Consider the following 57,179-nt stretch of genomic DNA (forward strand, 5'->3'; position numbering starts at 1 on the left):
ACGACGTCATACGGTACTTAGACGAGATAATCAACACCATCGACGCGTTCACCGGCATCCACTGCTGCGGCAACACCGACTGGGGCTTGCTGACCGAGACCGCCGTCGACGTCATAAGCTTCGACGCTTACGATTATAGCGAAACCGTGGCGCTCTATCCCGCCGAACTGAAGGCGTTTTTGGAGCGCGGGGGCGCGCTGGCCTGGGGTATAGTCCCATCCGGCCTGCCCGACCCCGAGCAGGTAGCCGGCGAGACCGCCGAAAGCCTCGTCGAGCGGCTTGAAGCCGGCATGAAGCTTCTCGTCGATAAAGGCATCGACAAAGACCTTATCGTCGAGCGCGCGCTCATAACGCCGAATTGCGGTACCGGAACCATGAGGCGGGATTTAGCCGAGCGGACGTTTACGCTCACACGCGAAGTCTCCGAGGTTATGCGCGGGCGCTATTTCGGCTAACCGGCAAGATTCGCCTCGCGGTCGACCACGCCCTTATCCTCTCTTGGCCAAGACGAGTTTAACCCCGCAGTTATGACAGGCGACCGAGCGCCGGCTGTTTGAAGGTGCGCGCCGGGCGTGGTATGCTGCATCTATTGACCGCGAGTGTCGGGTGGTAAGCATAATGGTGATGCGCCGCGAGAACTCGCTACGATTTGGTAGTATGCCGTGAAGCTCATGATGTTTACGGCGCTACCGATACTAGCAGTGAACATGGAAGTTTGAAGGGATATGGATGGACTGGGATAAAGACCTCGCCGAGGCCGCGAATGGTGAAAACGCTTTGTCGAGAACGAACAAGGCCATATACAGGCAATTCGTCGATTGCCGGGTGCCGGCGATGATAGCCGCCAAGCCCGCGTATAATCTGGCGCAGATGTATCTCCAGGCGCTCGATTTTAATACCAAGCTCGTCGAGCTTTTCAAAGTCGAGACCACGACTGATTTCGCTGAAAAGATATTGGAGCTGCGCGAGTCGGTTAAGACGCTGCGCTACTTTTCGGAGCGCTTCGCCCGCGGCTATTACACGCTAATGGACAGGTTGAATGCGATGACCGATAAGTGGTATGACGACGAGGGTCGCAAGGATGCTGAAGCGACGGATGACTTGGATGAGATACTCGAAAGTTTGCAGAGCCCCGATTTAGAGAATGGGCTGGACGATGAGTTAAAAGCGCACACGCGCCGCCAAAGCGGACAACTAATGCGCAAACTTATAGCCAAAGGGTGCCCCGAGGATGTGTCGAACTATTTTGTCGACAACCTCTTCGAACTGAGGGTGGAGACGACCAACCTTATCGCACATATAGACAGGATGATAAGCCTCGACGACGAATTCGAAGACCTGGTCCTCGACGTCGAGGAAATTCTGGTCGAGATATCAATCCCCTGGATAGGCTTTAGTCCGGGCGAGACCGCGCACGCGCTCTGGCATATCGGAGATCATGATGAAGACAACTTCTTCTTCATGGGCTTTCTAGGCTGGTCCTTGGCGGTTCTCGAGAACTTACAGGACAACATAGAGAACCTTTAGCGTTCTATTCTGAACGCAATTAAAAGCCTCCAACGGATAATCTCGCAAATCATCGCTTGTTAGCCGGAAATCTTATAAAATGGACTAAGATATGGAGTCGGCAGGCCAAAATGTTTGGCCGATAGGATCAAGCGGGCCATATCGGCAAGGTGGACTGGATGAACAATAAAAGGTTCGTTTTTAGCTTACTCGTTACCGCGCTCTTCGTTCTCTTCATACCCGCAATCGCGCAAGCAAACAGCATGTATCTAGGTTCTTCGGGGCTTCCCCTAAAGGCGAAAGAGAGCGCTTCGATAACCCTGGAACGCCAGGTCATGCAGGTATGGCTGCGCTATGGTTATGCGGAGGTTGAAAACGTATATCAATTCCATAATTCCGGCGAAGCTCAGACGTTTTTTATCGGCTTGCCGGAGGAGATAAACACCAAAGACCAGTTAAAGTACGGGGTTTATAATTTTAGCGCTTATGTAGACGGAGAGCCGGTCGATGTCAAGACATCTAAGACCAATGATGAGCAGCTAGGTTTTATGAACGGCACTATAAACTGGCATAAACACGAAATGTTTTTAGCGGAGGGTCAGCGCCGAATCGTCGTACACCGCTATTGGCTGCGGATATCACCGTCAAAGAACAAGTTGCTAATTAATTTGGCGCCGGCGGCGAGTTGGAAAGGCACGGTCGGCCATGCGGATTACATCCTACACCTGGCCGGAGGCGTGACCGAACAGAATGTGGTATATCCGAAGGGCTTCGGGGAGGTTACCGGCAAGTATGCGATACAGCCGGTCGGTTTTGAGCCGAGTCAAAATCAAATGCGATGGACCCTCGATAACTTTGAGCCCAGCGGGGAGATTAGCGTCGAGCTTTTCGGCAAGAAAAGCAGGCAGCTGTCGCGGTTGAGGGTATCCCTAGTCTACACTGACGGCAATACTATCTTTGAGGGAACCAACCTCTTCGACGAGGATTTCTCGACTGCCTGGGCCTATGGGGGTCCCGGTAAGGGCGAATGGTTTATAGCGTACTTCGAGAAAAAGAAATGGATAAGGGAAGTTCGCATAATCCCGGGGTATGGTCAACTGGAGAGCATGTACAAGTATTTCAACCGCCCGCGTCATGTTACCGTTTATTTCAGCGACGGCACGAAACAGCAGTTCGAACTTAAAGACCGCCTGGAGATGCAGTTTCTCAAAGTCAAGCCGACACAGACGCAGTATGTAAAAATCGATGTAGACAGCGTTTACAAGGGAATCTATCCGGATGTCACATATATAAGCGAAATCGAATTCAGCGATATCGCCTCCACCACGAGGATTGAGCCGGACGAGTGGAAGATAGGCTTAAAGCAGGCCAGGGAGGTCGAGGGAAGCTCGAGCTACTCCACCTTTGATTTGATTACCATCGCCGCCGCCGCCGCCGTCTTCATACTTATCGGCTGGCAGTTATTTGTGCTCATGAGAAATAGGAGAAAGAAGGAAACGTTAGAATAGTTGCCCGATTCGCCGGGTGCCGGTGAGGGCTAAGGAATCCAACGTGTCCGTTGCTACCGGGTGTTTTCAATTTCGACGTCGGTGCTCTTGCTGACATAGACCGGCTGTTTGATTACCGGCTCGAATTTTCCTATGGAGTAAGAAGCGCTGGTGATGTCCATGATAGTGGTTATGGGCGCTCCGACCAGTTTTCGCGACTCGCTCAAGATGCTCGTCCGCGAGACCCGCTGTTTTTCGGCCAGCCTGTCCAGGTCGCCTCTGAGGATATCGATCTCTTTTGCATCGGCGTCGTTTTTGCGTTCCAGTTCGTGGAGTTTTCGCGTCTTGACGATTTGGTCGATGACCAGCTTGTCTATTTGGCGCTCACGCCGCTCTATCTCATCGAACTCCTCTTCGAGAACGATGCGCCATTCCTCGATGCAGACGCTTATATCGTTGTATATCTCGACGACTTGGGTGCGGATGTTTTGGACAAACTCGTGCGCAAGCGCCCGGTCCAAGTCTTTATCGGTGTTGCTGTTGAGGATGGTCGCGGCTTTCATATCGATGTTGTCGAGGGTGCGGTTGGCGGTCTTGAGGAGTTCGAAGGTTTTTCTGATGGAGTTTCTGGCGAGGTCTTTCTCTTTCTTTATCGTCTTTCGCTTTGAATAGCCATAAGTGAACGCCCATATCGCAATGGTTGCCGCGACCAATAAAAGGATTTCGATTGCTAACGATGAAGTTTTCGCGCCGCCTGAAAATTCGGCGGCCAAGCGCACGCCGATGATGGTTCCGAGGAGAATATAGAGTATAGATAATACAAGTTGCCAAGCTTCAACCTTACTAGAACCTTTGGCCAAAGTAAGGACCCCCCAATAGGTGCCGCAATGATTGCCGGAAAAAGCTATTTTGCCAATATTATAGAACATGCTTAGTTAATAGTTAACCGCTTCCAGATAAATTATAAAGATTGTTAAAAGAAAACCGTATAAGAGGCTGGTGTTGCAATTCTTTTGTGGGTTACCGGGGTTTTAGCCTATAAAACATCAAGACTTTGGGAATATCTAAGAAGAATACACGGAGGTGGTGATTGTTTTGTCTGAGTTTGAGCACATGGTCGCAAATGTCGTAGGCCAAATCGGTAAGATGAACACGGAGACCATATTTGGCGAATCCCGCCAAGCCGGCGACAAAGTAATAATTCCGGTTGGTAAGATATCATACGGATGGGGCGGCGGCGGCGGGAAAGGCGAGATGAAGGCGGAAGAGAAACAAGAGGGCGAAGGAAGCGGCTTAGGAATGGGCGCGCACATAAAGCCCGTAGGATTTATTACCGTCACGCCCGAGAGCGTCTACTATGAGCCGATTACCGATACCGGGCCGCTCGTGGTGATCTTCGGTCTCTTTCTGGGCTGCTTGTTCTTGTCCTATTTCAAGCTGATGGGTAAGGCTATGCTGATGCATAAGGGTCCCCATGCTTGTAAATGCGGGGGTAGGCGCGGTCTGTGGCATATGCACCACCAGCCAAAAGAAGGCGGTAAGTAGGGTTCCCGGTGTCGCATGGTTAGACGGACACACTTATTCGGCGATCTTTTTTGCTAAGCCCATGACCCCAGATGCGGGCTGGGGTAGAATACTATTATGAAAGAAGCGCGCTTCTACGAAAAACGCGACGACGATGTGGTCGGATGCAGGCTCTGTCCGCAGCTATGTCTAATCGAGCCCGACGATACCGGCTTTTGTTTCATACGCAAGAACATAGGCGGGGTACTCTATGCCATGGGGTACGGCCGCGTCAGCTCGACCCATCTCGACCCCATCGAAAAGAAGCCCCTTTACCACTTTCATCCGGGCTCTACCATCTTTTCAATCGGCGGCATCGGCTGCAACTTGCGCTGCCCATGGTGCCAGAATTGGAGTATCGCTCAACCGCGCGACAGCGCCCCGGGCCTTGCGGTCGAGGACGCGCTGGAGCGACTGACTGAAGAGATGACCCCCGAGCGGGTAGTCGAGATAGCAAAGCAATACGCCCCCGGCGGATGCATTGGGGTGGCCTATACCTATAACGAGCCTTTTATCTGGTACGAATATGTCAAAGATATCGCGGCTCTGGTCAAAGAGGCCGGCCTCTACAACGTTCTGGTGACCAACGGCTATGTGCTGGAAGAGCCCCTGCGGGAGCTGCTCCCCCTCGTCGACGCCATGAATATCGACATAAAAGGCTTCAACGAAGATTTCTACCGTCTGCTGGGAGGCCATTTCAGGCCCCCGTTGAAAACCGCCGAGACCGTGAAGAGAGCCGGGTGCCGCATCGAAATCACCAACCTGCTCATCCCCGGACTTAACGACGCGAAAGAGGATATCGAAAAGCTGGTGGATTGGGTTGCGAATAAGCTCGGCAAAGACACCCCGCTTCATTTTAGCCGGTATTTCCCCTCGTATAAGATGACGGCCGGCCCTACCCCAATCGAGACATTGCGCACGGCAGAGGCAATCGCCAAGCGGAAGCTCGACTTCGTCCACCTCGGCAACGTCTAACGCTCAACGCCTTACTTTTGACCGGCGCGATTTATTCCGGCAGCTGAGTTTGGTATAATTAACCAGTATAGGCAGGTAATAAGGCCCGGCGATTTGAATCGCGGTAATTATGCAGAAATACAAAATAGACCTTCATAATCACAGCCCCATAATAACGAGCGACTATCGGGGTCACGCCGACACAAGCGCCGCCGATATCGTACGGGCGGCTCAGCTTGCGGGCCTCGATGTGCTCGGCATAAGCGACCACTTTGCGGTGGAGTTTTTCAGAGCTGCCTATGACGCCGCCGAAGAGTTGTCTACGGGGGGCGCGCAAAAGCTGATGGTCGTCGCCGGCAGTGAACTTAAAATCACCTGGAGCAGCGAAGAGGTTCATCTGATAACGCTTTTGCCACCCGATACGGCTGAAGCCGGGTTCGAGGAGTTGATGGGCTTCTTAGACTTTCCGAAGGCCGAGCGCATCATTGAGCTGTTGCCGAGAGTTCTTATCGAATTTGACCCTGCGCGCGTCGCGGAAAAGGTCGCTTTGCTGGGAGGGATGACCTTTATCGCCCACATCGACCGTTTTTTCGGGGATTATTCCCTGATGAACCGCCCCATCGTCGAGTACCTCGTCCAAGACGCCCCGTTGTCGGCGATCGAGGTTGTTGACAAGAAGAGCCGCGAGATTTTGCGTGCGCGCACCAACGGCGTTCGCTATATCCAGTCATCGGATTCTCACAGCGTCAACGAGATAGGGAGGCGTTACTCGGAGCTTGCCATGGAGGACTTAAGCTTTGAGAGTCTAAAACAAGCTCTCCTGATGAAGGATTCTTCGTAGCTCAACTCTCTTCTTCCACCTCAAACGCATTAAGCTCTTTTGGCCAGTAGATACCGTTGAACGGCTGCAGCTTCGCGCTCATGTATTTAATGCGGTCAAGCTGGTTGAGGACGATCGGCATCATCTCTTTCCCTTCGATTCTGCCGAGACTTCCGTAAACGCATGACTTTTCGTTAAAAACCCTCACGTCGTCCGCGTAGGTATACCTGCCGAGCATAAGGAGCGGAACCGGCTCGCCGGAGTGGAGCAGCCGCGTGCCGCTCGGGGTGCCGTGGTCGCCGGTGATTATGATAAGATTATCGTCGCTGATGAGAGAGTTCTCGAAGAGATAGCCGAGCCCCTCGTCGAGACTGCTTATGACATCGCGTTTGAGTGCGGGGTCTTTCTTGTGGGCCGCCTCATCGGGGCCTTTGGTATGGACATGGATGAACTCATAACCGTCATCGAGAGCTTTTTCGGCTAACTTGAGCCGGTTTACCAGGTCATCGCACCAGTCGGGGAGGTATTTAGTCCCAATCCAGTCCATCCCTATCTCGGCCGCGAGCCCTTTATACATAAGCCCGGTCGAGACGCTCGCCCCTTTTAAACCGTTTTGTTCTTCGAACGGGCGCAAGAAGCGTTTTCTTCCGCACCACTTTATCAGGAGGAAGTTTACCGGCGGCAAGCCGTTCGCCGCGCGCTCTTTGTTGATGCGGTGCTCCGAGAGACGCCGGTAGGCCATGTTTAAATACGAGTTGAGGCAAGCAGCGGTCTTCGCCGCGCTCGAAGGTTCGCGCGCGTCTTCGAGCGGCTCTACCTTGATGACCGGCAAATCTTCGATATACGGGTCGGCGTCGGTGACATCCTCGCTCGCCCCGCCGCGCAAGAAAAGAATGCCCTCCTGGCGCGTGTTGAAGATGAATTCACACGAAACACCGTCTTTCTCAAAGTGCGCTATCTCTTTGGACAGCTCGGCGCAGGCGTCATCATCGGCGCCCATAAAGCGCCGCATTACCCGCAGGCCGCCCTCTCGTTGTTCAACCGATGAAAAGAGACCGCGGTAGACTACCTCGTCACCGGTTAAAACATGTCCCTCGGCGGTTGCCTCGAAGACGGCGCGCCCGGGGTAATCTTCCTGCGGGTAACCGAAGATAACGAAGTGCGCGATCTCGCTCGCGGGTGCGTGGCCCCGTCCGAGCGATTGTAGAAGCCCCGTCTGCCCCATAGCGGCCAGCTTGTCGAGGTTGGGCGTATGCGCGGCTTCCAATGGTGTTCTTCCATCGAGCTGGGGCCAAGGCCGGTCGGCCAGCCCATCGAGGATAATCAGAATCGCTTTCATGCTCGTGAACCGGCGACAATTTTCAAAATATCCTTAACTATCCGAGAGTAATCGACAGTGGCGTTCGTACGCCACGTATCGATTACGGCTTTGCCGGACGGTATCAAGAATTCGTCGAGATATCGTCGGTGGGCTCCTTCGTCATAAGCGACATCCGTATCGAGGCCGGCATAATTGCCGCTTAAGACGCATTCGAGCTGACGCTGGCCTTGCTCCCAGCCGGGGCCGACCAGGCGCCTTATCTCAGCGTTGTCTTCCATATGGCGGACAGGGAGGAGCAGCTCGATGCCGGCATAGGCGAGCACCTCGACCGAGGCGTCGATACCGAGCGGCGTTTGACTAAGCTTAATGACTCCCTGGTGCGTCTCGCGCTCTCCTGAAATAATAGGCGCGTTGTCTAGCGCTTTGGCCAGGGGCACGCGACACAGGTGCATATAGAGGTGGCATGCCAAGCATGGTGAGTAGACGCCGAATTCTTGGGCTATGACTGTCGCATACTTGCCGCTGAGCGCCGCCCAAAGTTCGGGATTGCCTAAAAAGACCGGCTCGAACACGGCGCATCGTTGCCCAAGCGCTTTCTTTAGGAATTCGATGTTTCGCAAGGGTGTGCCCCAATCGCCATACTCCGTGCCGGTGTAGACGACGGTAGGCAATACCGCATCTATGTCGTGTGCCTCGCACGCCTTGATAATAGCGGCGACACTGTCTCTGCCCGCTATCTCGCCGACGGCTAGACCTTCGCTATCTCTCATAACAGCAAATCGCTCAGACGAGATGATATATTCGGGGCGCTCTATATTGCCGCTCTTCGCGGCGAGGTATTCAAAATTAATGGTTGCCCCTCCTAAAATCGCCCAGGAAAGTTGTGCTATCATCGACATATCTATTGTATCCGCAAACAACCACGTTAATCAAATAGTCAATAGGAAATAATGTAAGCGCTAGCGGCGGCTAAGAAGCGTTACCCTTATCGTTTAGAAATATTCGGTACGAAACTCTATAACTTAGCGGCGAGGGGCGGCACGTGCCCAAGGGGTAGTCATTCTCGAGATTCTAAATTTTAAGGAGTCTGAATGTCTGATAGTAAAACAGTGTTGACGACATGCACGAGGGATTGCCCTGATACTTGCGGGGTGAGCGCTCGCGTAGTCGGTGGAAGGCTCGTAGCCCTAAACGGCGTTCGAGGACATGAGATAACGCGCGGTTTCTTGTGTCGCAAGGCGGTCGACTATATGCGCCGCGTTTACAGCGGCGAGCGTCTTTTGAAACCCGTTCGCAAAGTCGACGGCCAATGGCGGGAGATGAGCTGGGATGAGGCGTTCACCCTGGTGGCCGCCGTGATTAAGAATACGATTGACAAGTACGGATGTCTAGCTATCCTTCACTATCAGAGCGCGGGCTCGACAGGCGCTCTGAAAATGCTCAACAAACGGTTTTTCAACCTCCTCGGTGGGGTGACCGAAGCCGCGGGGAGCTTATGTGGAGGCGCGGCAATCGCCGGTCAGACATTAGATTTTGGTAAGCGGGAGAGTCATGACCCTAACGACCTTCTAAATTCAAGGTTGATCTTATTGTGGGGGAGGAACCCCGCTGATACCAATCCTCATCTTATTCCGATTCTAAAGTCGGCAAAGTCGCAGGGGGCAAAGGTCATCCTAATCGACCCCTTAGTAACCGACACGAAGCGCTTTTGCGATATGCAAGTGCGCCCGCGCCCCGGTATGGATGGTTATCTGGCGCTTGCGATTGCGAAAGCTATCATTCAATCCGGCAATGCCGACGAGGGTTTTCTGCAAGAGCACACCGACAACACCGAGGCGTTTCTGGAGATGCTCAAGAGCCGGGATATGGCCGAGTTATCCGCGATGTCGGGGGTGCCGGTCGATGAAATCGAGCAGCTGGCGCGGTTGTATGCCGGTCATAAGCCGGCGGCAATTGTTTGCGGCTGGGGATTACAGCGTTATCAGTGGGGCGCCGAGACTTTTCGTTTGATCGATGCGCTCGGAGCGGTCACCGGCAACTTAGGCGTCGCCGGCGGCGGGGTAAGCCATGGCCGTGATAACGACGGTCTCTTCAACCAAGCGGTAAAAGGCAAGAGGTTCGCCCGGCACTCGCGAACCATCCCCAAGCCGCTTTTGGCCGCGGCGCTGCGCGAGGCGCAGGACCCGCCGATAAAGATGGCGTTTATCAACGGGGCAAACCCGCTCAACCAGTCGCCGGACGCGCCGGCGGTTGCCGGGGCGTTCAAGGATTTGGACTATGTCGTCGTGGTGGAGCAGTTTATGACCGACACGGCGGAAGCCGCCGACATCGTGTTGCCCGCGACGACCTTTCTCGAAGAGACCGACGTGGTCGCGAGCTTCTGGCACGGCTTTATCGGGTCGGTCAACCCGGCTATCGCGCCGGTCGGTGAGGCGAAGTCGGATTTTGAGATATTTCAGGAACTGGCGAATCGTTTGGGTGTCGGGCGCGAGATGGCGGGGAGCGCCGACGAGTGGCTGGAGCGGATTCTCGAGCCGCTCAAAAGGGAAGGCATCACGCCGGCGTCGCTCCGCGAAGGCCCCCAAAGAATTCCGAACCTGCCGGCGGTACCTTATGAGGGGGGCGTCTTCCCGACGGAATCGGGGCGTCTTAACCTTATTACGAGTTTCTCGCGACCGCGACTGGGCTCCGACGAGTACCCGCTTATCCTGTTGACGCCCCATTCGCGGCGCTGGGTGCACTCACAGGTGTTGCCCCAAGACCATGACGCGCCGCTGGAAGCGAAGGTCAACCCTGAGACCGCCGGCGCAAACGGCGTCGAAGACGGGGGAGCGGCGACAGTCGTATCCGAAGCGGGAAGCCTCGCGGTAGTCGTGCGGCACGACGAGGGCGTACCTGTCGGGGTCGTCAGTATCGAGCAAGGCCGCTGGATGAAATACCACCAATCCGTAAACCGGCTTACCTCACCGATCATGAGTTTCGAGGGCGAGAATGCCTGCTACTACCAGACTACTGTGAAGCTTGTGAGGTAGCAGGCTTGTGAAGTAGCAGTGAGGGAGAGGGATGTTTATCGATCCGGCGGTAATAGGTAACATTCGTAAGTTTGCAGGCGTATCCGGATTATTATAGAAAACGTTGTATATAAAAGGATGTTACACAAAGTATCATCTAATGGATAGAATGTTTACGGGTTAATTATTTAGAGGTTGCAATGGAACTGCCGAAATGGCTTGAGTTTACATTGTTTATAAGCGCTTGGTTGATTGCTCTCATCCGCCTCCGCTACGCCGTCAAGGCTTACCTTTCGCGGGGGAGCATTTTTGGTGTCGGCAGAAGGTATTCGCGGGTGGGTTTTATCGCCAATACCGGCTATGCGATAACGGCGGCCCTGTTGGGCGTGTATTTCCTGCTCGCTTATGTCGACCACAATGCGGCGACTCTGTTTTTCGGGCTTGGGGCGGGGCTTCTCGTCATCGTTGCGATACTCGAATTGACCTTCAGGAGCCGTGACCTGAAGAGCGGTTAGTCTGTTGCCCACACCGGGTACCCCATCACTCCAATCGCATAAGTATATAATATCACGCTAATATTGAGGGAATACTTGACAATAACACCTTAATTCGATACCCTAGGGGGTATAAAATAAACAATTGTTCTTGGGGGTATATATGGCGAAGAAGAAATCAGTCAAGGCGGAAATCGACCAATCCAGGTGTGACCGCTCGCCGGGCTGTCCGGCGCGGAGGGCGTGTCCGACAAATGCGATAGTCAGCGACACCCAGAGTGAAACAGTATTTTCGTATTTTGGATTTGGAACGAAGCCCAACTACTCTATCGAAGAGGATTTATGCGCGGGCTGTGGAGTTTGTACGGCACGGTGCCCGATGGGCGCCATAACGATGCGATAGGAGGAGCCGCCATGAGCGCAACCGAAAAAACCGATGCGATGATGGATGACCAGTATGCGACGAAGGTGAAGCAGTATAGGGAAAAAATCAAAGCTATGGGCAAAGAGGAACTCCAAGATGAACTCGAGATTCTCAACGAGAACCTCGAAGACATAGAGACTGAAAAACGCCTTATTCTCGGCCAGACCGGTGTTCATATCAACGCCGTGGCCATTGACGAGTATCGAAATTCGTTCAACCGGGAGATCAAGGCGACTCAAGAGATGATAAATATAGCCAAAGAAGCCCTAGGGGCTTAGGAGGACAGTATGGAAACGGCAACAAAGCCTATAAGAATAGATATATTTAACGACGGCAACTCATGCGGTTTTGGCTGAGGCTCGCACGGCCTATCTCAGGCTGAGATAAACTGGATGATAGTCGACCCGCTCAAGGCCAATTACGGGGACGCGGTTGCGATTAACTATTTCGACATAAACGAAGAGAGTTTGCCTCCCGACATCAAGAGGCTTATAGAAGAGCATAATCTGCCCGTTCCGTTGACCTTTATCAACGGCGAGAGCGTAAGCGCGGGGTATATCTCATATTATGATTTGACCCGAAGGATAGATAGTCTGTTCAAAACCGAATAGCGCCGCAACCGAATAGCGTGAAAATCAAATAGCGCCGCAACCGGGTAGCGTTACAACTGAATATGGTCGAATACAAAGAGGACAAGCTCCGGGTGACAAGCGCCCGGAGCTTGTTTGATTTTTACCACTCGAGCCTATTGAAGACCAGTCCGGATAAGAGCTTCGGGTAGAAGTAAGTCGACTTCTGCGGCATTATCTCGCCCACGCCGGCTATCCCGCGCACATCGTCGACCTTGGTCGGGTTGAGGAAGAAAGCCATTTGGTAGGTGCCGCCTTTTACCAGTTCGACGGCTTCGGTTTCATCGGTCGTAAACTTTATGCTGTTCTCGATGTTCGTTCCGCCGAACCCCAGGACGCGGTTGATTATCACGTGGTGGAGCATGGTGACGTCGAGAAGTTTCCAAGCTTTGGATTCGGGGCCGTCCAGCAATTGCAGGATACCCGCTTCGTTTTTCAAAGTAAGCAGGTAGAATGTGTTGTTACCCAGGTATACGCCGATTGAATGCTTGTCCGCGTTGGCCGCAAGTCCGGCCATAACCATATCGACCGCCTCCATTTTCTCGACATCAAAGACATACTCCAAGTTCGCGCGGAATTTGTCGTTATTGATCTTAGGCAGGTTTTTTAACATCCGGTGCGTCGGTAATATGGTCAGGCCTTCGCTTTCCATGTTGACGAACATCATCATCGTAAAGTCGAATGCGCCCTCGCCCGAATTATCGCCGGTGGCCTTGCGCATCTCGTCGCGATAATTGATGGCGGTCTCGTAACGATGGTGACCGTCGGCTATATATAATGATTTATCGCGCACGAGTTCTTGTATATCGGCTATCACGGCCGGGTCGCTGATTGTCCAGAGGCGGTGGATAACGCCGTCGACCTCGATATCGATGCGCGGCTTCTCTTTAGTATGCTCGTAAAGGAGCGCATCGACTTTTTTATCAGGGTCGGAGAAGAGGCTGAAAATCTGGCTGAAATTCGTGCCGCAGGCGCGCATCAGACGCAGCCGATCGGCTTTGGGCCCTTTGAGCGTGCGCTCATGGGCTTTGATTTTTCCGGTCGAGAAGTCCTCGACCCTGGTGAGCGCGATGAACCCGATTCGGTTTATCGTAACACCCCTGACCTCGTATTCTTGTTCATACGCATAGAGGGACGGCTCTAAGTCGCGCACCAGGACGCCCTTTTCGAGCCAGTCGCTATATGTGGCCCATGCTCTCGCGTATTTATTGTTCTTGGAGCCGTCGGCCGACGAACCTTGAGGAAGTTCCAGGCGCACTACATTATATTTGCTGTTCTTTAAGAGTGTTTTATGGGCTTCTTCGTCTATAACATCGTATGGAGGAGCGACTACCGTAGATAGGTCTTCTATGATGCTTTTGTTATACAACACGCCCTTAAAAGGTCTAATTTCTGCCAATCTTAACAGTCTCCATTCGTGTAGTCTCGCAACGGCTTGGTCTATTGTTATGCCTTAATGGTGCTATCTTAAATATACTAAGGAAACAGCCTGTTTAATGCAAGAACAACGGCGGATTTTGTGAAACGGCGGAGGTCGTTTGAACTCGTTCTTTAGCGAAACCGTCGAGCCGTTCAAAGCTTTGCGGCAGCGTAGTGCGCCGCGCCGCTAGCCTGCTCTCCGGGGACGGCCAAGCTCTTCTCTTCGCGGGTCTTCAGGGGTCGTAACGGGGATTGATTTTGCGGCCGGCGCGCTCTCCGGTATTGTTGTTTTGCGGGATTGGCGCGAGTTTTGCGCGCGCGCGGTGAGGGTGAGTGCCGTGTCGAGCCGGACGATATAGCCTTCGCCGAACCTTCCGCCGAACACGCTTCCGGCTAGCGCAAAGACGCCCGCAATCATCAACAGCGGCCTATACGCCCCGGTTACCGCTTCAATCGAGCCCATGACATCGATACTCAGCGCGTTACCGACGATAACCGTGAACGTACCCGCGAAAAATAGCGTTAAAGCGCTGGTTACTACGACTAAAACGCCGTTTATCGAACCGCCGACGGCGGCCATGCGACCCGAGACGTAACCGCCGGCAAAGAACGCTGTGAACGCTGATATGAAAAGGGCAAAGTTTAAATAAAAGCCGCCGATGACTTGCTCGCCATTAATTAGCTGGGCGATGTCGAAGCCCGCGTATAGCGCGAGGCTTACCGTTCCGACCAGCATTACCAGAAGCATAAAACAACTGATAACCCAACCAACGAAAACCGCGCCCAGCTTAACCCGTGACCTTGCCATTGCCGCCTCCAGACTTTTTTAACTTCGATGTTCATTGTTGCTTTTCAGTGGTCGAAACGCATATGTTCGCGAAATCCCCGCCGACGCGGGTTCTAACGCCACGCGTGATAGCAAGTGGCGGCCTTAGCCGTTCTTATTAATTTTGCCCGGATAATAGCGGATTAAACGCTTTTTGGCGCTTTTTATAGGAAACTGTCTTTTGGTGGAGTAAGCTCTTATTGATCCATGGTTTTAAGGACAAGCGTTAATCGGACTGAAGCAAGAAATCAGGTCTTGAACGATAAAAAAGAAAAATTATAACTGGTAAAAAGCGGGAAGACCGCGGGCATCCGTAGAATTCTATTTCATATGAGCAGGTTAAGCGCGTATCGGGACGGGTGGGGTGAGTCGCTAATCATAGCCGCCATGTTTATGAAGTAGCGCTTGTTGTTGCAATTACATGATGCAATTGTACATCCTATACATTATCGAGAGACGAGTGGCCAGGTTGATACCCGCCCGAGCCTGGCCCGTATGGGGGTGACGCCGAGTCGTTTAAATGCGAAATTAGCCCGTAAACTGTCGTGTAGGTGTTTGTCGGATTATGAGCGGGGGATAGTAATGCGTGACAACCGGTGGCTTCAGGGCAAGCTTGATCGGATTTGGTCGGAATATTACTCCGACGTTCCCAAGACAGAGAACGTAATGATTCATTTTAGTAAGAGATGTAGAAGTAGGTTGGGCTCTATTCGCCTGGTTGATGAGCGGGTCAGTGAGATTAGGATAAACGGCCTTCTAAGGGAGAAGGATATACCCGATATCGTTTGCGAAGCCGTCATAGCGCATGAGCTGACCCATTATGTGCACGGTTTTGGCTCAAGGAGGCCCCAGCTTTATAAGTACCCGCATCGCGGCGGCGTCGTAGCTCGCGAGATGATAAAAAGAGGACTTGGCGAGTCGCATTATGCCGCGAAGGATTGGATAAATACTAATTGGCTCGAGTTTTACGGTGAGAAGATGAAAAAGCCGAAGATTTAACGTTAAAGAACGACACGCTAGGGAGCCGATTTTGGTAGATAAGCCTTACGCGCGCGGGAGGTTTGTGCGATGAAGAAGAAGCGGAATATTCTCGTCGAGAGGCTCGGCGCCAACCCGGTCTTCGAGAACGAGGTCGAGATTGTCGAGCGCAAAGGGGTGGGCCACCCCGACTCCATCTGCGACGCGGTGATGGAAGAGATTTCAATCGCGCTCAGCCGCGAGTATTTGAGTTGCTGCGGAAGGGTGCTCCACCACAATATAGACAAGGGATTACTCATCGCCGGTGGGGTCGAGCGCAAGTTCGGCGGCGGTCGGGTCGTCGAGCCGATGCGACTTATCATCGGCGATAGGGCGACTTTCGAGTTTAATGGGAAGCGGGTTCCGGTCGAGAAAATAGCGGTCAGTGCGGCTAAAAAATGGATACAGGGCAATTTGCGCTTCGTCGACCCGGATAATGACTTCGAGTTCGACGTTGAACTCAAACCCGGCTCACCCGAACTCTCCGATATCTTTAACCGCGAGGGGGAGTTGCTGGGGGCAAACGATACGTCCGCCGCGGTCGGCTACGCGCCGCTCAGTGCGACCGAGAAGATGGTTCTCGGCGTCGAGCACCACCTCAACTCGTCCGCCTTTAAAGAGCGGTTCCCAGTGGCCGGTGAGGATATCAAAGTCATGGCGTATCGTGCCGGCCGTGAACTCCACCTTACCGTCGCCATGCCCCTTATAGACCGTTATATCGAAAGCGTCGACGAGTATTTCCAGAGAAAGCGAGAGCTGCTCGACTACACGACCGCTTTTGCCAACGACAAGACGGAGCGCGACTTTAAGAACGTCTTTGTCTACCTGAATATGCTGGACGCCCCCGGCCGCGGCCTCGACGGTATCTATCTGAGTGTCACAGGCACCTCGGCTGAGGACGCGGATTCGGGTCAGGTGGGTCGCGGAAATCGCGTCAACGGTGTCATCGCGCTCAATCGGCCGATGGGCACCGAGGCCGCCGCCGGCAAGAACCCGGTCAGCCACGTGGGTAAGATATACACTATTCTCGCTCACCGCGTCGCCAACGAGATCTATAACTCCGTCGAGGGTGTCCGCGAGGTCTACGTTTGGCTCTGCAGCCAAATCGGCCAACCCATCGACGAGCCGCGCGTCGCGTCAGCGCAGTTGATTTTAGAGCACGGCGCAGCCATCGACAAGATTGAGCCGCTCGTAAAAGGGGTCATCGACCTCGAACTCGCCAATATCGGCGCGTTCACGACCGAACTCGCCGAGGGCAGGTATAAGGTGTGGTAGGGCAACGCGCTCGCGGCTCGTTCGGCATCGGTTTCGTCCAGGCTCGATGAAAAGCCGGCCTTAGCCCGACAGCGCCTCTGCGGCAAGCCGTTTCTTCTCGTTGATGCGGGCTTTCTCGCGCTCGAACTCTTCGCGCGAAGCTTCTATCTGGACCGCATAGACATGTACGCCGGTCTGCCCTATCATCTGCTTCATCTCATCTTCAGCGTCTTCAAGCGCAGCGTCTAGCCGCGCAAGCTCCGCTTCGATCTCGCCCTTATCCATCGTCTTCACTTTTTCGGCGTAGTCCTTGATCTCTTGCGAGTTCGCGAGTTCAAGCTTGATCTCTTCTTCGAGTGCGTTGTTTTTGTCGACCGCCATCTTGGTCCTCCTGTTATCTTAGCGGCGCGTGGACGCCGAGCGTCATCCGCGCCGAATTGCGGCAATACCCCTAACGGTTATCTCTTTAAGTTGGTCGCGGGATGTCCGGTTTCATATTAAGATTGTTGCCTTTCGGGGAGACTCTTAAACTTTGAGCCGCCGGCAAGCCGCAAAGCGGTTGCCGGGTTCGGTCGCAAGGTTCTCGATACAAGGGGTTTGTTAGATGGCGTAAGCCAGGCAACAGATGCGCCGTTGGGGGCTCATGGGCTTGTAGCCCTAAGCTTTAGCGGAGACGGTGTCGCGGCACCCCATATCGCCCGAATAGATAATTAAATCACGTCCGGCCTGCTTGGCCTCGTAAAGGGCACTATCGGCGGTCGCGATAAGCTCATCCTTATTCCGGGCGCAAGCCGGATAGTCGGACACGCCGACGCTTACCGTGCATTTTAAATCGGCGGCGACATCCGCTAATTCCTCAGCTATGAATGCCGGGAGCCGTTTGTTGATGCGCTTGGCTACCCGAATAGCGTGTTTGACATGAGTTGAAGGTAGGATGACGAGGAACTCCTCGCCTCCATAGCGAACCGCCAGGTCGTCCCCGCGAATGGCGTTCTTTAGAAACTTCGCGAAGGCCTTGAGAACCTCATCACCGACCTGGTGACCATAGGTATCGTTTACTTTTTTGAAATGGTCGAGGTCGGCCATGAGCACCGATAGCGGCTTGCCGCTCATTTGGGCGTCCGCCATCGCCCTTTCGAGCTTTACGACCATGCTTTTGCGGTTAAAGAGCCCGGTCAGAGGGTCGGTCTCGGCGTCTTCTTTGGCAAGGTTAAGATTATGCTCGATCTCCAGCCAAAGCATTGCGTTTTGCTCCTCGCGCTCGGCTATCATTTTGTCTTGTACCTTAAGTTTCCGCTCCTTCTCCTCTATTCTTGCCGCAAACGAGTTAACCTCATCGGCCAGTGTCGACACGCAAGCTATCTCATCGACCTCAAGGCGTCCGTCGAAGCGCCCGGAGACCTTGAGTTCTTTAAGATGGTCGGAGATGAGTTCGATCGAACCGAGGACGCGAATAATCGTGGAGGCAACCCAAATCGCAAAGCCCATACTCGCGAGCGATAGTATCGCCGCCAACGGTCGAGCGTAAGACGCCGTCGCAACAGCGCTCTCACTTAAGATAAACACAAGCGCAAGTAGCCCGATCAATGGTGAAATCGCGGCAAATATGAAGACCGCACGAGCAATCGGCTTCCTATTCAGTTTCCGCAAATTCGACAATACGAGCTTCAAAGAAGTTACGTCCTTTTCGACCTATGATTGCCGGTAAAAGCATAAGGCACGGTTGAGTAATAATAAAATAATTATCGGTAAGAAATCGACGGGGTTTAATAAAACCCGAAAACCCGGGGACGTCCGCTTATTAGATCCCGAAAGGGAGGTTGTCGGCTCCCGAGCGGTTTATCGGGGAAATGAAAGGTTTTGGCAGCCGGGCTTTGCTGAAATGAAGGTAAATGATTTTCCGCCGCGGAATATATAATTACCTAATAGGCATATAGAGAAGCGACGAAAGGGTGTTAAATATGGCCATGAACGAGCGTGAATCGACACTCAACGCGAACCATGCGGCAAAAAAACCCGCAAAAGGAAAGAGGATATTAACCATCGTTATCGTCGTGGTTGTGCTGGCGGCGGCTCTGTTTGGCGGCGGCTGGCGGCAAGGGCGCGCGCAGGTCGCCGCACAAAAGGCCGACTATGAAAGCCGGCTCCAAGCGGTCGAGGATGAGTTGGCACAAACACAAGAGCGACTTGCCGCTCAAATGAATCGGGCTCTTTTGATGGAGGCTCGCGCCGCGCTATATCGCAGTGCGATTGACTTGGACCGGCGAAACTTTGGCATAGCCACCACCCACCTGCGGGAAGCCGCAACCGCGTTGGGGAAAATCGATGACGTGAACGGGGGCTTGGATCAAACGCGGCTGAATGCTTTGCAATCGGCGATTGCGGAGACCGACATCAATGTCGCCGTGAACCTGGAGGAACAGCGCGCGAAGATTTTAGGGTTTACCGAAGAACTCGATGCTTTGGTGTCTGAGTCGACAGATCGATAGAATCATAGTGGGACGTCGGATTGTCTAAGCGATCTGATACGTATATAGTATATGCCTTAAGTCCACAGTTGTCTTTACCGATTCCGACGTCCCCTATACTAAGTCTCACAACGGCACCACGTGCATTTGTTCACAATATTTTTTTAAAAGAAGGGATGAAAAATAAGTAGTTGAATTAAGAATTAAGAAACTATCAATGATGTTAATCGAGAGCGACTATTTAGAATCCGGAATCGAGATTAAAATTGTTAGCCGGGAGTTGAAATGAGAAACAGTCTACCATTAATGATTGGCGATAAAGCTATAGTCGGTCGTAAGCATTTACAGCACCTACTTGATGCCCTGGCACATCGAAATTACGAGCTGGTAGGCCCGACCATGCGTGACCGAGCTATTACATATGAGAGTATCACAAGTGTTGAGGATCTACCTATCGGCTGGACCGAATCCCAAAGCCCTGGTGCTTATCGCCTAGAAAAACGCGGCGACGAAGCGTTTTTTGGCTATGTCGTCGGCGCGGACTCGTGGAAGAAGTTCTTGCATCCACCCGTGTCCAAGTTATGGAAAGCAGAGCGTAACGGCAGCGGTTTTAAGATTCAAAAAGAAAACGATGTAGCGCCAAAGTTTGCTTTTATCGGTGTGCGCTCGTGTGACCTTCATGCCATATCCGTTCAAGATAAAGTTTTCATGGAGGGCGATTATATTGACCCTACCTATAAATCCAGGCGCGATAGAGCTTTTATTGTGGCAGTCGATTGTGCTCAATCTAGTAAAACATGTTTTTGCCCGTCTTTGTCTACCGGGCCAAAGGCAACATCCGGGTTCGATCTTTCCTTAACGGAAATCATAGGGCCGGATAGCGAAGGGTTCAATCGTCATTACTTTGAGGTGGAAGTCGGCACGGAAATGGGCGCCGATATTTTGCGCGATGTGCCGCTGGGAGAACTTCGCGAAGGAGAGGCGAGTGCGGAGCAGATTACAGAAAGCACCTTAAGCACCATATTGAAGAACGGCACGGGGGTAAATATTGACGGTATTAAAGACAAGCTTTATCGAAATTACGAGCATCCGCGTTGGGACGTGATTGCATCACGCTGTCTAACCTGCGGCAATTGTACAATGGTCTGCCCGACGTGCTTTTGTGTTTCGGTTGAAGATTTTACCGATCTAGATGGTAAGCACGCTGAAAGACGGCGAAAATGGGATTCTTGTTTTACATTGGACTTTTCTTACATTCACGGAGGGGTTGTGCGAACCACACCAAAAGCTCGCTATCGCCATTGGTTAATACACAAATTTGCCGCATGGGTCGATCAGTTCGATGCTTTAGGTTGTGTCGGCTGCGGACGCTGCATAACGTGGTGTCCCGTGGGGATAAATATTGCCGAAGAAGTCGGAATTATTTGTGAAGATCGATAGGTCCCAATACAAGGAGGCTTCGCTGTGGATACGGTTGAAAGAATCTTAAGAGAACACCCTTTCTTTCGAGGCTTTGAAGAATCTCATATGGAAACCATTCTGTCGTGTGGTGCTAGCGTACGCTTTGATGCCGGCCAGTTTCTATATCGTGAAGGTGAAAAAGCGAATACTTTTTATCTTATTCGTTCCGGCCGCGTAGCACTGGAGACGCACATCCCCGAGCAAGGAACCATTGTCTTCCAAACAATCGGGGAAGACGAGATAGTCGGTTGGGCCTGGCTTTTTCCACCATTTTTATGGCACACGGATGCCCGCGCAATTGAAACCGTAAGAGCTATTGCCATGAATGGGATATGCTTGCGCGCGAAGTGCGAGGAAGACCACGAATTAGGCTATGAGATGATGAAGCGGTTTGCTCAGATTATCATACAAAGACTGAGGGCATCGAGACTCCAGCTTCTCGATATATACGGAACCCACATGGGAACAGGGGGGCGAACATAGTGGCTTCGATAACGGATTTGGATAGAGCCCATGTAGGCGAAACGAAATCGCGAGTCGTTTTAGATTCAATGGCTCCAATCCCCGCCAAGGTGCGGCAGATACGTCGTGAGACTAACGATGTTTTCACATTGACGCTGGAGCCTCCCGCCGGAATTATCGAAGCATTCAATGGCGGATCCGCTAACGGTTTTACATTTGCGCCTGGGCAATTTAACATGCTCTATCTCTTTGGCGTTGGGGAGGTGCCTATTTCAATCAGCGGCAACCCTTTAAACTCAAAGCAAATCGTCCACACCATAAGGGCGACCGGTACGGTGACCGATAGAATGAAAAAGATCAAGCGCGGCGATATGCTTGGTGTAAGAGGGCCTTTTGGCAGTCATTGGCCCGTAGAGGCATCAAAAGGACATGATGTGGTAATTGTTGCCGGAGGAATTGGGCTCGCACCACTTAGGCCCGCTATTTATCACATTCTTAGCCAACGGGAGCTTTATGGAAGAGTTATCTTGTTGTATGGGACCCGTGCCCCGGCTGATATCCTCTACGCGCGCGAGCTGGAGCGATGGCGAGGCGGATTCGATGTGGAAATCCAGGTGACCGTGGACACAGCCGGCTCAAACTGGCGTGGCAACGTGGGGGTCGTAACAACCTTGATTCCAAAGATTAGTTTTGACCCGTACGAGACGATAGCGATGATTTGCGGCCCCGAAATCATGATGCGGTTTACCATAAAAGAACTCGTAAAATATGGTCTGACCTACGAGAAGATTTATATTTCGATGGAGCGAAATATGAAGTGCGCGGTGGGACTTTGCGGGCATTGTCAATTCGGGCCTAAATTCGTCTGCAAAGACGGCGCGGTATTTCGTTACGACCAAATAAAGCCTTTCTTTGAAGGGCGTGAGATATAATGAGCAATCGACTGAGCAAGCCCAAGCTCGCGGTCTGGAAATTTGCTTCCTGTGATGGTTGCCAGTTGAGTTTACTCGATTGTGAAGACGAATTGCTTGCGGTCGCCGGCAAGGTGGATATCGCCTATTTTTTGGAGGCATCACGACTTACCGTAAAGGGCCCGTATGATATCTCCTTGGTGGAAGGGAGCATAACAACTCCTCATGATGCGGAGCGCATACAGAAGGTGCGTCGTAATTCTAAATATCTTATAACGATAGGTGCTTGCGCTACGGCAGGTGGGATACAGGCGCTCCGTAATTTCAAAAACGTGGGAGAGTTTGCGTCTGTTGTTTATCCGGCGCCCGAGCATATTAGCGCGCTAGATCACTCTACTCCCATTGCCGACCACGTGAAAGTCGATATGAGCCTACGAGGTTGTCCCATCAGTAAGTTTCAACTCATCGAAGTCGTAAACGCATTACTTAACAATAGAAAACCAAATGTTTCAGCACATAGCGTATGTGTCGAGTGCAAAAGGAAGGGTAACATATGTGTGATGGTCGCGCATAATAATCCGTGTCTCGGGCCGGTTGTGCATGCTGGCTGTGACGCGCTGTGTCCTTCTTATCATCGTGGCTGTTATGGTTGTTTTGGCCCCATGGAATCTCCTAATACGATTTCTCTTAGCGAAAGATGGCAGGTATTAGATAAGTCGCCCGCCGAGATCGAGCGTGCCTTTCGCCTCTTCAATGCCTGGGCAGAGCCATTTCGAGAGCCGTTTCAGAAGCAATTCCGCGGAGCGGAAGGAGTGGTGACAAAATGAGAAAGAACGGGGACGCGGATAGAGAAAGAGTAAAAAACACAAAAACCAAGAGCATAAAGGTAGAGAACCTTGCCCGAATCGAGGGTGAGGGAGCTTTGGATATAAAAATTAAAGGGGGACGGGTAGCGGATTTAAAGCTTAGAGTCTATGAGCCGCCGCGATTTTTTGAGGCGTTTCTGCGTGGTCGCGAATATAAGGAGGTACCCGATATAACCGCGCGTATCTGTGGTATCTGCCCGGTGGCCTATCAGATGAGCAGCGCTCATGCAATCGAGGATGCTTTCGGCATAAAAGTAGACGGCGCCTTACGTGACTTAAGGCGGCTTATTTATTGCGGCGAGTGGATTGAGAGCCATGCTCTACACATATACATGCTGCATGCCCCTGATTTTTTGGGATATGACGATGTGCTAAAAATAGCGCAGGATTACCCGGACATAGTCAACCAAGGATTGCGACTTAAGAAAATCGGTAATCAAATTGTTACTCTGGTCGGAGGGCGAGAAATTCATCCCGTAAATGTTTGTGTCGGCGGTTTTTACCGGACTCCCGACAAAAAAGCACTTTTGACACTTATGGACGACCTTAAGTGGGCGATCGACGCTTCTTGTAAAACCTCAAAATGGGCGGCAAGCCTGGATTTTCCCGACTTTGAAAGAGATTTTGAATTTGTCGCTTTAAGGCATCCAGACGAGTATCCCCTCAATGAGGGACGCATAGTCTCCAATAAAGGGTTGGATATTTCCGTTAACGAATATGAAGGTCATTTCATCGAAGAACAAGTCGATTACTCCAATGCACTTCATTCGGTAATTAATGGAAGCGGCGATTACTCAGTCGGGCCACTCGCGCGTTTCAATTTAAATTTTGATAAACTTACGCCTTTAGCTCAAGAGGCGGCCAAGGAAAGCGGCATTCCTATTCCTTGCCGTAATCCGTTTATGAGCATAATCGCTCGCAGTATCGAACTCTTGTACGCCTGCGAAGAGGCGTTGCGTATTATTGAAAACTACGAGCCCCCCGAAAAACCAAGGGTCGACGTTTGCGTGAAAGCGGGAAAAGGGTACGGTTGTTCTGAGGCGCCCCGTGGGATTCTTTATCACAGCTATCAGATCGGCGTCGATGGCTTGGTCGAGAGCGCTAAAATAGTGCCGCCCACAGCTCAGAACCAAAAATGTATCGAACGGGATCTTTTAAACTTTGTTCCATCGTTGCTTGATTTGTCTACCGAGGAGGCAACTTACAAGTGCGAGCAGGCAATACGTAACTATGATCCCTGTATCTCTTGCGCGACGCACTTTCTTAAGCTCAACATCGAATATGGAAGTTAGCATGGGAGAAGAGGGTTGGCGTGGAGAAGAGCGCGAGCGGCAATATTAGTAAATCAGTCATCCGGGTCATAGGCGTCGGTCAACCCTTTGCCGGTGATGACGGGGTTGGCTTCGAGATTGCGGGGCGATTAAGGCAGCAAATAAAGCAGTTGGATGTATCTAACATCGAAGAGGATGCGTCCTCTATCGAGGTGTTGCGGACAACAGATAGTACAACCTTGATATATGCATTTAAAGGTGCTTCTAAAGTGATTATCGTAGACGCGGTAAAGGGCGGTGGTAGTCCGGGAGATGTCTTGCGTTTAACCCCGGAAACTCTATGCCAAACTCAAGCAGTACCTGTTTCAACGCACGGCTTAAGTGTAATCGATGCCATAGAGCTTTCAAAAATTTTCATGGCCGAGCAGGCGGAACTGAGTCGGGAAAAAACGGAGATTGTTATTATCGGTGTCGTTGTTGAAGACGTAAAGCTCTTCGACCGTGTTTTAAGCGAGTCGGTAGCACGGGCTATCCCAAAAGCTCTCGAGATGTGCTGGGCTGCGTTGCCAAGCCGGCGTCCTCAGAAAAGTTACAGATAGTTATGTGCTTATGCGCTAATCGGTAGACTGAGCGTGGGCTCGGGCTTGTACCGGCACCCGGCACCGCTTAGGATGCATAGGAAACAACGTCCCCGACTGTTTGACATCAACATATAAATATGTAATAATGTAAGCATATATCACGATGGTTTTGTGCTCCGACCGGAAAGGTCTATCCATGAAAGCGACCGGAAACAGGATTGAACTCTTAAAGATCCTTGCCCATCCGATAAGAATAGAGATACTGGAACAACTTCAAGAGGGGGTAAAGTGCGTTAGCGACTTCGAAGAATCTATTGAGGCAAGCCAGCCCAACATATCGCAGCACCTAGCACTTCTTAGAAGGTATGGTCTCATCGATTACTACAACGATGGAAGATTGCGCTGCTATTTTTTGGTCGATCCGATAGTGCCGGATATTTTAAAGGTGCTAAATAAGAAGTATCAAGGCAGCCTACCGGCTCCCGCCTGCTGTCCTTATACAAAAAAAGGTACCTACCCGGGAGCAAGGAGGCGTTAATGAAAATAGGAATTATTATCAGCTCAAACGACCCGGAGACCGTATGGAACGCATTTCGCTATGGGGAGCACGCCATGCGAGCGGGAGACGAGGTAAAGGTTTTTTTAACCGGCCCCGGTGTTGAAGCGGAGCGTATCGGTACCGAGCGGTTTCCCATTACCGAGATGATGAAAAACTTAGAAGCCCTCGGTGGCAAGACCCTCTCCTGCGGCACGTGCGCAAAGAAGATACGGGGGCTTGAGCCCCAAGCTTGTCCTATCGGTGGGCTAAAAGATATGCATGAGATGGTTAAGGAAAGCGACAGAGTCGTAACTTTCTAGTCGAAAAACAGATTGCGGCTAGAGTTGTGTTTTGCGGAAAGGCGGAGTCATGGCCGAGACGAGTCTGCTCATAATACTGTTTCTGATAGGGCTTGTCGGCGCATTTTTCTCGGGCCTGCTAGGCTTAGGAGGCGCCATTATCCTTGTGCCGCTCCTTCTATACCTGCCCCCATTGATTGATGTTGGTTCGCTTTCCATGAAGGAGGTATCCGGCATTACTATCATCGTTGTCTTTGCTTCGGCCCTTACGGGTGTTCTTACACATAGCAAAAATCGCCTTGTTTCAAGAAGCCTAGTCCTTATTATGGGAGTCACCGCTGCTTCCACGGCACTTTTAGGTTCGATTTACTCGAAGCAGACCTCAAGCGAGACGCTCTTAGTTATCTTTGCGTTCATGGCCGCCTTTGCCGCTATCATCATGTGGCTGCCCAAGAAAGAGGTGGGTGAAGGTGTTCCACCTGAGGATATAGCATTTAACAAGATCGGAGCGTTTCTTATCTCTGTTGCCATAGGCTTTATCGGCGGTATGGTCGGGGCGCCCGGCGCCTATATCTTTACGCCCCTTATGATTTACTTTCTTGGCATTCCAACCAAAATCGCCATTGGAAGCACTTTGGGAATAGCCTTTGCCGCGTCGATTTTCGGGGCCATTGGAAAGCTTTCGACAGGGCAAGTCCCGTATCTGCTAACGCTAGCCGTACTGATAGGAGCCGTGCCGGGCGCCAGAATAGGCGCAAAGTATACGAAGAGAGTCCCGGCCGCCTCGCTAAAAAAGGCTCTCGGCGTGGTTATAGCCTTTGCCGCAATCCGCATGTGGCTGGACGTCTTGTATAAGCTCAATTACCTTTAGGAAGGTTTACGGACCCCGGCGAGGCGCCAAGGAAGCACGAATGGGAGGAGGTCGAGGTCTTCAAAAGGGTAAAAGTTCGGTAAAAGTTCGAAGCGTTGTCCGCCGTTCGATCCGTGCTCAATCCTGATGGTAGTTCTTATGGGCTGCTAATATCAAATATCGCGCTAAAGAGAATTGTTGTTATAAACAATGACATAAAGGCGCTAAAGCTCAGTCTTAGCTTCCATGATGTGCCCCGGACCTCTCCCTTGCTGAGGCTATAAGCGGCCATGATGCAAGCGGTAAAGACAATCCAAGCAACAAGAAGCATGATTTTATTAGATGTCATCTTGACAACTCCTCGCCAAGCGCTTTTTACCGCATGTTTCATTCAATCTCCAAAAATTATTATAACTATAAGCAAGCATGATATCAAGGTCAACAAGCGACACAGGCGGGTAGGACATCTGTTTCAAAATCGCTATAAGGCCATCATCCGCCAAGAGGACACATACTTTCTCGAACTCATCAGATACATTCATCTTAATCCGATTTGGGCGGGGCTTGTCGAAGATATGGCGGCCTTGAGACGCTATCCTTACTCCGGACACGCGTATCTTCTTGGCGGAAGAGCGGCGGACTTAAAGTTGTTCCCCAACCACAACCAACTTGCGAAAGATGAACCCGGGAGATGAACCGAGCGTGTGTTTTACAATAGCTTAGGACTCATAGGAAACAACGTCCCCTTGTTCCTTGTTAAAGACAATCTTCCCGTCCTCGACACTCGCGACTACCACATCGCCCTCGGCGAACTCGCCTCTGAGCAACTTCGATGCCAGCGGGTTTTCAATACGCCGCTGAATCGTCCGCCTCAGCGGCCGCGCCCCTAACAACGGGTCGAAGCCTTCTTTGGCGAGGATGTCCTTGGCGTCTTCGGTCAGCTCCAGCGCTATCCGTTGCGCTTTGAGTTCGCGGCTGACGCGCTTCATCAGGATATCGACGATTAAGCGTATCTGCTCGCTCGTGAGCGGGTGGAAGACGATTATCTCATCGACGCGGTTCAAGAACTCGGGCCGGAAGTTCTTCTCAAGCTCGCGCAGTACCTGGTCTTTTATCCTTTCGAACTTCTTCTCCTCTTCGGGAACCGGCTTGAAGCCGATTGCCGGCACTTTTTTTATCAGGTGCCCGCCGATGTTCGACGTCATGATGACGATGGTGTTCTTAAAGTTCACCGTGCGCCCCTTGGCGTCGGTGATGCGCCCGTCGTCCATTATCTGCAGCAGGACGTTGAGCACATCGGGGTGCGCCTTCTCTATCTCATCGAAGAGCACGACCGAATACGGCCTGCGCCGGATTGGCTCGGTCAACTGTCCGGCCTCTTCATAGCCGACGTAGCCCGGAGGCGCGCCGATCAGGCGCGACACGGTGTGCTTCTCCATATACTCGCTCATGTCGATTCGTATCATCGACTCCGCCTCGCCGAAGAGGTGCTCGGCGAGCGCGCGCGCCAACTCGGTCTTGCCGACACCGGTCGGCCCGAGGAATATAAACGAGCCGACGGGGCGGTTCGGGTCTTTGAGGCCCGCGCGCGCCCGGCGAATCGCTTCGGAGATGGCCTCGATGGCCTCATCTTGCCCGACGACCCGCTCGTGGAGCGTCTCCTCCATCCTGAGTAGCTTCGCTTTTTCTTCCTCGACGAGCTTCTTGGCCGGAACCCCGGTCCAGCTCGATATTATCTCGGCGATGTCCTCGGTCGTGACCCCCAAATCGGCCATGCCTTTGGTCCGCTCCCAATCGCGCTCGGCCTTCTCAAGCTCTTCTTTGAGCGCCTGTTCCTTCTCGCGGAGCTTCATCGCCTTCTCGTAGTTCTCGGTCTTGACCGCGGCATCTTTCTCGCGCTGTAGAGCCTCGAGTTTTTCCTCCATGCCTTTGACGTCCACCGGCGGGACCGTCGACTGCAAGCGCACTTTGGCGCCCGCCTCGTCGATAAGGTCGATAGCCTTGTCCGGCAAGAACCTGTCCGAGATGTACTTATCGGATAGCTCGACCGCCGCGACGATAGCCTCGTCGCTGATGGAGACGCGGTGATGCGCCTCGTAGCGGTCGCGCAGCCCTTTAAGGATTTCGATAGCGTCCTCGACTGTCGGCTCGCTCACGATAATCGGCTGGAACCGTCTCTCCAGCGCCGGGTCTTTCTCGATGTGCTTGCGGTATTCGTCGAGCGTTGTCGCGCCGATGACCTGCAACTCGCCCCGCGAGAGGGCGGGCTTTATCATGTTCGACGCGTCGATTGCGCCCTCGGCCGCACCGGCGCCGGCAATCGTGTGCAACTCATCTATAAAGAGGATGATTTCGCCGCTCCGCCGCCGTATCTCATCCATCACTCTCTTCAAACGCTCCTCGAACTCGCCGCGATAGCGGGTGCCTGCGACCATGCCGGCCAAGTCGAGCGCGATGACCCGCTTACCCCGGAGCATCTCCGGGACCTGCTCGGCCTCGATTTTTTGCGCGAGCCCTTCGGCGATGGCCGTCTTGCCGACGCCCGCCTCACCGATAAGCGCCGGGTTGTTCTTGGTCCGGCGGCTCAAAATCCTTATAATGCGCTCTATCTCTTTACCACGGCCGATAACCGGGTCTAATTTACCTTCGCGGGCGAGACTGTTTAAATCGCGGCTGTACTGGTCGAGCGCGGGTGTCGTGCTTTTACCCGGCGCCTCCGCCGCCGCTTGCGGGGCCTCCGCCGATCCTGCCATATTCATTACCTCCTGTTTAGCGCGGGCGTAATCTATGCCGCGCCGTTTTATCACTTGCGCGCCGATACCTTCATCTTCCCTGATAAGTCCGAGTAGAAGGTGTTCGGCTCCGATGAATCGTTCACCGGATGAGCGTGCCTCTTCGTGGGCTAGCTCAAACGCCCGTTTGCTCCGCGGGCTAAGCGGAATCGCTTTTTCGGGCGCACCCTTACCGCGCCCGATCATGTCTTCGACTTCTTTCCGCAAGTCATCGAGATTGACCCCGAGATTCATCAAGAGCTTCGAACCCACCGGTTCCCGGCTCAAGCCCAGGACGAGGTGCTCGGTGCCGATATGGTTGAATTCAAGCCTTACCGCTTCATTGGCGGCGAGGTTGAGCGCCTCGTTCGCGCTCTCCGACAGCAACTCTAAGATGTTACCCGTAGGCTGCTTGAATATCTCCGGAAACATCCTTGAAAAATTCGGCATGCCGAACAGGCCGCCCATATCCTCAAGGGGTGAACCCGGGAATATACCGACTTCGCGTGCGCACTCCTCACAGATGTGCGCAATTTCTTTTTTGTCGCCCTTTATCTGCGTATAAGTCACAGTTGCCGGGCGCCGGCTGCATCGTTCACACAACATGGATTCAACCTCCTTTTTCTCCTAAGATGATTCTTCCCGTTCTTTTAATAAAAAATGAACGGGAACTCGTTAAATCCTATGCAATTAATTACTCGTCTCTTATCCCATTATAACAAACGGTGCAATAATATACCGTGGGCTTGGTTGTCTGTTAAACAAGCTAACCAGCTACTCAACCCGCCCCCATTGTGCTACCATGATTCTACTACTAGTGGGGGTGGTAAATTTGGCGATTGTCTCGCAAGTAACCGGCATAATCAACAGTATCGCGCCGGCGTATCTCAAGTCCGACCAGGATAGGGTCGGCTTACAAGTCGGCAGTTCGCGATCGTCGGTCAACAGGGTACTGGTCACACTCGAAGTCACCGAAGAAGTCGTCAAGGAAGCGAAAGCGAAGGGCACGCAACTCATAATCTCGCACCACCCGCTGATATTTCAAAACCTCGAGCGCGTTATCGCCGACGACCATATCGGCGGAATCATCACCGAGCTTTTGCAAGCCGGCATATCGGTATTTGCGGCGCATACCAATCTCGACCGGACCCGCGACGGTGTTAGCGATGTCTTGGCGCGCGTGCTCGGTCTCCAGGACATAGGGGTGCTCCTGCAGGCGCGCGATATCCAGATGTACAAAATCGCGGTCTTCGTCCCGCGCGAGAACGTGGACGATTTGATATCGGCGATGGGAGACGCGGGCAGCGGCGTCATAGGGGAATACAGTCACTGTACGTTTCGAACCGAGGGGACGGGCACCTTCTACCCGATGCTCGGAGCGCACCCGTACCTTGGAGAGGTCAGCGAATTGAACGAGGTCGACGAGTACCGGCTGGAGATGCTGGTAAGCCCCGACCGCGTAGACCGAGTCATAGCCGCTATGCTCGAGGTGCACCCGTATGAGGAGGTCGCCTACGACCTCTACGAGGTAAAAACGCCGCCGCCGGGGGTGGGTTTCGGGCGCATCGGTAATATGCTAAAGGAGCGCTCGCTCCGCGATTGCACCGAGCACTGGAGCGACCAGCTCGATTGCGAACTGCGGGTCTCGGGCGATTTGGATATAATGGTGAGAAGGGTAGCGGTCTGCGGAGGCAGCGGCGGCGAGCTTATCGGCGTCGCGAAAGCCGCAGGCGCCGACGTCTTTATCACCGGGGATATTAAGCACCATGCGGCGCATGCCGCTAAAGCGATGGGGTTGGCTCTCGTAGATGCCGGCCATGCCGAAACCGAGCGGCTTATCGTCCCCGAGCTGGCAAAAGAGTTGCAAAGGCGTTTATATGAGTCGGGCATGAACGTGGAGGTAGTGGTCTCCGAGATAGACACCAGCCCATGGAACAAGGACTGATTATGGACGATTACAAGACCCTGGCCGAACTACAGGAAATCGACTCACACATCGACGCGCTCGATTACCGCGAGGCCAACCTGGCCGAGCGCGATACTTATCTCGCGTTAAGAGACGAGGTCGCAAAGGTAGAGGCGCTCTACGCCAATGTCGCGAAGAAGTTGCGCGAGGAGGCCGCGCTTCTCAAGAAGCACGAGGATGTCCTGGAAGGCCTTAACGCAAAAATCGCCAAGGAGGAGAAGCGCCTTTATAGCGGAACAGTGACCATCCCCAAGGAGCTTGCAAGCATCCAGCGGGAGCTGGCGCATCTCAAAGTCCAAGCCGACAACACCGAGCTGGAGCTTCTTGAGCAGAGCGAGGTCGTGGACGGTTCCAAATCCGATGACAAGGCGATTAGCGAGCGGTTGCAAAAGCGCACTGCTGAGCGAGATGCCGCGCGGCGGCGAATGGAGGATGAGCTGGCGCGGATAGCGGGTGAGCGCGACGGCTGGAGGGCGAAGCGCGAGCCGGTCTACACCGCGCTCAGTGAGGACGCGCGCCGTCTATATGATAAGGTCAGACTGAAACACCGGGTTGCCGTGACCGTCCTCGCGGGCGAGATTTGCCAGGGGTGCCGGGTCGATTTGCCGAGCACCGAAGCCGACCACATACACGAATCGACGGCGCTCGAGCGCTGCTCCAACTGCGGCAGAATTTTTGTGAAACCTACGGAATGATAGATATGGTGAGCGCAAACACAGCGAAACTCGTACTCCATACCGACGGCGCGGCCAGGGGTAACCCCGGGCCGGCGGGCGCGGGTGGCGAGATTCGAAACGCCGACGGCAAACTTCTCGCCGAGGTATCCGAATATCTGGGTGAGGCGACCAACAATGTCGCCGAGTATAAAGCCCTTATCCTGACGCTCGAGCGCGCCCTGCTCTTCAACCCGAAGGAGATCGAGGTTCGCGCCGATAGCGAGCTTCTCGTCAAACAGCTTCGCGGTGAATACAAAGTCAAAAACGAGGGGCTAAAACCGCTCCATAAACGCATAAAAATACTCGCCGCCGATGTTAAAAAGTTCGAGGTCAGACACGTCTACCGCAGCGAGAACGCGCACGCGGACGAACTCGCGAACATGGCCATCGACGCGTATCAAAGCGGCGACCCGACATTCGGAAGGGGACAGGGGCGTGACTCGAATACGCAACGCGCGGCAAACCTAGACGAATTCGAGCAGGAGAGCCTCTTCTAGCAAAAGAGCCTCTTCTAGCAGACCTCGTCCCATAGCTACCTCTAGTCCTTGTACGGCTCGACATGGACGAGAACATCGGTTATCTCCGGATAACACCTTCGAATCTCCGCTTCGACCACATCTGAGATATCGTGCGCTTTGTCTATGCTAAGCTTCGGGTCGACCAGCACATGGAGGTCGAGGTATATCTCGCTTCTTCTGCCGCGGGTACGGATAGCGTGACTGTCCCGTACCCCCGCGATGTGCAAGACCACGCCGCGTATCTCATCGTACTCGATGGCCGATGCGTCACACAGCACGTTCGAGGTCTCTTTCAGTATCGAGACGGCCATAAAACCGATGACCCCCGCGATAATGAGCGCCACGATGACATCGACAATCGGAAAGCCCAGTCGCACCGCTATCAGGCTGCCGATAACCGAGATCGATACGAAGATATCGCTTCTCGTGTGGAGTGCGTCGGAGACCAACAACTCGCTAGAGAGCGCCTTGCCCTTGCGGTGCTCGTAGGTGGTGACGACGATGTTGACGGCTATGGTCACAGCCATGATGATAAAGCTTAATGTGGTGATGTCGGGCTCGGCGCCGGTAAAGAGCCGTCGATAGGATGCGATAAGTATTTGCACCGCGGTGATGGAGAGCAGGACGCCGATGCCGAGCGAGGCAATCGTCTCGAATTTCGTGTGGCCGTAAGGATGGTCGGGGTCGGCCGGTTTCGATGCGATATATATGCCGATTAACCCGATGATATTGGAGGTCCCATCGAAGAGCGAGTGAAAGCCGTCGGCGAGCATGCTGACCGAGTGGGTGTAATAGCCGTAGAACCCTTTGGCCGCCGCTACCAGCAAGTTTAGAATCAAAACAAATATCAGGGTGTTTCTTATGTTTGCGTACCGCGAGTCGTATTGCAAGACAGCCTATCCTCCATCAAGGTTCGAACGCCCCTCTCGATGCCGACCTGGACGTTTCGCTGTTGGTAAGCCGACCATCAGCGGGGCAATCATATTTTATGCCATTGCCGGTTCTTCTTCAAGCAAGCCCCAAGTCATCCCTTTTTAATCGCGCAACAACCGATTTCGTCACGCGGTTCGCGCCGGGCGAGCTTAGTGGAGGCATGGGCTTAGTGGAGGCATGGGTGGGCCGTCGATATTGCGCGAGCCGATGGAGATATCGCTGCCGGGGAAGTGGAAGGTCAAAAAAAAGACAAAATAAAGAACCCCAAGAAACCTCGCTTGAGATTATTCCTTACTTGTGAAGTTCCCGTTTCGTACTTCTCGGCAGACAATTACTCGTTCTGGTCTCACGACCATAATCTTTCGTCTCTTGCCTTAAAGCCGCTCCTGGTACGTTCACTTTCTTGAACGCCTCTCGTTCAGCCCCTTGGGGTCTATTACCAGAATATCAAATGGTTTCGAAGTTGTCAACGATATTTTAGAAGATTTTTAATGTTTGGCGTTCGGTGGTAACTGTAATAAATTGCAACAAGCCATAAGCAAAAGGTATAATCATTTACTAATAAATGAGAGGTGGACACAGGATTATGGTATATAAAGACCTGAGAGATTTCATAAAGTATCTTGAGAGTAAGGGGCAGCTCAAGCGGGTCAAGGCCGAAGTAGACCCCGACCTCGAAATCACCGAGATAACCGACCGCATCAGCAAGGCATATGGACCGGCCCTCCTCTTTGAAAATCCCAAAGGCTTCAGCATGCCTGTTTTGATGAACGCATTCGGTTCTTACGAGCGCATGAGCTGGGCTCTTGGCGTAAATAAGCTCGACGAGGTCCCGCGGAAACTCGCCGAGCTTCTGCCCGACGGCGAGCCGGGCAACTTCTGGCAAAAATTATCGATGCTCTTCAAGCTCAAAAATATCGCCGACTACAAACCGAAGGAGGTCAAGAACGCCCCTTGTCAGGAAGTGGTCTTAACCGAGAATTTCTCGCTCAACGATATGCCGGTACTCAAGTGTTGGCCCCAGGACGGCGGCAAATTTATCACGCTACCGCTGGTTATCACCAAAGACCCCGATAGCGGCAGGCAAAACCTAGGTATGTATCGGATGCAGGTATTCGACGACACGACCACGGGGATGCATTGGCACGAGCACCACGACGGCGCCCAATATTATCGCAAGTGTCAGCGACAGGGCCGGCCGATCGAGGTAGCGGTCGCGCTCGGGGGCGACCCGGCGACGATATATTCGGCGACCGCGCCGCTCCCGCCCCAGCTGGAGGAGTTATTCTTCGCCGGGATAATCCGCCGTCAAGCCGTCGAAGTCGTAAAAGCGAAGACCGTTGACTTGATGGTCCCGGCGCGCGCCGAGATTATCCTCGAAGGCTACGTCGACCACGAGGAGACGCGCTGGGAAGGTCCCTTCGGCGACCACACCGGCTACTACTCGCTCGCCGATTACTACCCGGTCTTCCACGTAAAGTGCATCACCATGCGCGAGGACCCCATCTACCCGGCGACCATCGTCGGCAAGCCGCCGATGGAGGACTGCTATATGGGCAAGGCTACCGAGCGCATATTCTTGCCGATGCTCAAGACGGCGCTGCCCGAGATAGTCGACCTCAACCTGCCGCTCGAAGGTGTTTTCCATAATTGCGCCATCATCTCTATAAAGAAGAGCTATCCGGCGCACGCGTTCAAAGCTATGAGCGCGATATGGGGGCTCGGGCAGATGATGTTCACCAAGATGATAATCGTCGTCGACGAGCGCGTCGACGCGCAGAATATGTCGGAAGTCTTGTGGAAGGTATTTAACAATGTCGACCCGGCTCGTGATATTATGATTGTGAAGGGCCCCCTCGACGCGCTCGACCACTCATCGAACACACCGAGGTTCGGGTCGAAGATGGGTATCGACGCGACCAAGAAGTGGCCGGAAGAGGGGCATACCCGCGAGTGGCCGGATGACATCGTGATGGACGAAGCCACCCGCAAGATGGTAGATGAAAAATGGAAGGAATACGGTCTTGGGTAAGCTTAAGGTCGTCCTTGAGATGATCAAGTTCGAACATACTATCTTCGCCCTGCCCTTCGCCTACATGGGCATGGTGCTTGCGGCGAACGGGCTCCCGAGCATCGCGGAGATATTTTGGATTACCGTTGCGATGGTCGGAGCGCGTAGTTTCGCCATGGCGATAAACCGCTATATCGATAGAGAGATAGATGCGCGCAACCCGCGTACCGAGGATCGCGCGATACCCGCCGGCAAGCTCAACAACAACTATGTGCTGGTGTTTAGCGCCGTTAGCCTGATCGTCTTTTTTGTCGCTACCTACCAGCTCGCCCCGCTGGCCCGTCTCGTCTGGCCGGCTATCGTCTTTCCCTTCTTGATTTATTCTTACACGAAGCGGTTTACCTGGCTGAGTCATGTAGTCCTGGGCGTAAGCCTCGGTCTTGCGCCCATCGCCGCCTGGATAGCTATAACCAACGGCCTTAGCTGGCCCGTCGTAGTCTTAGGCGCGGCGGTGACCTTGTGGGTGGCCGGTTTCGACATCATCTATGCGTGCCAGGATATCGATTTCGACCGCAAAGATAAGCTCTTCTCGATTCCGGCGGTCTTTGGAGTTAAAAAAGCGCTCCTTGTGACCAGGACTTTTCATGTGCTGACGGTGTGCCTGCTCTTTACCGTTGGTGTCGCGTTCGACTTGGGCGTGGTCTACTATATCGGGGTGGCGATAACGGCGCTGCTCTTGGCGTACGAAAACCGGATGGTCAAAGAGGATGATCTATCCAAGGTTAATGTGGCTTTTTTCACGATAAACGGCTTCATAAGCCTGCAGATTTTCGCCTTTACCGGCCTCGACTTCGCCGCGCGATATTTGATTAAGGGGATGGCGTAGTTTGGAACACGTCGTCGCCGTAACCGGAGCCAGCGGTAGTATCTACGGGGTGCGCCTCGTCGAGACGCTCATCGAGCGCGGCCACCAGGTATCACTTATAATCTCCGAGCCCGGAAAGTTGGTCCTCGCCCACGAGTGCGATTACTATTTCGACGATGAACAGGTGGTCTCCGTCTTTGCCGGGAAGCTCGGCATTCCCGAGGCCGAGAGCCTCCTTAAATACTATAGCAACGACGATTTTATGGCGCCGGTCTGCAGCGGCTCGCACCGCACCGCCGGCATGGTCATAATACCGTGCAGCATGGCGACGCTCGGCGCGGTCGCAAACGGGCTCTCATCCAACCTTATCGAGCGCACCGCCGATGTCATGCTCAAGGAGTCGCGGCGCTTGATTCTGGTGCCGAGGGAGACCCCGTTAAGCAGGATACACTTGAAGAATCTTTTGGCCGCCGAAGAGGCGGGAGCCAAGATAGTCCCGCCCATGCCGGCGTTCTACCATAAACCCGCGACCGTCAGCGACATGGTCGATTTTGTCGTCGGCAAAGTTCTCGACCAGCTCGAGGTAGAGCACGAGCTTTTTAAGAGGTGGGAGTAGGGTCGTCGAGCAGGTAGAATTGATTCCAAAACTTGAACCAACTCGGAGGTAAACATGTCGATAGTGAGCGCGGACATCAACATAAAGGAGATCGAAGAAAAGGTATTCTCCGGCGAGCGGCTTTCGCGCGAAGACGGTATCGCACTATATAACTGCAATGATATCCTCACCCTGGGGCGGCTCGCGCGCTATGTCAAAGAGCAGAAAACCGGCAATTACGCCTACTTCAACGTCAATCGCCACATCAACCTGACGAACGTGTGCGTTTCACGCTGCAAGTTCTGTGCGTTCAGCGCCGACAAGGGTGATGCGCACGCGTATACGATGACGCTAGATGAGGCGCTCGGGCGCGCGCTCGAAGCACCGGCTCTTGGCGCCACCGAGCTTCACATCGTCAGCGGGCTCCACCCGGACCTTCCCTTCGACTACTATCTCGAAGTAATCAGCGAGTGCGGGAAAGCCTTGCCCGATATACATATCCAGGCGTTTACGGCGGTCGAGATAGACTACTTCGCCCAGATAACGGGCCTTAGCATCCGCGAGGTGCTCCAGAAGCTAAAAGACGCGGGCCTGGGCTCGATGCCCGGCGGGGGAGCCGAGATATTCAGCGGACGAGTGCGCGGCCTTACCTGCGAGAAGAAAGCGAGCGGCGAGGAGTGGCTCGAGGTCATGAGAACCGCCCACGGGCTCGGTCTCAAATCCAACGCGACGATGCTCTACGGGCATGTCGAGACGATAGAGGAGCGCGTCGACCACCTGATAACACTCCGTGAGCTCCAGGATGAGACGGGCGGTTTCCAGAGCTTCATCCCGCTCCCATTTCACCCGGACAACACCGCGCTTACCGGTATCAGCAGGACGACCGCGTTCGATGAGATCAAGACCTTCGCGGTCGCGCGGCTCATGCTCGACAATTTCGACCACGTCAAAGCGTTCTGGATAATGGTCGGCTTGAAGCTGGCGCAGCTCTCGCTTGACTTCGGCGTCGACGACCTCGACGGCACGGTCGTTGAGGAGAAGATAACCAAATCCGCCGGCGCTCAAACGGGCGAGTCGATTGAAAAAGACGAGCTTATCGACCTTATTAAAGACGCCGGGCGTACGCCGGTCGAACGCGACACGCTCTACAACGTTTTAAAGGTCTACGAGGATTAGCGCGACCGGCATTACCGTTAGCGGCATTACCGCTGTAAAAAGCGCCAAACATACCTGGAGGAATCGTAATTGCTTAGACCACGAGTCGGCCATATCCAGTTTATAAACTGCCTGCCGCTCTACTATGGCCTCGTCCAAAATAACGTTTTGCTCGATGTAGAGCTTGTCAAGGGCACGCCGACCGAACTCAATAAATGGTTGCTCGAAGGCAAGCTCGATATCAGCCCGATATCCTCTATCGAGTACTGCCGCAACTACAAAGACCTGATGCTCATGCCGAACCTGGCGGTCGCCGCCGACGGCGAGGTAAAGAGCATCCTTTTCATAAGCAAGGTCCCCATCGAGGAGATGGACGGCCGCCTGGTGGCGCTGACCAACACCTCGGCTACCTCGCAGACGCTTACGCGCATCATCCTTCGCGACAAATATGGCCTGTCACCGAAGTATTTCTCGTGCCCGCCCGATTTGTCCGAGATGTTGATGGAGGCCGACGGCGCGTTGCTCATAGGCGACCACGCTTTGCGCGTGCTCCACGAGCCGCCCCAAGACCTCTACCTATACGATCTCGGCAAAGAATGGAAAGAGTTGACGGGCAGGCGGATGGTCTTCGCGGTATGGGCGGCGCGGCGCATCTTCGCCGCCGAAAACCCCGACCTGGTAAAAGAGATTTACGAGGGGTTTATGAAATCGATGGCATACAGTATCGAGAAGGTCGACGAGATAGCGGTTGCGGTGTCGCGCTGGGAAAATTTCGAAGCGGACTTCTTGAGGGACTACTTCGCAAGCCTAAGGTTCGACCTCGACGCCCCATACCGGGAAGACCTGCTCGCTTACGCCACTCGCGCGTATGAACTCGGCTTCATCCAGGAGATACCGAAGCTCGAGTTCGTGGAGGTATAATGGACCGGCAATCGATACTCGACGAGGTGCTCGCCGGCAGGCGCTTGACCGAAGAAGAAGCGCTATACCTGCTAAACGAGGGAGACTTGCTCGCGGTCGGCGCGGCCGCCGACAGCGTGCGGGAGCGGCTCTTCGGAGAGACCGTCACCTTTATCATCGACCGCAACATCAACTACTCGAACATCTGCACCAGCAAGTGCAAGTTCTGCGCGTTCTACCGAGACAAAGACGACGCGGGCGCCTACCTCTTGAGCAAGGATGCGATATTCAAGAAAATCGAAGAGACGATAGCGCTGGAGGGTACGCAGATTATGATGCAGGGCGGGCTCCACCCCGACCTTACCATCGACTACTTCGAAGACCTTTTTCGCGGCATAAAAGAGCGTTTCGACATAGTTGTCCACTCGCTCGGCGCGCCCGAGGTCGCCTATATCGCCGACATATCCGGCATCAGCGTCGACGAAGCACTGCGGCGCTTGAGAGACGCCGGCCTCGATTCGCTCCCCGGCGCGGGCGCCGAGATTCTCGTCGACCACTACCGCAACGCGGTCAGCCCGAACAAGGTCTCAGCCGAACGCTGGCTCGATGTCATGCGCAGGGCGCACGAAAACGGTATCGAGAGCACGGCGACGATGATGATGGGCGGCCCCGAAGCCGTAGAGGATCGCATCGAGCATATGAGCAAGGTCCGGCGTCTCCAAGATGAGACCGGCGGCTTCCGCGCGTTTATCTCGTGGACCTACCAGCCGGGGATGACCGAGCTGGGCGGCAGCGTAGTCTCATCGCGCCATTACCTGAAAACACTGGCGGTCGCGCGCCTCTTCTTAGATAATATTAAGCATATCCAGGGTTCATGGGTGACCCAAGGCGCGGACATCGGGCAGCTCAGCCTCTCGTTCGGCGCCGACGACCTGGGGAGCATCATGATAGAGGAGAACGTGGTACGCGCGACCGGCCTAGCCTATAAGATGACGAAAGAAGAGATGGTGCGTCTCATCAAAGCGACCGGCAAGCAGGCGGCACGCCGCAACACCGTATACGAAATTGTCGAGAGGTTTGATTGAAGCCCCTTCTTAAGGAAGAGGACTAGAAAAGGATGGACAATACGCTTATGTCGACACAGATTCCAACGGCGGGGTTCGCCATCATCGGCGGCTCCAGCACATTTTCGATAAAGTTCCCCGGGGCGCTCGGTGAGCCGGATATCGAGGTCTTAGAAGAAGGTCTCGTCTTTGAGACGCCTTTTGGGGAGAGCCCACCGTTTACGCTCTTCAAACTCAACGATAAAGCCGTGCTCACCTGCAAGATGCACGGTTGGCGGCGGGGTGTGACGCGAGCGGCTTCGTCACGGCAGATATTTTGGGTCTTCCGCGAGGCCGGTGTTGGGCGCATTCTGGTCGAAGGCGGCGTCGGCGCCGTCAACCACCTGCTCAACCCGCGCGATATCGTTTTGCCCACCGATTATATCGATAACTCGATGAGAAAGGCCGTTAACATCGGTTCCGATTACCTCCTGGTCATGCGAAAAGCCATCTGCCCCGAACTTCACGCGAACTTAGCCGAAGCCGCCGCAAAACATGCGCCGGCGAGGCTTTTCGAGCGCGGCATCTACGCCAACACCGACGGGCGTCACTTCGAGAGCCCGGCGGAGGTCGCCGTGTTGAAACAGTGGGGAGCCGACGTCGTCGGGCAGAGCATCTGCCCCGAGGTATACTTGGCGCGCGAGATAGGCGCCTGTTACGCGGGTATGTACTTGGTGGTAAACTACGCCGAAGGGGTCGTCCGGGATTGGACGCACGAAGAGCTGGCGGACATCTTTTACGGTGAGTCGGAGATGGTAGGCAAGACTTTGCTCGATGCCCTTCGCGACACAGACGCGACGGCGGCTTGTGAGTGCGTGAGCTTGCGGAAACACACCCTCCTAAAGGAAGATTAGCCGAAGAATTATTTCCTAGGGACGCGCGAAATTCTAGCGCGGCGGGCGCAAGTGGGCTATGCTTAAGATATGATTTACACAGCTGATTTGGTTCTCCCTATCACCGGCTCGCCCGTCGAGCATGGGGCGGTTCTGGTCAAAGACGGACGCGTTGTCACCGTCGGCGAACGCGCAAGCGTACTTAGAGAAAACCCCCGCGAAGAATTCCATGATTTTGGAGACGCTCTTCTCATGCCCGGCTTGGTCAACCTCCACGGTCATTTCGAGTGCGCTGACTTTGATTTTCTAGCCTCCGAGCCCGCGTCGTTCGCGCAGTGGCTCGGCGGAATAATCCAGGCGGGGCGCGGTATGGAACGAGACGACTGGTTGAGGGCGGCTCGAAAAGGGGTAGCCGACAGCCTGGCGGCGGGGATTACCTGCTCGGCCGAGATAACACGCTCGGGCGCGGGCCTGCAAGCCGCTTACGAGGCCGGTATGCCGGCGCTCATCTATCTCGAGGTCGTAGCGGTCGACGCCTCCAACCTAATGGAAAACGTCGTTGGCTTGCTTGAGCGTCTCAAAAGCTCGGAGCCGGTCGCCCAAGCCGGAGTGCAAAGGCTCGGCCTCTCGCCCCACTCCGCATATACCCTGACCGATGCGGCGCTCAAAGCGTGCGCCGACATCGCGCGGGAGTACGCCCTGCCGCTCAGCGTCCACCTGGCGGAAACCGCCGACGAGGTCGAACTCGTGCGAAGCGGCTCGGGCGCGCTTGCGCGGACGATTAGCGACCGGCTGGCGCTCGACGTGATAGCCGCGGGCGGTTCCGGCGGCACACCGGCCGAATTTCTGGATGGGCTGGGACTGGTCAACGATTCGCTCATCGCCGCGCATGGGGTGTGGTTAAACGATGACGATATAGCCCTGATGCGGCAGAAAGGCGCAACCGTCGCCGTCTGTCCGACCTCCAACGCGTTGCTAAATGTGGGTGAGGCGCCTATCGGAAGCTTTGTGGAGCACGGATTGAGCTTCGGCATCGGAACCGACAGCATCGCGAGCAACCCCTCCTTCGACCTCTTTGTCGAAGCCCGAAAGGTTGGCGCGATCTTTAAGAAACAGCACGGGGTGAGAAGTAGGCTCAGTTCGCGGAGACTCGTCGAGAAGCTGACTATCGAGGCGGCGCGCATTCTCGGGTTCGACGACGACCTCGGGAGCATCGAAGCGGGCAAGCGCGCCGACTTTATTGCCGTCGATGCGCCTGTGAGGCGTCACACAAACCCGTACGACCATCTTCTGGAGAGCGTAACCAAGTCCGATATTACCCACACTATTTTGGGCGGAGAAATCGTATATGAGAATCGGTAAAATCAAGATGGCGGCCAAAGCGGCGATACTCCTTATCGCGCTGTTGATATGGGCTGCGGCGGCGGGCTGCGTCAACCTGCCGGGCGGGGTCGGCTCCAAATTAAGCGATGATATAAAGGACGTCATCATGGCGGGCAACGGTGAGAGAGCCGCCTTGGAGACGAAGCCAAAGTCATATGCCGGCAGGGGAGAGCCTCAACCGGTCGACCCGGCAAGCTTGACCGTCCAGGCACCGGACTCCCACCAATTCGACCCGGCAACGGCCGGTGACAACGACCTGGTCACCGTTGATATGATTTACAACGTCAAAGTCTCTGGGGGCAATTCGGGCTCGCTCAAGCGGATGCTCGGAGCGGGCGGCCCCGGTGCGGTCGTCACAACGCTCATTCCAAAGACGATAGAGCATAAGCAGCTCGTTTTGGGGATGGATTTCTCCCGTGACCCCACCAGAATATATGACGTCGGGGACAATCGTTACGCCGAATTCACAGTCGAAGACCCACAAGAGGACTTCGATATTAGGATTCTAGTCACCCTTAAGCTCTTCAGGTATGACCTATCGACCGCGCGAGACTCCGGTCTGGCCGCGCCGTTAAGCGAAGCCGAGCGCGCCGCATACACCAAAGAAGAGCGGTTTATCGAGAAAGACCATCCTTCAATACGCGAGGCCGCCGAGCGAATCAACGGGATCGATGATGTCGATACCGTCAAGAAAATCCACGACTTCGTGGCTGAAAACCTCTCGTATGACAAGTCGAAAGCGGAAAAAGCGATGGCCAAAACGTATGGCGCCGCCCGCGCCCTTGAGATTAAAAGCGGTGTTTGCGTCGAGTATGCCGACCTCTTTATCGCGTTGTGCCGGGCCAAAGGGATTCCGGCCAAGTATGTTGGCGGTATTCCCACCGAAGGGGAGAGCCTCGGCAAAGGGCATGCTTGGGCCGAGGTATACCTGGCGAATCACGGCTGGGTTCCGTCTGACCCCACCTGGGGAGATACCGGCGCCGTTACCTTTGAAAAACTGCGCCCCTCCTATATCTATTTGACCGATGTCCGCCATGATGAGGTAATAAACCAATCCGACATCTTCACCTGCCGGTATGTCGGGCTCGAGGTCGATGTGGAGCATTCGCTCGCTATCGATTCGGCCCGGACGAAGTACATCGCCCAAGTGCGCGAGGAGGTCGACCGGGGTAAGGGCGAACTCGACCAGCTGAGCAAAGGTATCGATTCCTCGGCGGCGGCGGTCGTCGCGTCCCAGGCCGACCTGGACCGCCTTAACCGGCAGATAACGGACGCGCGCCGCAATCTCGACATACGCACCTTTTCGAGCCGGGCCGATTATGAACGCTCCGTCCAGGCGCACAACTCCTTGGTGGTTCTCTACAATGAGAAGATAGTCGCCCATAACGCAAAGGTCGCTTCGCACCAGGCTGAGGTGAACCGCTACGAAGCGAAGCGCGCCGAAGTCAACGCGTCGGTCAGCAATTACAACGATATCAAGTGAAAGCGCTCCTGTATGGAAGACGACACACTTCACAGACCGGCTATTCCCGTTGGAAACTATCTTTGCTCAGCACCGGTTCGATGTTTTCGGCGCGTCGAACACGGGTAGAATCACTCTACAACCAGGCAATATTAGTGGAGTGGGAGGTATCTCTCGATATGGCAAATATAGATCCTGTAATCGACGTGGAGCGCGCTTTGGCTTCGGATACGCGGATTGACCATACCAAAGTAGACGTAAACGCCGGCATCGAAGGCATTATCGTCATCGCCGGTCAGGTCGACACCTACAACGAGAAGGCGGTTGCCGAGGAAATCGCCGGCAGGGTGCGGGGCGTAAAAGATGTTATCAACAACATTACGGTCGTTCCGGCGATTACCAAGAGCGACGCGGATATCGCCGAAGACGTTAGAAGGAATCTCGAACTCGATACGTGGGTCGAAGACAAACACATCAGCGCCGAGACCATCGACGGTGTCGTATTTTTGCGCGGCACGATACGTTCGACGGTCGAGAAATTCGAGGCCGAAAACGACGCGCGATGGGTGGCGGGCGTCGTCGATGTCGTCAACCATCTTGTGGTCAAACCCGAGATGGGCGTTGCCGACGCCGAGATAGCCCGGGAGGTAAGAGGGGCGCTCATTAAAAACACACGCCTCGATTTGACCGAGATGGAAGTGGACGTCAACGAAGGAGTAGTGACGCTAACCGGAGAGGTTGCGAACTTCACGCAAAAGAAGATAGCGGAATACGTCGCATTCTCGGTGCGGGGCGTCGTCGATTTGCTCAACGAACTGCACGTGCGCGGCCTGCGCCGACCGGCGGCGTGAGGCTTTTCAAAGCCGATGCGCTTAGAGGTAGTCGAGAGTCGATGCGCTTAGCAATGGAAGCGGTCGATATTGGATCAATATTGGACATGGAGGTTTGAATGCCGGCGAATATCAAAGTGTACTCTACCCCGACCTGAGCGTATTGTTCGTTGCTCAAGAAGTTTCTCGAGGAAAAGAAGGTCGAATTCGAGGAAATCGACCTGGCGGCTGAACCTGACAGAGTAGGCGAGCTGGTGGAGGTTTCGGGCCAACTTGGGGTGCCGGTCACCGTAATCGACGGGCAGGCCATCGTCGGCTACGACCGGGCCAGGCTCGAAGCGGCTATCGCCGGGCTGTAAGGCTGGGGGGTTTGTTTTGAGAGATGTTGTGATAATCGGTGCGGGGCCGGCGGGGATGACCTCCGCTGTCTATGCCGCGCGCAAAAAAATGGATTGCGTCGTATACACGAATATCGTGGGAGGGCTTGCGATAAAGAGCGTCGGAATCGAAAACTATATGGGGTATCATCTGATCTCCGGCGTGGAACTCATGGCAAAATTCGAGGAACAGGTAGCGGAGTTTAATATCCCGATTGAGCATAAGACCGCCGAGAAAGTGACGAAAGAAGGAGAAAACTTCACCGTCCATCTCGACGGTGGCGAGGAAGTCCTGACAAAGACGGTCATTGTGGCGACCGGCAGGTCCCCCAGGAATCTTAAGATTCCTGGCGAGAAGGAGTTCGTCGGCAAAGGTGTAACATATTGTGCCACATGCGACGCCCCGCTCTTCGCCAAGATGGACGTCGCTGTAATCGGCGGCGGTAACGCCGCGCTCAGCTCGGTAGTGCAGCTTCTCGATATCGCGGGCAAGGTCTACGCGATATCCCAATACGGATGGAGCGCCGACCCGGTCCTCCAGGAGCGGGTGACGGACGCGAGCAACATCGAGATACTCAAGGGTTACGATATCATCGCAATCGAAGGGCGGAACTCGGTGGAGCGCCTAAAAATTAAGTCTCGAAAGATCGATGAGTTGCGCGAGCTCCCGGTGCGCGGCGTCTTTATCGAAATAGGGTCCGAACCGAACTCGGGTTTTGTCTCCGGTCTGGTCGAACTCAACGAGAAGCGGGAAATCGTCGTCGATTGCGGCAGCCGCACCAATGTCGCCGGCTTGTTTGCCGCCGGGGATGTCACGAATGTGCCGCAAAAGCAGATAATCGTCGCGGCGGGAGAGGGCGCCAAAGCCGCCCTCGCCGCCTTTGAATATCTTATCAGGCTAGAAGATAAATAGGTTCGTTCGTTATCTCGTGTAGACGAGCACGAAGATATAGAAGATGAGCGTCAGTGCCGATGCTATAAGCAGGCTCTTCCAAACAATGGGGTCTTCTTTTTTTATAAAGCTTCTGAGACCTTCGACTATGCGCATTTTATCCACCCTGTGTCGCTAATGTTTAAAGCCGCGCTCGGTTTGCCGCGTCCGGTTCTCTTCATTATACAGGATTGTTTTATTTTTGGTATAGTGTACTGGTCGGGATGGTGAAAAAGCTCTAGCCGTCGCTAGCGGCGTCGCACAAGCAAGGTAGGGATAAATTGCCGGATTATTATAGGATGTTAGAGGTAGACCCCGCGGCTTCTAAAGAGGTAATCGACAAAGCCTTTAAGGCTTTGTCGCAAAAGAAGCACCCGGACAAAGTTCCTCCCGAGGAGAAGCAAGACGCGGCGCGCGGGTGGTTGGAGATTCGCGACGCTTACGAGGTTCTCAAAGATGACGATAAGCGCGCCGCCTACGATGCCGCGAGAAAACGCGAGATACTCGACCTTTTTTTAAACGAGGGCGTAATCGGGCTGGCTAAGAAGTATTTACGATGAGGCCGACCGAGATGAGGCCGACCGGCAGGTTTGCGATGTGCGCCGTGTTTAGCATGCGCACTCAGAAAGGACAACCATTTTGGCTTACAAACTAGTGGCGCTGGACTTGGACGGCACTATGCTCGACGATGATAAAATCTTAAATCGCAATACGGTGGAGATGATTCGCGAAGTCAGCGAACGTGGCGTGAGGTTTACGATTGCCACCGGCAGGATGTCTCGCGGCGCTTTGCGTTACGCGGATGAGCTGGGCGTGGACACCCCGGTTATCACCTACAACGGCGCGATTATGCGGAGCATGTATTCAGATGAGGTATATCGCGAGTTAAAAGTCCCGGCTGAACAGGCGAGAGAAGCTTTGCGCCTATTGAGGGACGAACCCGTTTTGCGCTATGCGTTCCTCGGCGACGACGTCTTTACCGACACCGCCCATGATTGGACCGATAGGTATGCCGATTTACTCGGGGTCGATATACACCACGTCGCCGACGTACGGGAGTTGCTCGGTGAAGACCCGACGATGCTGGTGTTCATGGTTCCCTTGGGCAGGGCGCAAATACTGACGCAAACACTCAAGAGCGAACTAGACTCGCAGGTGAGGATAACCAATTCGGCGGACTGGTTCTTGGACGTGCTCCATCCTCAAGCTACGAAGGGGTTGGCGCTGGCGCAATTAGCCGAGCGCCTCGGCATCGAGAGGGAAGAGGTAATCGCCATCGGCGACAATATTAACGACCTCGAGATGGTCGAGTACGCCGGTCTCGGGGTGGCTGTGGCCAATGCCGCCGACGAGTTGAAGGCGATTGCCGATTACGTAACCGAAGCTCCCGTCAGCGAAGGCGTCGAGGAGGTCATCCGGCGCTTCATCATCTAGTAGATCATCGCACGTGTAATGAGTAGAGCCTGTCATTCTGAGGGAGGCTTTGGCCGACCGAAGAATCTCAGACTATGGCATAAGGCAACAGTTGAGATTCTTCGCTTCGCTCAGAATGACAAAGAAAAGCTCAGAATGACAACTCATAAAACGTGTGATGGAGTACTAGGCAGCCTCGATAATTCGCGATAATGAGCGACAAGGAGACCGGCATCCCGCTTGCGCCTGGTTGGTTTTGAGCGTAGAGTATGACTATGGCAGTTTCCACCGAATAGCGCAAGCGGGAGTTCTTAGAGCTGATAAGGCGAGTGTATCCGAGTCGGCCGCCGAGGCGGCAAAAGTAGGAGGGCTTTCTACGATTTATTCAAACTCGGACCCGCGGGAACTCGCCTCGGAGATGGTAAACATCGCAAAGGATTTCACCGGGAGCCGGCTCGAGGACGACATAGCGATTGTTGTCTTGAAGCTTGCAATCGACGGTGCGGGAGAGATTGGCTGAACTAGGTTTGGCGTGACATCGCTACTTCAAGCAGCGTGGCGGCGCGCCCCGCAAACGCCTCTATTGTTTCGACATCGGCTTGCGAAAAGTTTCGCGCTTTATCGATGCTCAGAGCGGTCATTGCGCCTACCAGATTACCGTTTACCAGTACCGGCGCGCTGGCAACAGACCTGGCCCCTACCTGAATCCATGCGGATATCGCTTTAGGGAACGACGTGTAGTCGTCGATAATCGTGGTTTTTTGCGTGGCGAGTACCATCCCCAGAACGTCAATACCCCTAGACACAGAGAGTTTTCCCATGTGGTCGGCTATATTGTAGAGCGCGCAGTAACCAATTGACTCATCACCGTTGACGACAGCAAAACCCGCCGCGTCGGTGCCAAGGCTCTGCGCCATGTTTTCGAGCAGTTCAGCGATTTGCGGCTCGATTTCCTTACACAACTTCATGAGCGCTTTACCATAACATGCCAAATATTAACAATATTAATCTACTTTCGATTCTACTCTATGGGCAAATGAAATACAAACTAGTTCGGCCGTAATTCTAATTATTTGGAACCTTTAAATGCGGGTCTATCTGATTGATAATATACGCTCTGCGCCGAACAATCGAGTATGGTATGCTGACAACTAAAGGCATCTAAACCCGGCCAATCGCTATATACGTTTGATGCGAATTAAAACACCAGGTCACTCTAGCTGGGCATTTTCGAGAGAGGAAACGTGCGCTTTGAAGATGCCCACAACTTTGCCCACTATATTCGAAAACTAATTCGCATCAGACGCTATATGCTGGAATCTATACCGGGAAAGAGGGCACGGTGAATAATCGAAAGAGTGTTTTTCGGCACGGCGCCATACATATTCTCATAATGTTGTTTGTCGTTGCGGCGGCTGGTTGTTTACCGGGCGGCAGCGATTTGAGCACCAAATCAAAGACGAGCGAAAATACGGCAGCCGGCGCCGAAGAAGTTGCGGATGACGCTCCGGGCGCGACGCAATCGACGGCACCCGCTTCTAAATCGGCATTGCGGATAGAAGAGCGCGGCGAGGTCATCCGGGTCATCGATGGTGATACGATTGAGGTTAGGTTAAGCGGCGGGCAGGTTAGAAGAGTCCGCTATATCGGGATAGACACGCCGGAGCGGTTCGAGGACCTCTACGCCGAGGCGACACGAGCGAACGCCGGGCTGGCCGACGGCAAAGCAGTAAGTCTTGTCAAGGATGTCAGTGAGACCGACAGGTATGGGAGGCTCCTACGTTACGTCTATGTCGGCGAGACTTTTATCAATGCGGAGCTGGTGCGGCAAGGCTACGCGGCGGCCGCGACCTATCCGCCGGATGTCGAATACGCGGACTATTTTGTGAAGTTGGCGGCTGAAGCGCGAGAAAAAGGCGTTGGCCTGTGGTCGGGCGAGACCGGTCGCGCTCCGCCCGAAACCAGCTTTAAACGGCCGCAAGTTAAATCACCCGGCGCCTACATCGGCAACAGGAATAGCAAAAAGTTTCACCTCCCGTCGTGCCGGGTGCTTCCCGCGCCACACAACCAGGTGCCGTTTAAGAGCAGGGGCGAGGCGGTGCGGGCGGGTTATGTTCCTTGCGGCAACTGCAACCCTTAATAGAGAGTTCGACTCCGGGGTTTACCACGAGTGCTTTACTAACATGCGGGCCGATGTCTACAAAAAAACCCGCGAGATATCTCGCGGGTTTTTCGGTGTCCGAGACTGGACTTGAACCAGCACGGTATTGCTACCACTAGGCCCTCAACCTAGCGCGTCTACCAATTCCGCCACTCGGACTAATCGCACCAAACATAAGGCTTGGCAGCCACGTTTATGCAGAAGTAATTATATCATTTCACGGTTGCCTGTCAATCGCACCGCGCGGCGCGCCCTTACTTGCCTACTAAGAATTTACAGTACCCGAGGCGCGCTCAAGGAGGCATCATATACGCTCGCCCTATAGGCAAGATTACGGTTGCGCTTGCATGTCATCGACCCCCGTTCTAATATCGAATTAAAGAAAGTCCTGATAAAGACTGGAGAAAAAGCCCGGTTCGTGCCGATAATAGCATTATTATCAGCCTCAAGGCTGGAAGGATTTGGCAGTAATGGTTGGGTCGGTATTCTTTAAAAACAATAGGTTCAGATTGTTTGCGATAGTCGGCATAGCTGTCCTCGTTCTTATCGCGGCGTCATTAACCGCCTATGGTTATCTCAAATCAAAAAACGCACCCGAGACCTCGACTACCCGGGATACACCCGCGCTGGTCGGGCGTGGATTCATAAAAGCACAGAATACGGCGGAGGAGCAGGGTTTAAAGATTAAAATCGACCGATGGGTAGAGAGTAAAGTCTATCCCAAAAACTATATAGTGACTCAAAAACCGCTTCCCGGGCATCCTATCGAGAAGGGCGCCAAGATCACGGTCAAAGTAAGCGGCGGCGCGAGTTATGCTGAAAACGGTAAGGCCAACAAGGGAGCTGCCGTTGCCGAAGACGTCAAACCGCTTCCGACACCGCCGATTCAGCCCGCAAACAAAATGGAAGGAAAAGTAGTAGTCATCGACCCCGGCCATCAGCGCAAAGCCAATCTGGAGCGCGAACCTATCGGTCCTGGAGCGACGGCAACCAAAGCTAAAGTCCAGAGTGGGACTTCAGGTATAGACTCAAAAACTCCGGAATACAAGATTACCCTTGCCGTAGCCGAGAAGTTAAAGTCACGCCTCGAATCGTACGGCGTCAAGGTCGTCATGACGAGAGAGACTCACGATGTCGACATAAGTAACAGCCGGCGCGCCGACGTCGCAAACCGCAACGAGGCGGACCTCTTCGTCAGAATCCATGCGGACGGCGCGACCGACCCCGAAATGCATGGGATATCGACACTCTACCCGGCGCAAACCGGCTGGACCGCTTCGATCAGCGAGGAGAGCCTGAAAGCGGCGCGGTTCGTACAGCATAGTGTCGTCAAAACGACTTGGGGCAAAGACAACGGCACCGTGGCCCGCGAGGATCTCAGCGGGTTTAACTGGTCGAAAGTTCCGGTTATCCTGGTCGAGACCGGTTTCATGAGCAACCCTAAAGAAGACGCGCTCTTAAACGACCCCGGCTACCAAGGCAAGCTTGCCGACGGAATAGCAAAAGGCATCGCCGATTACCTCAGAGCGGCCGGTTAGAATTACCGTGTCCCGCTTTCCAGTCATGCGAACTTAAGCAAGCTAAACCCGGCATTGCGTTGCTCGTAATATTCTCTGGCTAACCGCGTTTGGGTACATATTGGATGAAGAATTCGATCGATTATCAACGCCGCGGTAGCCATGGAAATCCAGCGACTGAGCAGCACCGAAGTCTATACGCAGCTCGCTTCCGAGCCGCGCGGTCTCAGTGACCGTGAGGCACGCTTGCGCCTGGAACGTTATGGCCCAAACGAGATCCGAGAAATAAAAGGCCCACCGCTAATCAATAAGTTTTTGGCAAATTTCTATCATCTTTTTGCTATTTTACTTTGGGTCGGCGCCGGTCTCTCGTTTGCCGCCGGTCTACCGGAGCTTGGCTGGGCCATCATCGCTGTCATCATCATCAACGCGCTCTTTAGTTTTTGGCAGGAATACAAGGCTGAGAAGGCGACCGAAGCACTTAAGAGACTGCTGCCCAGCTATTCCAAGGTGATGAGGGAGGGTGAGGTCAAGGAGCTTCCGGCGACGGACTTGGTCCCGGGCGACGTTTTGGTGCTTGAGGAGGGAGACAACGTATCCGCTGACGCGCGGCTGGTTCAGGCCTTTGAGATGCGCACGATAAACGCGACGCTGACCGGGGAATCGGCCCCGGTCAGGAGGACGAGCGCACCAATCCCCAGGCCGGATATCGCACTTGTCCAATCGTCGAATATCGTCTTCGCAGGGACTAACGTCGCGACCGGCTCCGGACGAGCAGTAGTATATGCGACCGGCGACGCTACCGAATTCGGCAAAATCGCGGGCTTGACCCAGCGGATAGCGGAGGAACTCAGCCCGCTCCAAAAGGAGATGGTCTTCGTCACCAGGGTCGTAGCCGTACTCGCCGTAGGGCTCGGCACCCTCTTTTTCGTGCTCGGCAGCGAGTTTGCCGGGCTTTCGATGCCTGTGGCATTGTTGTTCGCAATCGGCATCATCGTTGCCAACGTCCCGGAGGGGTTGCTGCCGACGGTGACGTTATCGCTCGCGTTCGGGGTGGAACGGATGGCAAAGAAGAACGCTCTCATCAAGAAACTCTCTTCCGTCGAGACGCTCGGCTCCACGACGGTCATCTGCACCGACAAAACGGGCACCCTGACCCAGAACGAGATGACGGTTCGGGAGTTCTGGGTCGATGGCCAGGTGATAACGGTCGGGGGTGCGGGATATGAGCCGGTCGGTGAGTTCAGCGCCGATGGCAGGGTCTTAACGGGGGTCCAGTTGGACAGTTGGGCCGAGTTCTTCCGTTCGGCGCTCCTTTGCACGACGTCCCGGCTCGTCGCACCCACGCCCGATGAGCGCGCTTGGAGGGCGATAGGCGACCCGACCGAGGCCGCGCTCCTGGTCGTCGCGGAGAAAGCCGGCCTTGATATCGATGTGGAGTTCAGCGCGTCCCCGCGCATCTACCTACTGCCCTTCGAGTCGGCGCGCAAGCGGATGTCGAGTATCCACGGATATGATTCCAGACGCATCGCCCACGTCAAAGGCTCACCCAAAGAGATACTTCAGCTTTCGGCCAAAGTCATGCTAAGCGGAGAGGCCGTTAATATTACTAGCGAGCTTAGAGAGCAGTTGGAAGAGCGTATCGACGACTTCGCCCGCCGGGGATTGCGTGTGCTCGCTATCGCCCGGCGCGATTTAGCACCCGACATAAGCTCGTATAGCGCCGACGCCGTCGAACACGACCTCGTCTTTCTCGGGCTGATGGCGATGCTCGACCCGCCGCGACCCGAAGTCGAAAACGCGGTCAAGCTGGCTCACCGGGCCGGGATAAAGATCATCATGATAACAGGCGATTATGGACTGACCGCGGAATCGATAGCGCGCAAAATCGGAATCATCGAAGGGCCGGCGACGGTTGTCAGTGGTCCCGATTTAGATGGGATGCCGGACGACCGGCTTCAGGATGTCGTCGCGCTGGAGAACGTGATATTCGCGCGCGTTGCTTCGGAGCACAAAATGCGCATTGTCGAAGCCCTCCGGTCGCGCGGCGAAATCGTCGCCGTGACCGGGGACGGCGTCAACGACGCCCCGGCTTTAAAGAGGGCGGATATCGGAATCGCCATGGGTGTCAGCGGCACGGATGTAGCGCGAGAGGCGGCGGATATGGTGCTCACCGATGACAATTTCGCAAGTATCGTCAGCGCGATAGAAGAAGGCAGGGTGGTGTATGATAATATTCGACGCTTCATTACTTATATCTTCGCCAGTAACATACCCGAGATCGTCCCTTTTATCCTTTTTGTGATGCTCGGTATTCCTTTGCCCCTGACCATCCTGCAAATACTCGCAATCGATCTGGGAACCGACATCGCCCCGGCGCTGGCGCTCGGCTCGGAGCCGCCCGAACCGGACGTGATGGACCGCCCGCCCCGCCCGAGAAACAAACGGCTTTTGGATATACCGCTTATAACCAGGGCATACTTATTTCTCGGCCCGATCGAGGCGGCCGCCGGCATGGCTGGATATTACTTCATCTATTACCAGAATGGCTGGCGTCCGGGCGAGACTCTCGCCGCCTCGGGCGAGGTCTATATCCTCGCGACGACGATGGTCCTGGCGTCCATAGTCACCATGCAAATCGGTAACGGGTTTGCGGTCAGAAGCGAACGGGCCTCTATTATAAAAAAAGGATTTCTCACAAACAAGTTCTATTTGTGGGGTATCGTAAGCGAGCTGGTTTTCATATCACTCATCGTTTACGTGCCCTTTCTTCAACGAATTTTCCACACGGCTGCGCTCCGTTCTACCGACTGGCTCTTTCTGTTCTTGCTTACTCCGACCATATTGCTCGCGGATGAGATAAGGAAATGGATTGTGCGGCGCAGGCGCGTGTTCGGTCGGGGAGGCGGGCATGGAACGACTGGACCAGCGATGCGGGCGCGCGGCGGCCCTAAGCGACGCGCGGCTTAATAACTTTAAAGCATAAAGGGGAATAAAAAATATAAGAGGTGTTTGACATGCACATCATCATTACAGGTTGCGGGCGTCTCGGGTCCGAGTCGGCAAATTCGCTCGCTATGAATGGCCATGAAATAGTTGTTATAGACCGGGATGCCAAAGCTTTCGAGCGCCTGGCGAAATCGTTTTCAGGTGAGCGAATACTTGGCCATGCCATCGACCAGCGCACACTAGAAAAAGCGGCCATCGATACGGCGGACGCATTCATAGCCGTGACGGGCGACGATAATCTCAACATCGTCTCCGCCCGGATTGCGCGGGAGACATACTCTGTGCCTCGCGTTGTCTCGCGGATTCTCGATCCCGTGCGCGCTAACATATTCGCGCACCTTGGCGTTTCGACCATCTCAACAACGGCATGGGCGGCGAACAGGATCAAAGAGCTGATAACGCATCGTGCCCTCGACGTGCAGTTGTCTTTCGGAAGCGGGGAGGTCGAGCTGGTTAGGGTAGCGGTTCCGGTCGGCCTCTTCGGCAAGACGATAGAGAGCATCACCATACCCGGTGAGCTAAGCGTCGCGGTTATCACCCGCCATGGCCGCTCGTTTATTCCGGCACCGGGTGCGAGCTTTGAGCAAGGAGATATAGCCGAGGTGCTTGTCAGCGCGTTTGCGATTGGCAAGCTTGAGGAATTTATTAGCGCCGTAGTGTAGGAGGCAAGCGATGTATATCCTGATTGCGGGAGCCGGACAAGTCGGGCGATTTCTCGCGCTTAACCTCAAAGATACTTATAGAATCGGCCTCATCGACCTGGACGAGGCTAATTTCGAAACTGTTAAGAACATGCCAAATATCGCAATCTACGCGGGAGACGCGACGTCGCCCGCGGACCTCGAAACCGCGGGCATACTCAGGGCCGACATAGTCGTCGCCGTCACCGGAGACGACGAGGACAACCTGGTCATATCACAACTTGCCAAAGAGGTCTATAAAATCCCGCGCGTAATCGGCAGGATAAACGACCCCCGAAACCAGTGGCTTTTTACGAGAAGATGGGGAGTTGACGTAGCGGTAAGCAGCCCCCAAATAATCCTCCAATTGATATCGGAAGAGCTATCCCTAAGCGATGTGCTTACGCTGTTAAAATTGAAGGTCGGCGAACTATCGCTCGTAGAAGTGACGGTCGGTCCGGACTCACCGGCACACGATAAAAAGATCAAGAGCATAGGCTTTCCGAGAAACGCGGTCGCGGTCGCTATCTTGCGCGACACAACCGTGATAGTGCCGCATGGAGAGACGACCATAAGGGCTGGAGACAGCGTTTTGCTCGTTACCCGCCCCGAACTAGAGCAAGATATTCGAAGAATCTTCGTCGGCTAAAACCCTCTTTCGATTAATAAATAAACAAACGGTTGCAAAGCAACCTACCTCCTGTTATAGTTGTGACGTCAAAAATGCACAATAAGTGCATGAGTAAAAACGCGGCAAATATTCTAAACATGCTGGTAGAATTTGCCGATAACATCGTTACGAAAGCATGGCGGTGAACATACCGCACTCGTTGTAAAGGACTCTGAAATGTATGAGCAAGATGTAGGCTGGCGACTCAGACACGTTAGGGAGAGCCGAGATTTGAGCCGCAAAGATATCGAGATCTCAACGAAGGGTGAGTTCAAGGAATCGATACTCGCCATGTATGAGAACGGGAGGCGTAGAATTCCCATGCCGCGCCTGAAGCAGCTTGCCGATTTTTATGGCATCTCTGTCGCTTGGCTTATGGGCGAGGCAACCGCACAGAGCAACGATGAGAAGGTCAACATCGAAGCGTTGCTCATGGCGGACCCGAGTTTCTCCGCCGACGAGCGGCGGCTCATGCTCGACGTGCTCGAGATTATAAAAGCGAAACGTAGGGCCGAAGGTAAAGAGTAAGGCGGTGCCCCATGCCCATCTACACACACAACCACATCAAAGAACAGGCCAACAACCTGATAAAAGAGTGCAACATCACACAACTCCCGGTCGACGTGCGCGGGATAGCGCAACGGCTGGGCATCGAGGTTGTCGAGATGTCGAACGATAGCTGGTTTTACGGTATGCTTACGCGATACCACGACGATTTCTATATTATAATAAACAAGATGATGCCCGAGAGCCGCAAGCGATTTACTATCGCCCATGAGCTTGGGCACTACAGACTCCACATCGATGATCTTGCCTACCAGAGAAGTGCGGACAAAGACCACTATCACAGGGAGGCCGATGTCTTCGCGCTGGAGCTTTGTATCCCCACATCGTTATTGAAACAAGAAGCCCGCAGTTGGTTTAACGACCACAAGTTCTTGGCCGACCTCTTTAATGTCAGCGAAGTCTTGATGGTCAAGAAGATGGAAGACCTCGAACTTATACCGAAAGGCAAGTACAACTGGGATTACGTCCAGTGGAAGGCCGTCTAAGAGCGACGCTCTCTCTCTTTGCTTAAACATACGATGGTGTGCCGAAGCCAACAGTACCCGCTAGCCCTGCCAACTGGGGCGCGATATTATTTGCGCATGCCGATGCGCTATGGTAAACTGTCGCCAAATCATATACGTCCCAGGTGACGTGCGACCGACATAAAGAATGGTCAGCGTAGAATAGGGAAGCTGGTGAAAGTCCAGCGCGAGCCCGTCACTGTAATCGGGGAGCGAACCATAGAGTGCCACCGGCAAGAGCGGGGTGAAATCCGCAAAGGCCGGGAAGGCGTGGCAAGCGAAGATCCGGAAGCCAGGAGACCTGCCTGGGACATGCAAGGGAGACCACTTCCGAGGCCGGAGTGGGCTGGTAAGCCTTGGTCGATAATGGCCGGGCTTTTTTTGTGTGGTTGGTGAGTCCTCGTTTTCAGCAGCCGCTCATATATCAAAGGGGGTCAAAGTGAAACGTTTAGCAGCGGTTCTTACGTTGTCGGTCGCGATGCTCGGCATGGGCGCCGCTCCCGCGTACGCCATGCATATCGCGGAAGGCATACTCCCGCTTTCGTGGGCCGGAGTATGGTATTTGGTCGCTCTCCCGTTCGTCGTCTACGGGGTTCGGGAGATGCGTCGAAAGAGCCGGAGCATGCCGGCGTACCTGCCTCTTATGGGGATGATGTCGGCGGCGGTCTTTATCATATCGGCGATGCCGATACCGGTGCCCTCGGCCGGCACTTGCTCACACCCCGCCGGCACGGGTTTGGCCGCCATCATCATCGGGCCTTTTGCTACCGTTATCGCGACCTCGGTCGCGCTCCTGATACAGGCTCTGTTTCTCGCGCACGGCGGCATCACCACCTGGGGAGCGGATATTCTGTCGATGGGCGTCGCCGGGTCGTTCT

The 57,179-nt window shown here is 54.1% G+C and carries 60 protein-coding genes, 1 tRNA gene and 1 riboswitch (2 of these 62 only partly in view); of the genes, 50 read left to right on the top strand and 11 right to left on the bottom strand.

What is annotated here, in order from left to right:
* The 3 genes from KGZ93_07695 to KGZ93_07705 all read left to right on the top strand — a co-directional run.
* Nucleotides 1-455 carry the end of a hypothetical protein gene (locus tag KGZ93_07695; protein ID MBS3909494.1) on the top strand. The gene continues 604 nt to the left of window position 1, outside the view, so only the last 455 of its 1,059 coding nucleotides appear in the window; its start codon lies off the left edge, out of view; the stop codon is at nt 453-455.
* 274 nt (nt 456-729) lie between these two features.
* Complete coding sequence (locus KGZ93_07700; GenBank protein MBS3909495.1) at nt 730-1,527, top strand: hypothetical protein; 798 nt, start codon at nt 730-732, stop codon at nt 1,525-1,527.
* Between the two features lie 158 nt (nt 1,528-1,685).
* Entirely contained in the window at nt 1,686-3,014 is a 1,329-nt protein-coding gene (locus KGZ93_07705; GenBank protein ID MBS3909496.1) for a hypothetical protein, read from the top strand.
* 53 nt (nt 3,015-3,067) lie between these two features.
* Here KGZ93_07705 and KGZ93_07710 read toward each other — a convergent pair whose 3' ends face one another.
* On the bottom strand, nt 3,068-3,853 hold the full coding sequence (locus tag KGZ93_07710; protein MBS3909497.1) for a hypothetical protein: 786 nt from the start codon (nt 3,851-3,853) through the stop codon (nt 3,068-3,070).
* Nucleotides 3,854-4,088: 235 nt separating this feature from the next.
* On the opposite strand from KGZ93_07710, the gene KGZ93_07715 reads away from it, so the two are divergent.
* The 3 genes from KGZ93_07715 to KGZ93_07725 all read left to right on the top strand — a co-directional run bounded on the left by KGZ93_07715 (nt 4,089) and on the right by KGZ93_07725 (nt 6,351).
* Nucleotides 4,089-4,538, top strand: a complete 450-nt coding sequence (locus tag KGZ93_07715) for a hypothetical protein (protein MBS3909498.1) — start codon at nt 4,089-4,091, stop codon at nt 4,536-4,538.
* Nucleotides 4,539-4,634: 96 nt separating this feature from the next.
* On the top strand, nt 4,635-5,531 hold the full coding sequence (gene amrS / locus KGZ93_07720; protein ID MBS3909499.1) for an AmmeMemoRadiSam system radical SAM enzyme: 897 nt from the start codon (nt 4,635-4,637) through the stop codon (nt 5,529-5,531).
* A gap of 109 nt (nt 5,532-5,640) precedes the next feature.
* Complete coding sequence (locus KGZ93_07725; protein ID MBS3909500.1) at nt 5,641-6,351, top strand: hypothetical protein; 711 nt, start codon at nt 5,641-5,643, stop codon at nt 6,349-6,351.
* A 1-nt stretch (nt 6,352) separates the two neighbouring features.
* On the opposite strand, the gene KGZ93_07730 is transcribed toward KGZ93_07725, so the two are convergent.
* Together KGZ93_07730 and KGZ93_07735 are read right to left on the bottom strand one after the other, a co-directional pair.
* Complete coding sequence (locus KGZ93_07730) at nt 6,353-7,669, bottom strand: phosphoglycerate mutase (protein MBS3909501.1); 1,317 nt, start codon at nt 7,667-7,669, stop codon at nt 6,353-6,355.
* Nucleotides 7,666-8,550, bottom strand: coding sequence for a hypothetical protein (locus KGZ93_07735; GenBank protein ID MBS3909502.1), 885 nt, complete (start codon nt 8,548-8,550; stop codon nt 7,666-7,668). Before KGZ93_07735 ends, KGZ93_07730 begins: the two co-directional genes overlap by 4 nt.
* A 192-nt stretch (nt 8,551-8,742) precedes the next feature.
* Here KGZ93_07735 and KGZ93_07740 point away from each other — a divergent pair, with 192 nt between their 5' ends.
* The 5 genes from KGZ93_07740 to KGZ93_07760 all read left to right on the top strand — a co-directional run bounded on the left by KGZ93_07740 (nt 8,743) and on the right by KGZ93_07760 (nt 12,191).
* Nucleotides 8,743-10,683: a molybdopterin-dependent oxidoreductase gene (locus tag KGZ93_07740; GenBank protein MBS3909503.1), complete on the top strand. Its 1,941-nt coding sequence runs from the start codon at nt 8,743-8,745 to the stop codon at nt 10,681-10,683.
* A 179-nt stretch (nt 10,684-10,862) separates the two neighbouring features.
* Nucleotides 10,863-11,177: a hypothetical protein gene (locus KGZ93_07745; GenBank protein MBS3909504.1), complete on the top strand. Its 315-nt coding sequence runs from the start codon at nt 10,863-10,865 to the stop codon at nt 11,175-11,177.
* A gap of 142 nt (nt 11,178-11,319) precedes the next feature.
* Complete coding sequence (locus KGZ93_07750) at nt 11,320-11,559, top strand: 4Fe-4S binding protein (GenBank protein ID MBS3909505.1); 240 nt, start codon at nt 11,320-11,322, stop codon at nt 11,557-11,559.
* A gap of 11 nt (nt 11,560-11,570) precedes the next feature.
* Nucleotides 11,571-11,858: a hypothetical protein gene (locus KGZ93_07755; protein ID MBS3909506.1), complete on the top strand. Its 288-nt coding sequence runs from the start codon at nt 11,571-11,573 to the stop codon at nt 11,856-11,858.
* Between the two features lie 114 nt (nt 11,859-11,972).
* The gene (locus KGZ93_07760; GenBank protein MBS3909507.1) at nt 11,973-12,191 is read left to right on the top strand and encodes a hypothetical protein; all 219 of its coding nucleotides are present in this window, start codon (nt 11,973-11,975) and stop codon (nt 12,189-12,191) included.
* A 121-nt stretch (nt 12,192-12,312) separates the two neighbouring features.
* On the opposite strand, the gene KGZ93_07765 is transcribed toward KGZ93_07760, so the two are convergent.
* Both KGZ93_07765 and KGZ93_07770 read right to left on the bottom strand, forming a co-directional pair.
* Nucleotides 12,313-13,608 (bottom strand): DUF1015 domain-containing protein, encoded by a 1,296-nt coding sequence (locus tag KGZ93_07765; protein ID MBS3909508.1) that lies wholly within the window; start codon nt 13,606-13,608, stop codon nt 12,313-12,315.
* A gap of 207 nt (nt 13,609-13,815) precedes the next feature.
* On the bottom strand, nt 13,816-14,436 hold the full coding sequence (locus KGZ93_07770; protein ID MBS3909509.1) for a hypothetical protein: 621 nt from the start codon (nt 14,434-14,436) through the stop codon (nt 13,816-13,818).
* 600 nt (nt 14,437-15,036) lie between these two features.
* Between KGZ93_07770 and KGZ93_07775 the strand changes: the two genes are divergently transcribed.
* A complete protein-coding gene (locus KGZ93_07775) occupies nt 15,037-15,453 on the top strand; it encodes a hypothetical protein (GenBank protein MBS3909510.1) in 417 nt (138 codons plus the stop codon).
* Nucleotides 15,454-15,522: 69 nt separating this feature from the next.
* Nucleotides 15,523-16,746: a methionine adenosyltransferase gene (locus KGZ93_07780; GenBank protein ID MBS3909511.1), complete on the top strand. Its 1,224-nt coding sequence runs from the start codon at nt 15,523-15,525 to the stop codon at nt 16,744-16,746.
* 60 nt (nt 16,747-16,806) lie between these two features.
* On the opposite strand, the gene KGZ93_07785 is transcribed toward KGZ93_07780, so the two are convergent.
* Together KGZ93_07785 and KGZ93_07790 are read right to left on the bottom strand one after the other, a co-directional pair.
* Nucleotides 16,807-17,106 (bottom strand): hypothetical protein, encoded by a 300-nt coding sequence (locus KGZ93_07785; protein ID MBS3909512.1) that lies wholly within the window; start codon nt 17,104-17,106, stop codon nt 16,807-16,809.
* A 276-nt stretch (nt 17,107-17,382) separates the two neighbouring features.
* Nucleotides 17,383-18,396, bottom strand: coding sequence for a GGDEF domain-containing protein (locus tag KGZ93_07790; protein ID MBS3909513.1), 1,014 nt, complete (start codon nt 18,394-18,396; stop codon nt 17,383-17,385).
* Between the two features lie 290 nt (nt 18,397-18,686).
* Here KGZ93_07790 and KGZ93_07795 point away from each other — a divergent pair, with 290 nt between their 5' ends.
* From KGZ93_07795 to KGZ93_07845, 11 genes are all read left to right on the top strand, one after another.
* Complete coding sequence (locus tag KGZ93_07795; protein ID MBS3909514.1) at nt 18,687-19,214, top strand: hypothetical protein; 528 nt, start codon at nt 18,687-18,689, stop codon at nt 19,212-19,214.
* Nucleotides 19,215-19,499: 285 nt separating this feature from the next.
* Nucleotides 19,500-20,633, top strand: a complete 1,134-nt coding sequence (locus KGZ93_07800) for a 4Fe-4S dicluster domain-containing protein (GenBank protein ID MBS3909515.1) — start codon at nt 19,500-19,502, stop codon at nt 20,631-20,633.
* Nucleotides 20,634-20,657: 24 nt separating this feature from the next.
* Nucleotides 20,658-21,137 carry a cyclic nucleotide-binding domain-containing protein gene (locus KGZ93_07805; protein ID MBS3909516.1) on the top strand — a complete coding sequence of 160 codons (480 nt, stop codon included), beginning with the start codon at nt 20,658-20,660 and terminating at the stop codon, nt 21,135-21,137.
* 68 nt (nt 21,138-21,205) lie between these two features.
* On the top strand, nt 21,206-22,048 hold the full coding sequence (locus tag KGZ93_07810) for an FAD/NAD(P)-binding protein (GenBank protein MBS3909517.1): 843 nt from the start codon (nt 21,206-21,208) through the stop codon (nt 22,046-22,048).
* Nucleotides 22,048-22,854, top strand: coding sequence for an oxidoreductase (locus tag KGZ93_07815; GenBank protein MBS3909518.1), 807 nt, complete (start codon nt 22,048-22,050; stop codon nt 22,852-22,854). Before KGZ93_07810 ends, KGZ93_07815 begins: the two co-directional genes overlap by 1 nt.
* Nucleotides 22,851-24,185 carry a Ni/Fe hydrogenase subunit alpha gene (locus KGZ93_07820; GenBank protein ID MBS3909519.1) on the top strand — a complete coding sequence of 445 codons (1,335 nt, stop codon included), beginning with the start codon at nt 22,851-22,853 and terminating at the stop codon, nt 24,183-24,185. The genes KGZ93_07815 and KGZ93_07820 overlap by 4 nt, the downstream gene beginning before the upstream one ends.
* A gap of 20 nt (nt 24,186-24,205) precedes the next feature.
* Nucleotides 24,206-24,763, top strand: coding sequence for a hydrogenase maturation protease (locus tag KGZ93_07825; GenBank protein ID MBS3909520.1), 558 nt, complete (start codon nt 24,206-24,208; stop codon nt 24,761-24,763).
* A 178-nt stretch (nt 24,764-24,941) separates the two neighbouring features.
* Nucleotides 24,942-25,283, top strand: a complete 342-nt coding sequence (locus KGZ93_07830; GenBank protein MBS3909521.1) for a winged helix-turn-helix transcriptional regulator — start codon at nt 24,942-24,944, stop codon at nt 25,281-25,283.
* A complete protein-coding gene (locus KGZ93_07835; GenBank protein ID MBS3909522.1) occupies nt 25,283-25,603 on the top strand; it encodes a DsrE family protein in 321 nt (106 codons plus the stop codon). The genes KGZ93_07830 and KGZ93_07835 overlap by 1 nt, the downstream gene beginning before the upstream one ends.
* A gap of 49 nt (nt 25,604-25,652) precedes the next feature.
* Nucleotides 25,653-26,453: a sulfite exporter TauE/SafE family protein gene (locus KGZ93_07840; GenBank protein ID MBS3909523.1), complete on the top strand. Its 801-nt coding sequence runs from the start codon at nt 25,653-25,655 to the stop codon at nt 26,451-26,453.
* 269 nt (nt 26,454-26,722) lie between these two features.
* Nucleotides 26,723-27,127, top strand: coding sequence for a hypothetical protein (locus tag KGZ93_07845; protein MBS3909524.1), 405 nt, complete (start codon nt 26,723-26,725; stop codon nt 27,125-27,127).
* 24 nt (nt 27,128-27,151) lie between these two features.
* Here the strand turns inward: KGZ93_07845 and KGZ93_07850 are convergent, their stop codons facing one another.
* Nucleotides 27,152-29,635 (bottom strand): ATP-dependent Clp protease ATP-binding subunit, encoded by a 2,484-nt coding sequence (locus KGZ93_07850; GenBank protein MBS3909525.1) that lies wholly within the window; start codon nt 29,633-29,635, stop codon nt 27,152-27,154.
* 370 nt (nt 29,636-30,005) lie between these two features.
* Here KGZ93_07850 and KGZ93_07855 point away from each other — a divergent pair, with 370 nt between their 5' ends.
* From KGZ93_07855 to KGZ93_07865, 3 genes are read left to right on the top strand one after another with little or no spacing between them, the layout of a single operon-like run.
* Nucleotides 30,006-31,148 carry a Nif3-like dinuclear metal center hexameric protein gene (locus KGZ93_07855; protein MBS3909526.1) on the top strand — a complete coding sequence of 381 codons (1,143 nt, stop codon included), beginning with the start codon at nt 30,006-30,008 and terminating at the stop codon, nt 31,146-31,148.
* A 2-nt stretch (nt 31,149-31,150) separates the two neighbouring features.
* Complete coding sequence (locus tag KGZ93_07860) at nt 31,151-31,864, top strand: hypothetical protein (protein ID MBS3909527.1); 714 nt, start codon at nt 31,151-31,153, stop codon at nt 31,862-31,864.
* 5 nt (nt 31,865-31,869) lie between these two features.
* On the top strand, nt 31,870-32,382 hold the full coding sequence (locus KGZ93_07865) for a ribonuclease HI family protein (GenBank protein ID MBS3909528.1): 513 nt from the start codon (nt 31,870-31,872) through the stop codon (nt 32,380-32,382).
* Nucleotides 32,383-32,423: 41 nt separating this feature from the next.
* On the opposite strand, the gene KGZ93_07870 is transcribed toward KGZ93_07865, so the two are convergent.
* A complete protein-coding gene (locus tag KGZ93_07870) occupies nt 32,424-33,293 on the bottom strand; it encodes a cation transporter (GenBank protein MBS3909529.1) in 870 nt (289 codons plus the stop codon).
* A gap of 629 nt (nt 33,294-33,922) precedes the next feature.
* On the opposite strand from KGZ93_07870, the gene KGZ93_07875 reads away from it, so the two are divergent.
* The 15 genes from KGZ93_07875 to KGZ93_07945 all read left to right on the top strand — a co-directional run bounded on the left by KGZ93_07875 (nt 33,923) and on the right by KGZ93_07945 (nt 47,714).
* Nucleotides 33,923-35,368 carry a menaquinone biosynthesis decarboxylase gene (locus KGZ93_07875; GenBank protein ID MBS3909530.1) on the top strand — a complete coding sequence of 482 codons (1,446 nt, stop codon included), beginning with the start codon at nt 33,923-33,925 and terminating at the stop codon, nt 35,366-35,368.
* Entirely contained in the window at nt 35,337-36,233 is an 897-nt protein-coding gene (gene ubiA, locus KGZ93_07880) for a putative 4-hydroxybenzoate polyprenyltransferase (protein ID MBS3909531.1), read from the top strand. Before KGZ93_07875 ends, ubiA begins: the two co-directional genes overlap by 32 nt.
* Before the next feature lies 1 nt (nt 36,234).
* Entirely contained in the window at nt 36,235-36,828 is a 594-nt protein-coding gene (locus tag KGZ93_07885) for a UbiX family flavin prenyltransferase (protein ID MBS3909532.1), read from the top strand.
* A 54-nt stretch (nt 36,829-36,882) separates the two neighbouring features.
* A complete protein-coding gene (gene mqnE, locus KGZ93_07890) occupies nt 36,883-37,983 on the top strand; it encodes an aminofutalosine synthase MqnE (protein MBS3909533.1) in 1,101 nt (366 codons plus the stop codon).
* A gap of 69 nt (nt 37,984-38,052) precedes the next feature.
* On the top strand, nt 38,053-38,883 hold the full coding sequence (locus KGZ93_07895; protein ID MBS3909534.1) for a menaquinone biosynthesis protein: 831 nt from the start codon (nt 38,053-38,055) through the stop codon (nt 38,881-38,883).
* Complete coding sequence (gene mqnC / locus KGZ93_07900; protein ID MBS3909535.1) at nt 38,883-39,947, top strand: dehypoxanthine futalosine cyclase; 1,065 nt, start codon at nt 38,883-38,885, stop codon at nt 39,945-39,947. Before KGZ93_07895 ends, mqnC begins: the two co-directional genes overlap by 1 nt.
* 47 nt (nt 39,948-39,994) lie before the next feature.
* Nucleotides 39,995-40,819 (top strand): MTAP family purine nucleoside phosphorylase, encoded by an 825-nt coding sequence (locus tag KGZ93_07905; protein ID MBS3909536.1) that lies wholly within the window; start codon nt 39,995-39,997, stop codon nt 40,817-40,819.
* 69 nt (nt 40,820-40,888) lie between these two features.
* The gene (locus KGZ93_07910) at nt 40,889-42,160 is read left to right on the top strand and encodes an amidohydrolase family protein (protein MBS3909537.1); all 1,272 of its coding nucleotides are present in this window, start codon (nt 40,889-40,891) and stop codon (nt 42,158-42,160) included.
* Nucleotides 42,147-43,664: a transglutaminase domain-containing protein gene (locus KGZ93_07915; protein MBS3909538.1), complete on the top strand. Its 1,518-nt coding sequence runs from the start codon at nt 42,147-42,149 to the stop codon at nt 43,662-43,664. Before KGZ93_07910 ends, KGZ93_07915 begins: the two co-directional genes overlap by 14 nt.
* 158 nt (nt 43,665-43,822) lie before the next feature.
* Nucleotides 43,823-44,494, top strand: a complete 672-nt coding sequence (locus KGZ93_07920; GenBank protein ID MBS3909539.1) for a BON domain-containing protein — start codon at nt 43,823-43,825, stop codon at nt 44,492-44,494.
* Nucleotides 44,495-44,592: 98 nt separating this feature from the next.
* Nucleotides 44,593-44,832: a glutaredoxin family protein gene (locus KGZ93_07925; protein MBS3909540.1), complete on the top strand. Its 240-nt coding sequence runs from the start codon at nt 44,593-44,595 to the stop codon at nt 44,830-44,832.
* Nucleotides 44,833-44,848: 16 nt separating this feature from the next.
* A complete protein-coding gene (locus KGZ93_07930; protein ID MBS3909541.1) occupies nt 44,849-45,763 on the top strand; it encodes an FAD-dependent oxidoreductase in 915 nt (304 codons plus the stop codon).
* 317 nt (nt 45,764-46,080) lie between these two features.
* Nucleotides 46,081-46,341 (top strand): DnaJ domain-containing protein, encoded by a 261-nt coding sequence (locus tag KGZ93_07935; GenBank protein ID MBS3909542.1) that lies wholly within the window; start codon nt 46,081-46,083, stop codon nt 46,339-46,341.
* A gap of 79 nt (nt 46,342-46,420) precedes the next feature.
* Nucleotides 46,421-47,215 (top strand): HAD family phosphatase, encoded by a 795-nt coding sequence (locus KGZ93_07940; protein ID MBS3909543.1) that lies wholly within the window; start codon nt 46,421-46,423, stop codon nt 47,213-47,215.
* Between the two features lie 235 nt (nt 47,216-47,450).
* Nucleotides 47,451-47,714, top strand: coding sequence for a hypothetical protein (locus tag KGZ93_07945; GenBank protein MBS3909544.1), 264 nt, complete (start codon nt 47,451-47,453; stop codon nt 47,712-47,714).
* 1 nt (nt 47,715) lies between these two features.
* On the opposite strand, the gene KGZ93_07950 is transcribed toward KGZ93_07945, so the two are convergent.
* Nucleotides 47,716-48,162: a GAF domain-containing protein gene (locus KGZ93_07950; GenBank protein ID MBS3909545.1), complete on the bottom strand. Its 447-nt coding sequence runs from the start codon at nt 48,160-48,162 to the stop codon at nt 47,716-47,718.
* Between the two features lie 374 nt (nt 48,163-48,536).
* Between KGZ93_07950 and KGZ93_07955 the strand changes: the two genes are divergently transcribed.
* A complete protein-coding gene (locus KGZ93_07955) occupies nt 48,537-49,334 on the top strand; it encodes a thermonuclease family protein (protein MBS3909546.1) in 798 nt (265 codons plus the stop codon).
* A gap of 96 nt (nt 49,335-49,430) precedes the next feature.
* Here the strand turns inward: KGZ93_07955 and KGZ93_07960 are convergent.
* Nucleotides 49,431-49,514, bottom strand: a tRNA-Leu gene (locus KGZ93_07960).
* Between the two features lie 311 nt (nt 49,515-49,825).
* Here KGZ93_07960 and KGZ93_07965 point away from each other — a divergent pair.
* From KGZ93_07965 to KGZ93_07995, 7 genes are all read left to right on the top strand, one after another.
* The gene (locus KGZ93_07965) at nt 49,826-50,893 is read left to right on the top strand and encodes an N-acetylmuramoyl-L-alanine amidase (protein MBS3909547.1); all 1,068 of its coding nucleotides are present in this window, start codon (nt 49,826-49,828) and stop codon (nt 50,891-50,893) included.
* Between the two features lie 141 nt (nt 50,894-51,034).
* Nucleotides 51,035-53,842: a cation-transporting P-type ATPase gene (locus KGZ93_07970; GenBank protein ID MBS3909548.1), complete on the top strand. Its 2,808-nt coding sequence runs from the start codon at nt 51,035-51,037 to the stop codon at nt 53,840-53,842.
* Between the two features lie 47 nt (nt 53,843-53,889).
* Nucleotides 53,890-54,543 carry a TrkA family potassium uptake protein gene (locus tag KGZ93_07975; protein MBS3909549.1) on the top strand — a complete coding sequence of 218 codons (654 nt, stop codon included), beginning with the start codon at nt 53,890-53,892 and terminating at the stop codon, nt 54,541-54,543.
* 10 nt (nt 54,544-54,553) lie between these two features.
* Nucleotides 54,554-55,210 carry an NAD-binding protein gene (locus KGZ93_07980; protein MBS3909550.1) on the top strand — a complete coding sequence of 219 codons (657 nt, stop codon included), beginning with the start codon at nt 54,554-54,556 and terminating at the stop codon, nt 55,208-55,210.
* 252 nt (nt 55,211-55,462) lie between these two features.
* Nucleotides 55,463-55,759, top strand: a complete 297-nt coding sequence (locus KGZ93_07985) for a helix-turn-helix domain-containing protein (GenBank protein MBS3909551.1) — start codon at nt 55,463-55,465, stop codon at nt 55,757-55,759.
* Between the two features lie 11 nt (nt 55,760-55,770).
* On the top strand, nt 55,771-56,283 hold the full coding sequence (locus KGZ93_07990; protein MBS3909552.1) for an ImmA/IrrE family metallo-endopeptidase: 513 nt from the start codon (nt 55,771-55,773) through the stop codon (nt 56,281-56,283).
* Between the two features lie 124 nt (nt 56,284-56,407).
* Nucleotides 56,408-56,625, top strand: a riboswitch (cobalamin riboswitch).
* Between the two features lie 154 nt (nt 56,626-56,779).
* A protein-coding gene (locus KGZ93_07995; GenBank protein ID MBS3909553.1) for an energy-coupling factor ABC transporter permease crosses the window boundary here: on the top strand, nt 56,780-57,179 show its 5' portion. The gene runs 338 nt beyond the window's last position; only the first 400 of its 738 coding nucleotides appear in the window; its start codon is at nt 56,780-56,782; the stop codon falls past the right edge of the window.

The sequence above is a fragment of the Actinomycetota bacterium genome (assembly GCA_018333515.1).
Classification (GTDB): domain Bacteria; phylum Actinomycetota; class Aquicultoria; order Aquicultorales; family Aquicultoraceae; genus Aquicultor.

Bases quoted from the DNA above. Each gene is read 5' to 3' on its own strand.
- KGZ93_07705 (MBS3909496.1), top strand. From the start codon at position 1,686: ATGAACAATAAAAGGTTCGTTTTTAGCTTACTCGTTACCGCGCTCTTC.
- KGZ93_07735 (MBS3909502.1), bottom strand. From the start codon at position 8,550: ATGTCGATGATAGCACAACTTTCCTGGGCGATTTTAGGAGGGGCAACC.
- KGZ93_07775 (MBS3909510.1), top strand. From the start codon at position 15,037: ATGCGTGACAACCGGTGGCTTCAGGGCAAGCTTGATCGGATTTGGTCG.
- KGZ93_07860 (MBS3909527.1), top strand. From the start codon at position 31,151: ATGGACGATTACAAGACCCTGGCCGAACTACAGGAAATCGACTCACAC.
- KGZ93_07865 (MBS3909528.1), top strand. From the start codon at position 31,870: ATGGTGAGCGCAAACACAGCGAAACTCGTACTCCATACCGACGGCGCG.
- KGZ93_07780 (MBS3909511.1), top strand. From the start codon at position 15,523: ATGAAGAAGAAGCGGAATATTCTCGTCGAGAGGCTCGGCGCCAACCCG.
- KGZ93_07970 (MBS3909548.1), top strand. From the start codon at position 51,035: ATGGAAATCCAGCGACTGAGCAGCACCGAAGTCTATACGCAGCTCGCT.
- KGZ93_07820 (MBS3909519.1), top strand. From the start codon at position 22,851: ATGAGAAAGAACGGGGACGCGGATAGAGAAAGAGTAAAAAACACAAAA.
- mqnE (MBS3909533.1), top strand. From the start codon at position 36,883: ATGTCGATAGTGAGCGCGGACATCAACATAAAGGAGATCGAAGAAAAG.
- KGZ93_07975 (MBS3909549.1), top strand. From the start codon at position 53,890: ATGCACATCATCATTACAGGTTGCGGGCGTCTCGGGTCCGAGTCGGCA.
- KGZ93_07990 (MBS3909552.1), top strand. From the start codon at position 55,771: ATGCCCATCTACACACACAACCACATCAAAGAACAGGCCAACAACCTG.
- KGZ93_07785 (MBS3909512.1), bottom strand. From the start codon at position 17,106: ATGGCGGTCGACAAAAACAACGCACTCGAAGAAGAGATCAAGCTTGAA.
- KGZ93_07920 (MBS3909539.1), top strand. From the start codon at position 43,823: ATGGCAAATATAGATCCTGTAATCGACGTGGAGCGCGCTTTGGCTTCG.
- KGZ93_07850 (MBS3909525.1), bottom strand. From the start codon at position 29,635: ATGTTTCCGGAGATATTCAAGCAGCCTACGGGTAACATCTTAGAGTTG.
- KGZ93_07910 (MBS3909537.1), top strand. From the start codon at position 40,889: ATGATTTACACAGCTGATTTGGTTCTCCCTATCACCGGCTCGCCCGTC.
- KGZ93_07700 (MBS3909495.1), top strand. From the start codon at position 730: ATGGACTGGGATAAAGACCTCGCCGAGGCCGCGAATGGTGAAAACGCT.
- KGZ93_07980 (MBS3909550.1), top strand. From the start codon at position 54,554: ATGTATATCCTGATTGCGGGAGCCGGACAAGTCGGGCGATTTCTCGCG.
- KGZ93_07915 (MBS3909538.1), top strand. From the start codon at position 42,147: ATGAGAATCGGTAAAATCAAGATGGCGGCCAAAGCGGCGATACTCCTT.
- KGZ93_07905 (MBS3909536.1), top strand. From the start codon at position 39,995: ATGTCGACACAGATTCCAACGGCGGGGTTCGCCATCATCGGCGGCTCC.
- KGZ93_07935 (MBS3909542.1), top strand. From the start codon at position 46,081: ATGTTAGAGGTAGACCCCGCGGCTTCTAAAGAGGTAATCGACAAAGCC.
- KGZ93_07965 (MBS3909547.1), top strand. From the start codon at position 49,826: ATGGTTGGGTCGGTATTCTTTAAAAACAATAGGTTCAGATTGTTTGCG.
- KGZ93_07815 (MBS3909518.1), top strand. From the start codon at position 22,048: ATGAGCAATCGACTGAGCAAGCCCAAGCTCGCGGTCTGGAAATTTGCT.
- KGZ93_07845 (MBS3909524.1), top strand. From the start codon at position 26,723: ATGATGCAAGCGGTAAAGACAATCCAAGCAACAAGAAGCATGATTTTA.
- KGZ93_07795 (MBS3909514.1), top strand. From the start codon at position 18,687: ATGGCCATGAACGAGCGTGAATCGACACTCAACGCGAACCATGCGGCA.
- KGZ93_07855 (MBS3909526.1), top strand. From the start codon at position 30,006: ATGATTCTACTACTAGTGGGGGTGGTAAATTTGGCGATTGTCTCGCAA.
- KGZ93_07835 (MBS3909522.1), top strand. From the start codon at position 25,283: ATGAAAATAGGAATTATTATCAGCTCAAACGACCCGGAGACCGTATGG.
- KGZ93_07745 (MBS3909504.1), top strand. From the start codon at position 10,863: ATGGAACTGCCGAAATGGCTTGAGTTTACATTGTTTATAAGCGCTTGG.
- amrS (MBS3909499.1), top strand. From the start codon at position 4,635: ATGAAAGAAGCGCGCTTCTACGAAAAACGCGACGACGATGTGGTCGGA.
- KGZ93_07840 (MBS3909523.1), top strand. From the start codon at position 25,653: ATGGCCGAGACGAGTCTGCTCATAATACTGTTTCTGATAGGGCTTGTC.
- KGZ93_07725 (MBS3909500.1), top strand. From the start codon at position 5,641: ATGCAGAAATACAAAATAGACCTTCATAATCACAGCCCCATAATAACG.
- KGZ93_07760 (MBS3909507.1), top strand. From the start codon at position 11,973: ATGATAGTCGACCCGCTCAAGGCCAATTACGGGGACGCGGTTGCGATT.
- KGZ93_07750 (MBS3909505.1), top strand. From the start codon at position 11,320: ATGGCGAAGAAGAAATCAGTCAAGGCGGAAATCGACCAATCCAGGTGT.
- KGZ93_07730 (MBS3909501.1), bottom strand. From the start codon at position 7,669: ATGAAAGCGATTCTGATTATCCTCGATGGGCTGGCCGACCGGCCTTGG.
- KGZ93_07800 (MBS3909515.1), top strand. From the start codon at position 19,500: ATGATTGGCGATAAAGCTATAGTCGGTCGTAAGCATTTACAGCACCTA.
- KGZ93_07770 (MBS3909509.1), bottom strand. From the start codon at position 14,436: ATGGCAAGGTCACGGGTTAAGCTGGGCGCGGTTTTCGTTGGTTGGGTT.
- KGZ93_07810 (MBS3909517.1), top strand. From the start codon at position 21,206: ATGGCTCCAATCCCCGCCAAGGTGCGGCAGATACGTCGTGAGACTAAC.
- mqnC (MBS3909535.1), top strand. From the start codon at position 38,883: ATGGACCGGCAATCGATACTCGACGAGGTGCTCGCCGGCAGGCGCTTG.
- KGZ93_07740 (MBS3909503.1), top strand. From the start codon at position 8,743: ATGTCTGATAGTAAAACAGTGTTGACGACATGCACGAGGGATTGCCCT.
- KGZ93_07950 (MBS3909545.1), bottom strand. From the start codon at position 48,162: ATGAAGTTGTGTAAGGAAATCGAGCCGCAAATCGCTGAACTGCTCGAA.
- ubiA (MBS3909531.1), top strand. From the start codon at position 35,337: ATGAAAAATGGAAGGAATACGGTCTTGGGTAAGCTTAAGGTCGTCCTT.
- KGZ93_07875 (MBS3909530.1), top strand. From the start codon at position 33,923: ATGGTATATAAAGACCTGAGAGATTTCATAAAGTATCTTGAGAGTAAG.
- KGZ93_07755 (MBS3909506.1), top strand. From the start codon at position 11,571: ATGAGCGCAACCGAAAAAACCGATGCGATGATGGATGACCAGTATGCG.
- KGZ93_07830 (MBS3909521.1), top strand. From the start codon at position 24,942: ATGAAAGCGACCGGAAACAGGATTGAACTCTTAAAGATCCTTGCCCAT.